This window comes from Selenomonas sp. GACV-9 (assembly GCA_900116485.1).
GTDB lineage: Bacteria > Bacillota > Negativicutes > Selenomonadales > Selenomonadaceae > Selenomonas_A > Selenomonas_A ruminantium_G.
The window spans coordinates 1-56,875 of the sequence record FPAX01000011.1 but is presented as its reverse complement, the minus strand read 5'-3'; the positions used below and the strand labels follow the sequence as shown (position 1 = coordinate 56,875).

The following is a 56,875-nucleotide window of genomic DNA, read 5'->3' as shown; positions in this document are numbered from 1 at the left end:
GGCCTGCCCGGCGCATGTAACTAAATACGTACTTAAACACCAGCGCGGGTCATTTAGCGGAGCGGAGAAAAAGTGCACCCACCCTCACCCAAGCTGAGATGTATCAAGCTTATTGTAATCTAGTACTAACAGACAAACTGCAATTTTATAAAAAACCGCTGGCTCTTTTCCAAGCCAGCGGACTCTCATTGCTGCTATATTCCTTTTTCCTCAGAATCCTGCCGTTTTATTTTCCACCATACGGAAGAGTTCGGAGTTCTCCGGGATATCGGTATAGTTATGGATGGCGCGATGCAGCCCCTCACGCTGGATGCCCTGCTGCACTTCCTGTGCCTCCTTGTCCCCTGCGTAGTCAAAGTGGAAGGCTGCGCCGATGACCGTCGCCAAGGCCGAGGGTTTCTGCCCCTGCGCTAAAAGCTGCGACGCCGGGCTCACAAGACGATCCTTGGCGCCGAGCTTGCGCTTGGGCCCGCGGGCAACCCGCGTGACCTCGTCAGAAAGATGAGGATTGCGGAAACGCCGCTCCGTTGTCTCGATATACTGCTTATGCGTTTCAGGATTGAACCCAAACTTCTTGATGAGCAGGCTGCCGGTCTCTGCCCATACCTGACGGGCCATGTCGACGATGCTCTTATCCTGCATGGCCGTGTAGATATCCTTGATGCCTTTGCGATAAGCAAGATATGCAATCGATGCATGCCCCGTGTTGACTGTGAACAGCTTGCGCTCGATATAGGCCTCGAGATTCTCCACCCAGGTAAGCCCCTCAATCGCCGGCGGTTCTCCCTTGGCCTGGGTCACATCGGCATCCCATTCGGCATAGGGCTCGACCTTCACAAGCAACGGATCTTCATTTTTCTGCAAGGGGACGATGCGATCGACAGCAGCATCCGGAAAGCCGATCCAGGCATCACACATCGCCCGTTCCTCCGGCGTAAGGTGCTCGTAGACATAGCTTTTGAGCAGCGACGAGCCGCCCACCATATTCTCACAGGCAATGATATTGAGTGGTGCCTGGGTGCGTTTCAAGCGGCGTGCCAAGCCCTTGGCCAGATTCGGCGCAATGAATTTCAGGATATTGGGCCCGATGGCTGTCGTGATGATATCGGCCTGCTCGATAGCCTGCATGAGTTCCTCAGGGTTTTCTGCGCTGTTGATAGCCCTCACATGCTCCACATGAATCTTCTGCGGCTCATCCCCGACGATTTCGATATCATATCCTCGGCGCTCATTGATAAGGTCAACGAGCTCTTTGTTCACATCGACAAATGCCACCTCATAACCAGAACGGACCAGCAGCTCGCCGATAAATCCTCTGCCGATATTGCCAGCGCCAAAATGTACTGCCTGTTTCATCTTGAATTCCTCCATAAAAAAAGTCCCCTCTCCGTCAGCAGAAAAGCCATGGGCTTTCCAAGCTGACGAAAAAGGGACATGTCAGTGTTCGTATTTATTTATGCCAGCGCAAAGCGCTCATAAAGAACTTTAGGGTCTTTCGTATGATAGAGTGTATCGAGCTCAGCCTCCGAGCACTCATCCATCGTTGCGGCAATGTTTGCCAGGATGGATAAGTGGTCGTTGTCCTTGCCAGCGATGCCGACCAGCAGATAGGCCGTATCCTTGCCGAACTTGATGCCTTGGGGATACTGCAGGACGACGATGCCTGACTCGCGGATCGAATCCTTGACACTGTTCTCGCCATGCGGGATGGCGATGCCGCGCCCGACGTAGGTGCTGATGTCCTTCTCGCGGTTCAGCATGCCTTCGATGTAGGGCTCATCGACATAACCAGCAGCAGCCAATGCCTCGCCGGCCTGCCGGATAGCCTCTTCCTTGGTAACGCTGGTGAGCCCGAGCTGGATGTTCGTCATATCGAGGATATGGCGCTCCTTGGCACCATGCTGCCCAGCTACCATCACGCCAGCTGATACTGCACTCTGCGCCTTTTTTTCCGTCAAGCGGGCCATTACTTGCTCAAACACATCATTCTGGGTGAAGTTGCGGACAAAGATATGCTCTGCCTGCGGCGAATCCTCCACGGCCCGCTGTGCCAGTTTCTCATGCGTGACCACAAGCTGCGCATCCTTCGGGATGCTGCCAATGGCGGCGTTGGTAACCGAGATATTATCATAGCCGGCCTTGCGGAGTTTCTTGCGCAGGCTGGCTGCCCCCAGGGCACTAGACCCCATGCCGGCATCGCAGGCATAGACGATGGTGCGCAGCTCAGCGCCGCTTACCTTGACCTCCGTTACCAGGCCGCGATTCTTCAAAGCGGCCATACCAGCCTTTGCCTCTTCGAGGGAATCATCGCTCTCTTCGCTGGCCGAAGCCTTGACGAATACCGATGCCACCGCACAGGATACCGTCGTGGCTACCAGGAAGTCAGCGATATTCGCCAGGAATGCCCCCTTCGGCGTCATGGCCAGCACTGCAAGGATCGATCCCGGCGATGCCGGTGCAATGAGGCCGCCGCCCAGGAACTGCAGCGTGGCGACACCGGCCATGCCGCCAGCGATGACTGCCAGCAGCAGCACAGGTTTCATGAGCACATACGGGAAATAGATCTCATGGATGCCGCCCAGTACATGGATGATGATAGCACCCGGCGTCGAATCCTTGGCCATCCCCTTGCCGAAGAACCAGTAAGCCAGCAGGACACCAAGGCCTGGGCCAGGATTAGCCTCCAGCAGGAAGAACATCGACTTGCCGAACTCCTCGGCCTGCTGAATGCCCAGCGGCGACAGGACACCGTGATTGATGGCATTGTTGAGGAACAGGATCTTCGCCGGTTCGATGATGATCGATGCCAGCGGCAACAGTCCCACAGCGACAATGCCCTCAACACCTGCACGCAGGACGCCATTGGCAGCCAGCACCACTGGTCCGACACCGACGAAGGCCAGTACCGCAAGAATACCGCCGATGATGCCGGCTGAGAAATTGTTCACCAGCATCTCAAAGCCCGTAGGAATCTGATCCTCGATTGCCTTGTCGAACTTCTTGATGACGAAACCACCGAGCGGTCCCATGATCATGGCCCCAAGGAACATCGGGATGTCCGCACCCGCGATGACTCCCGAGGTAGCAATGGCGCCGAGAACGCCACCGCGATGACCATAGACCGCCGCACCACCGCTATAGCCTAGCAGCAGTGGGATGAGCCACTTGCTCATGGGGCCGCCCACCTGGGCAAGGTATTCATTCGGCAGCCAGCCGGTCGGAATGAACAGGGCTGTCAATAAGCCCCAGGCAATGAATGCTCCGATATTCGGCAGCACCATCCCCGATAGGAAACGTCCGAATTTCTGCATGACTTCTTGGAAGCCACGTTTTGAGCTCTTGTTATTGCTCATGGATTATCCCCCCAATAATTCCCGATATTTCTTTGCATGGAACTCACGGAATATATGCGTGAGCTCGTCTTTTATCAGTTGCTGATTCCCTTCGTGCAGGACCTCGATAAGACCCCAGCGCTCCAAAAGGATCGACGATATATGACCGATGGTCTCGAGTTCATAGCAGCTGCCCTGCTCCGGCGCCAGCATGACGATTGCCGTCCTTATCTTCTCCGTCGGGTCAGCCGGATACAGGAACCAGCTGCCGAGATGGACGATACCGAACTGCAAATGCGTGACAACAGCACTGCGGCAATGCAGCAGGATCATGTTACTGCCAGTAATCGCGGTACTCCCCTGATCTTCGCGAGTCAGCAGTGCCCTGCAGATGCCATCAGCCTGGCGCTCATCGCGCCCCACCATCCTGCCGATATCAGCAGCCACCTCCTGGACAGTCATTGACTTGTCATCTTCCCAGAAAAAGAAGTTGTCCAGCAGGCTGAGGATAGCAGCATCGTAGGCCTGCATGATGCGCAGCGCCGCCGCAAAATCCGGCTTAGCCTTGTCCTTGCCAGCTGCCCGCGATTCCACCTGGGCCTCCTCGCATTGCAGCAGCATCTGGTCCACCCTTTGCTGATCCTCTTTAGATAGCAGAGCACTTACCACAGCCACGGGCAGCGGCACGTGCGGGATTGGCACAGTGGCCACGATGAATTCCGCCTCATGACTGGCAAAATACTCAGGCGTCAGCTGCAGCGTCGACACCTGGTCGGCAATGACCAGATTGTCATACTGTTGCCGCAGGCGGCTGGCCAGCAGCCGGCTCGTGCCCATCCCCGTCGGGCAGGCAACGATGACCGTATGCTCCAGCTTCTGCAGCATATTGCTGTCAGTAAGTGCCGCGCTAAGATGCATGGCGATAAAAGCGATCTCAGATTCGGGAAAGGTAAGCTCCAGCTCCTTTTCCACCTCGTGCACGCTTTTTTTCGCCAGCTGCATGAGCTCAGGAAACTTCACCTTCATCTCATCAAGCAGCGGATTGCGGATATCCATCTGCATCTGCAGGCGGCTTATCGACGGGCCAAGATGATTGACAAGACCAGTGAGCAGCTCCGGATTGCGGTACAGGCTCGTGCCTGTCTCCTCCTCAGCGGCCTTCATGATGGCCTTGGCCAGACGCACCAGATGAAAGTTATCCAGTACAGCCCCTGCCGCCTCATTTTCCCGATAGCGGCTGCGCGCCCCTAAAAGATGCATCGTGATGTACCCGATCTCATCTTCGGTGATTGGCAGCTCAAACTCCTTGGCGATCTCGGCCGCAATATGCCCGGCCGTCCTGAATTCCTGTTTCTGCTTCAGCTCCGCCAGGAATCCCGGCCGGATATGGATGCGCTCCTGCTTGCGGATGCGCTGGACAGCCAGCGCCAGATGCACCGTCAGGCCGATGAAGGCCTGATCGGACATCCTTGTCCCGAGCTCTTTTTCCGCCTGACGGATCAAGCGCTCCAGACGATGGATGATTTCCTTGTCCACCAAGTCCAGCAGATAGCCTGCTGCCTGATTGACTTTTTCCTGCTCGTCCGCGAGATTCGCATGGACCAGCGTCAACAACTCATTTTCTTCAATATTGTCATAAATGTATGCGACGATTGCCTGCCGGATACTCTGCTCCTCGCCCTCGACGTAGACACCCAGCCCCGGCTTGCGTACAAGCTGCAGCCCATGTCCCTTAAACCAGCCTTCCAGCTTGTCCAGGTCGTTGCTGATGGTACTGTCTGTCACTCCGAGAAGTGATGATAAGGCAAAGAGCTTTACCGGCTCATGACTTGGCAGCAGACGGCTCACGATAATCGATTGCCGCTCCTGCGGTGTATAATTGTGGTCATTCACCTGCCCTAAAGATTCCTTCAAAGACGTCCTGGCCGCTTCGGCACCAGCTATGGCAAATCCCGCCCCTTTCTTCTTATTGAGGGCGAGCCCATATCTTTCCAATGCCCCGGCCACCTCCGGCAGTTCACGCGAAATAGTCTTCGCACTGACACCGAGAGTTTCCGCCATCTCAGCTGCCGTCGTGAAGGAATCCTGTCCCTCGACGAGCAGCTTGAGAATTGCTGCGGTACGTTCTTTTACATTCATCCTGCTGCCTCCTATGATCACTCAGAAGCGAGTAGTGTCCGAAACAAGATTTCTTTCTTCTTGTTTCGATGTTTTTATTATAACGTCCGGCTGCAAACCGCACAAGTCAAAGACATTCACCATTGTCCAATACAAAATGGGACAAAATTGGAGAGCCTTATCTATCAGGCTCTCCACAAACATCCATATAAGAAACTTTATGTATCAGACCTTGCCACCGGCCGCCCGCACGATGGCCTCGGCCACTTCTTTGATGCTCAGCCGTTTCATCATCGCATAGCGCTGGATCCGCCGATAGGCCTCCTGCTCACTGAGCTTATGGGCCGCCATCAGTATCCCCTTTGCCCGGTCGACCACCTTGCGCGTCTCCAGCGAATCCTTGAGCTTGTCGAGCTCCTGCTCCATGCCCTGCATCTCCTCCCAACGGGAAAGTGCGATCTCCATAGCCGGAAACAGATTGCTTTCCTGCACAGGCTTGACGAGATAGCCAAGCACCCCCGAGTCCTTGGCCTTCTCGACGATGTCAGCCTGACTGAAAGCCGTGAGCAGCAGCACCGGTGCCAGCTTCTCATCGGCAATCTTGCGCGCTGCCGTGATGCCATCCATCTCGGGCATCTTGATATCCATGATGACAAGATCCGGACGGTGCATGCGCGTGAGTTCCACGGCCTTGCGTCCGTTGATGGCCTCACCGACCACCTCATGCCCGGCATCTTCGAGCATCTCTCTAAGGTCCAGACGAATAATCGACTCATTGTCAGCGATGACGAGCCGCAGTGATTTCTTTTTCATTCCAATCATTCCTCCAGGCTTTGTACCACTTCACTTGTGATTTCCTGCTCCGGCTTGGGCAGGCGAATATAGGCATGGGTGCCGCAGCCGCTGCCACGCGCATCATTTTCCAGCGCAAAGGTTCCCTCAAGATCGCCCTCCACAAGGGTGCGGACAATCGATAGACCCAATGACCGAGTGCGCCGCAGGGAAAAATCCTCCGGCAGGCCGCAGCCATCATCATAAAGATCCAGATGCCAATGGTCGCTGTCCTCGCGAACAGATAAACCGATAAGTCCAGACTGCCGTCCCTCAAAAGCATGCTCCATGGCGTTGAGCACCAGCTCATTGAGCACCAGGGCCAGCGAACTTGCGTATTTTGACGGCAGGACCACATCCGGCCCCGTATACTCCGTGCGGATCAGGAACTCACTGTCGGCCATATTGCGGCCGACGAGGTCGAAGATCTGCTGCATGACCTGCTGAACGTTTATGGCCTCCTCGCCCTGCTGCGACAGGAATTCATGCACGACCGAAATCGATAGGACACGATTGACACTTTCCTGCAAAGCGCACTTTACCTCTTCAGATTGGCTGCGCCTTGCCTGCAGCCGCAAAAGGCTCGCGATGGTCTGCAGGTTGTTCTTGACGCGATGATGGATCTCCTGGATTACCGCCGACTTGATGCGGATTTCCTTATCCTTGGCCCGGATCTCCGTCACATCGGCCAAGATGACGATGCGTCGGACCAGCTGCCCCCCCTCCTGCAGGTCGATCTGACGGCGGATCAGCGTGAGATCACCGGCCACAAGCTCCTTCTGCCAAGGGCGCTCACGCTCCATCGTCTCCCGCCGGACATGACGCGTCAGCTGCCGGTCGAACAGATGACAACCACGCAGGCTGCCAACGCCTAACACGCGGTAGATGCGCTGGGCAGCCGCATTGGCAAACACGATGCGGCTGAACTGATCCGTTATCAGGATGCCGTCACTCGCCGATAGCGGCTGATACTGCTGTTCTTCCACATTCTTACGGGCATTGTTCAGTACATCGACTGCCGTTGCCAGCAAGCACGGGTAGCCATCGATCTGCAGCCGGTCGCCATCCACCTCGAAGCTGATTACGCCGATGACCTTCGTGCCATCATGAATCGCATAGGTGTACATATCGATGAGGGAACCATATGTCCACTCGCGCTTGCCCTTGCCCGGAAGTCCTGTCGCCAGCGTATCCTGGACCAACGGTTCCTCAATGGCTGGCTGCAGCCTGCCATACTCCGACTCCCGCTTGGACATATAGATGGTATGCGGCCGCTCCTGTGCAATGATCAGCAGGCGGCCTGCCGCCTTTGCCGGCACATATACCTTGAGCTGTCCATGCACCAGATCGGCCAAAAACGGGAATACCGTCCGCATGCGCTCCAGCAAGCCAATCTCCCGCACCGAAAGATTCGTCTGCTGCCGGCAAAGTTCTGACATATTCATCGACAAACAACTCCCATCCTTTGCACTTTCAAACAAGATTTCCTAGAAAAAAAGAGACTGCTCCCGTGTTCGTCTCACCGTTGAGCAATCTCTTCTCCTAATTATACACTTATTCTTCTTTATCTTCCAGTCCCAATCCCGGCACTGCATTGAGATACAGGTCGCTGAAGCGTCCCGAAAGTGACTGGTAATAGCCGCGGCAGCCGATCATGGCCGCATTATCCGTGCAAAGGATCTTGCTCGGATACAAGAATCTCACACCGCGTTTTTCCGCCTCTTCGCGCAGTCTGGCCTCCAGGCCGCTGTTTGCGGCCACGCCACCAGCCAGCACAAGGGTATCGCGGCCGGCTTCTTCGACAGCCTGGAACGCCTTGGCCACCAGCACCTCGATGACGGAGCGCTGGAAGGACGCCGCAATATCTGGCTTGTTGAGCTCATGGCCCTTCATCTTCTCACTGTTGATGTAGTTGAGTACCGCCGACTTGAGCCCGCTGAAACTGAACTCATAGTTGCCCTTTTCGTTGAGCGCCTGCGGGAAATCGATAGCCAGAGGATTGCCCTCCTTCGCCAGCGCATCGATGCGCGGGCCGCCCGGATAAGGCAGTCCCATGACACGGGCAATCTTGTCAAAGGCCTCACCAGCCGCATCGTCGCGTGTCTGTCCCATCATATGGAAGTGATTGTAGCCACGCACATCGACCAATGCCGTATGGCCGCCCGATACGACCAGCGCCATGAAGGGCGGCTCCAGATCTGGCGACGACAGGAAATTCGCAAAGATATGGCCCTCCAGATGGTTGACCCCGATAAGCGGCACCCCCAGCGAAAACGCCAGCGACTTGGCCGCCGATACGCCAACCAGCAGCGCACCAACCAAGCCTGGACCATAGGTAACAGCCACCTGATCGATGTCGGCAAGCTGGACACCTGCCTCCTGCAGGCACTCATCAATGACCGGCATGATGTTGACGATATGCTTGCGCGATGCGATTTCCGGCACGACACCACCGAACTTCTGATGGACGGGTATCTGCGTCGAGATGATATTGGAAAGTATCGTACGGCCGCCGCGGAGCACGGCTGCCGATGTCTCATCGCAGCTCGACTCAATCGCCAGCGTCAACAATTCCTCTTTGTTTTCCTTCTCCATAAATACTCTCCATCCATCAAAGTCTTGTATTCCACATGATGATCGCATCTTCGCCATCATCCTGATAATAATGCGGCCGTCTGCCTGCATCCTTGAACCCATAACGAGCATAAAGTGCCCTTGCCGGTGCATTGGACGGACGTACTTCCAGTGTCATCGCAGTCACGCCCTTGGCCTTGACCGCCTCGATGATGGCTCCGAACAATTTCGTACCAATGCCCTGGCCACGATATTCCGGCAGGATGGCTACATTGGTGATCTGGCATTCCTCAAAGGAAATCCAGCAGCCAGCATAGCCAATCACGCGCTCGCCATCGAGCGCCAAAAGATACAGCGTATTCTCATTAGCTGCCTCTTTCCAAAAGGAATCCCGCGACCACGGAATCGAAAAGCAGGCCTTCTCTACGACTTCTACATCATCGGCATCCTCTGGTGCCATCTCGCGAAAATTCAGCTCTTTTACTTCCATCACATGGCCTCCGTCGGCAAAGTCTTCTGCGCTGTTTCCGGATGACGCTTCTCCCAAAGCACCTCTGCCTCACTGCGGCGGATATAGACAGGCTCCAGGTTCATGATATTATCGGTATGGCCTGCTGCCAGCTCATCAAGGCCGAGCATCGCCACACAGGCAGCCCGCGGCATCAAAAGATGAGCTGGTGCCGCCGTAACCCCTGACGGCAGTTCCAGCTTATTTGCGATCCTCTTCTGCACCACATCGCCGAGCAGCACCACAGGCTCATCCAGCTGGCCGCACCACTCGATGATCTCGCTGACCGGCGCCACCTTCACAGCATCGACAGTCAGCAGTTCCCCTTGATTCCAACGATAAGTCTCCACATAGGCATTGCCCTTCTGGGCATCCAGCAGACAGACGATACGGACACCTGCCACCGGATAATGGTAAGCCAGTGCCTTGAGCGTCGACACGCCGACCAACGGCAAGGAAAGCGCATACGACATCGCTTTGGCGGCCGCAAGGCCAATGCGCAGTCCCGTAAAGGAACCAGGGCCGATGCTTACCGCAATACCTTCTAATTTATCCTTGGGAACAGCGGCCATCTTCAACACCTGCTCGATATGCGGCATAAGTGTCTCCGAATGTGTAAGTTTTGCCTGCATCGTCAGCTCTGCCGACAATTTCCCCGATGCTGCCACAGCCACGCTCGATACCTGCGTTGCCGTATCAATGGCTAGTATGGACAAATGATTCCAACTCCTTTATGAATTCCTGATTCCTCTCACCGACACTTGAGAAGGTCAATCGCCGTCCTTCCTCCGTAACGCCGGTCCGCTGAATGCATACCTTCACATAATCCTCTGGCAATGACTCTGGGAATTTATCCGGCCATTCAATGACCACGATTCCCTCTGGCTCCTCCGTGTACTCATAAAAGCCAATGTCATCCAGTTCTGCTTCTGTTTCCAGCCGGTAAAGATCAAAATGGTAGATGCGGCAAATCCCTTCATATACATTCATCAGATTGAATGTGGGGCTTGTCACCTCTCCCTCGACGCCCAGCGTCCGCGCAAGGCTCTGCACAAACAAAGTCTTGCCAGCCCCCAGGTCGCCCTCCAGGCAAAGCACGGTTCCCTCCCGGATCTTCTGACCCACCAGCTCGGCTAGGTGTACAGTTTCCTCGGGAGAATTCGTCATACAGGTAAACATTTGTTATTTACTCTCCTATATAAATCGTGTTTGAAAAACATCATTCAAATCCTTATTATAGCACGAAGCAGACGGCTGGTAAACCGTTCCCGCTCTCCTCTAATCAATAATTATTATTTGTTGATATTTTATTTTGAAATAATAAGATATTCGACGATATAGTGATATATAAAGAGAATACCAACGATAATCTTTATTCATCACAATATTTGCCTATTCCTATTTCCCGCCAAAAGGCATATAATTGAAGCATACCAAGTGAGTTACACCAATAACAAATGATTATTGGTTTATGTGTATGATTTCTAGGAGGTCATTTATTATGAAAAAATTCGTTTGCACCGTCTGTGGTTATGTCTATGAGGGCGAGAGCGCTCCTGAGCAGTGCCCGATCTGTAAGGCTCCTGCCAGCAAGTTCGTTGAGCAGAGCGGCGAGATGACGTATGCTGATGAGCATCATGTCGGCACGGCAAAAGATGTCGATCCGCGCATCATCGAGGGTCTCCGCCAGAACTTCACAGGCGAGTGCTCCGAGGTCGGCATGTACCTCGCTATGTCGCGTCAGGCTGACCGCGAAGGTTATCCGGAGATTGCCGAAGCCTTCAAACGCTATGCGTTCGAAGAAGCTGAGCATGCAGCAAAATTTGCTGAGCTGCTCGGCGAAGTCCTGACCAACAGCACGAAGAAGAACCTTACCATGCGCATCGATGCCGAGCATGGCGCTTGCGCTGGCAAGAAAGAGCTGGCAACACTTGCTAAGCAGCTGAACCTCGACGCCGTCCATGACACGGTTCATGAGATGGCTAAGGACGAAGCTCGTCATGGCCGTGGTTTCAAGGGTCTGTTCGACCGTTACTTCGGCGAATAATCTTCAGCGTTTCCAATCCAATTCAACATAAACGGCAGAAAGGCCTGCATCCCTTGCGGATGCAGGCCTTTCTGTCTTGCTGTATATCCTTCACATCAAATGATCTTCGTCGACCATTTCTCGATATTCCAGACCGAATCAACGATATCTTCATAGAAATCCGGCTCATGGGAAACGAGCAGGACCGTGCCCTTGTATTCCTTGATGGCCCGCTTGAGTTCCTTCTTAGCCTCCACGTCGAGGTGATTTGTCGGCTCGTCCAGTACCAGCAGGTTCACCGGTTTCTGCATGATCTTGCAGAGCCTGACCTTGGCAGCCTCGCCACCGGAAAGTGCCAGCATCTTCGTCGTGATGTGCTCATTGGTCAGGCCGCAGGCAGCCAGGGCTGCGCGAACCTCGAAATTGCTCATGCCCGGATATTCCTGCCAGAGTTCCTCCAACGCTGTATTCTGATTGCCAGCCGCACTCTCCTGCTCAAAATATCCCGGCGATACGAACTCGCCCAGCTCCACCTTGCCAGAAATCGGCGGAATCATGCCGAGCATGGTCTTCAACAAAGTCGACTTGCCCAGGCCATTGGTGCCGCAGATAGCAATCTTCTTATTGCGCTCCACCTGGATGTCGACAGGATTCGTCAGCGGCATATCATAGCCAAGCACCAAACGCTTGCCCTCGATGACAAACCGCGATGGCGTGCGGTCAGACTGGAAATGGAAATGCGGTTTCGGTTTCTCCTGGCGCTTCGTCAGCACCTCCATCTTGTCCAGGCGCTTCTGGCGGCTGTTGGCCATACCGCGCGTGGCCACACGGGCCTTGTTGCGCTGGATGAAATCCTGCTCCTTCTTGATTTCTGCCTGCTGGCGCTCATAGGCAGCCTCTTCCTGGCGGCGTTTGAGGGCCGCCATCTCCTCGAATTTCTCATAGCTGCCCGTATAGCGGTCAAGGCTCAGGTTATCCACATGGTAGATGACATTCGTGACCGCATTGAGGAACGGCACATCATGGGAAACGAGGATGAACGCATTCTCATAGTTCTGCAGATACGTGGTCAGCCACTGGATATGCTCAGCATCGAGGTAATTTGTCGGCTCATCGAGAATCAGGATCTCCGGATTCTGCAGCAGGAGTTTCGTCAGCAATACCTTCGTGCGCTGGCCACCTGAAAGCTCGTCAACCTTGCGGTCAAGGCCGATATCGCGGAGTCCGAGACCGCCAGATACCTCCTCGATGCGCGCATCGATGGTATAGTAGCTGCCAGCCTCAAGCATATCCTGGATATCGCCCACATCCTTCATGAGCTGATCGACTTCCTCCGGCGTCGCGTCGCCCATCTTGTCATAGGCCGCGAGCATTTCCTGCTCAGCCTTGACCATATCATCAAAGGCTGTGCGCAATACATCGCGAATGGTCATGCCCGCCTGCAGCACAGCATGCTGGTCGAGATAGCCGACCTTGACACGCTTCGCCCACTCGATCGTACCGGCATCTGGTGTCAGCTGCCCCGTGATGATTGACAGGAACGTCGATTTACCCTCACCATTGGCGCCCACCAGCGCAACATGCTCGCCCTTCAGCAGGCGGAAACTCACATCCTCAAAGATTTCCCGTCCACCGTAGCTATGGGATAAATGAGATACGTTCAAAATGCTCATGTATTACTTCCTTTCATGCCAGCCTAGCTATCCTGATTGAAAAAAAGTGATCCAGCCGAAGCTGAATCACTTTAACGATCATATAATGGTCGGAACGACGGGATTTGAACCCACGACCTCTTCCACCCCAAGGAAGCGCGCTACCAAACTGCGCTACGTCCCGAACAAAATATATTATACGGTATTTTCTTTTATTTGTAAAGACTTATCCGCACATCGTATCAATGTTATTATAAGATCTATCTTTTTCTATATACCAGCAGTTCGGGATTCTTCCCTCCTTCTTCATAAGTGCAGACCAGCAGGAACTCCTTGTCTGCCAGTACCCCAAAGCACCGACTGCTGCCAGCCGCACCTGGCAGTTGATTTCCCCAGTAGGTTTTATCATCATCCAGGAATTTCACCCGTTCGCCGCTGGGCAAGCCATAGGCCAGATTCACATAGCTTCCCACCAGCGGATGCACTGCCTCCACTTTTGGCATTCCCTCGATGGAAAGCCCATTCAACTCTTCTACCAAGCGGTCTTTGAATGCGGCAAGCCCGCCGCCATCGCAAAACTCCTCATGCCGCCGCCAGTAAGCGAGTGTCGGCAGTTTCTCTTCCATATACTCTCTGGCCTGCTGCTCCGAAAAGCCTTGTTTCCTAAGTTCCCCGACACAGACCGCCAATAGCTCTTCCTTATTGCTATAAGTGAAGATCCCATCCGCATAGCACCATTTGCAATAGTCTTCATTGAGTGACCCATCTTTGTTCCTGCCAATCAGCGGATCCTCCAACGGCATCCCGCAACATTGGCAGATCAGCTTGCGGGGCGATCCCAGCAGGGTATTGATTGAAACATCAAACACCTGGGATAACCGCTTCAATGTTTCGGTATTGGGAACTGTTTCGCCCTGCTCCCACCGGGATACTGCCTGCCTGGTCACGAAAATCTTCTGCGCCAACTCTTCTTGCGAAAGGCCTGCCTTGTTCCGCAGTGCTAAAATCACCTCATGCGTTTTCATGTTTCATCCCTCCACTTTCATTATAAAACAGGCGGCCGCAGATTTCACGCAACTGCTGGTTGCCATAGCCCCAGGAGCCAGTTCCTGAAAACAAAAACAGCAGGAATCCCTCCTGCTGGATTCCTGCTGTCTTTTCTTTATGGATTATTCAAACTCAATCGTTGCTGGCGGTTTGCCCGTGCAGTCGTACATGACGCGATTGACGCCTTTTACCTCATTGACGATACGGGTCGTGGTCTTCTGCAGGACTTCCCAAGGAAGCTGCGCACTCTCTGCTGTCATGAAGTCGCTGGTCATGACAGCACGCAGGGCAATGGCGTAATCATAGGTACGGCCGTCGCCCATGACACCGACGCTGCGCATGTTCGTAAGGGCGGCAAAATACTGGCCGAGATTCTTGTCAGCACCAGCCTTGGCCACCTCTTCGCGATAGATGGCATCAGCCTCCTGGACAATCTTGACCTTCTCTTCCGTTACCTCGCCGATGATGCGGATGCCAAGGCCCGGACCTGGGAAGGGCTGACGGTTGACGAGATACTCGGGAATGCCGAGCTCGCGGCCAGCCGCACGAACCTCATCCTTGAACAGCAGGCGCAGCGGCTCGACGATTTCCTTGAAATCGACGAAGTCCGGCAGGCCGCCCACGTTATGATGGGATTTGATGACTGCCGATTTTCCCAGGCCGCTCTCGATGACATCAGGATAGATCGTACCCTGTACGAGATAATCAACAGCGCCGATCTTCTTGGCCTCTTCCTCGAATACGCGGATGAACTCCTCGCCGATGATCTTGCGCTTCTGCTCTGGCTCCGTGACACCAGCCAGTTTCGCATAGAAACGATCCTTGGCATTGACACGGATGAAGTTGACATCATAGGAACCATTCGGTCCGAATACCGCCTCAACCTGATCGCCTTCATCCTTGCGCAGCAGGCCATGGTCGACGAATACGCAGGTCAGCTGCTTGCCGATGGCCTTGGAGAGCAGGACTGCAGCCACCGAGGAATCAACGCCGCCGGACAGGGCGCAAAGAGCACGGCCGCTGCCGATTTTTGCTTTGAGCTCTTCCACCGTTCTCTTGACGAAGGAATCCATCTTCCACTCGCCAGCACAGCCACAGACTTCGTAAACGAAGTTCTTGAGCATCGTCTTGCCCTGAACCGTATGCATGACTTCCGGATGGAACTGCGTGGCATAGAGATTCTTAGCCGCATTTTCCATGGCAGCCACCGGGCAAACCGGCGTGGAAGCCGTCACCGTGAAACCTGCCGGAGCCTCGGCGATATAGTCGGTATGGCTCATCCAGCAAATCGTCTTCTCATCTACACCCTGGAAGAGTTTCGAGCCCTGCTCATCAATCGTGACTTCTGTCTTGCCGTATTCACTCGTCGGTGCCGTAGCGACCTTGCCGCCCAGCAGATGCGACATGAGCTGGGAACCATAGCAGATTCCCATGACCGGAATGCCGAGCTCAAAGAGCTCCGGGCTGCAGCTGGCCGAATCCTCTTTGTAGACGCTGTTCGGGCCGCCGGTCAGGATGATGCCCTTCGGTGCCATCTCACGAATCTTGTCCAGGCTCAGCGTATGCGGATGAACCTCGCAATAGACATGGTTCTCACGGACACGGCGCGCAATCAGCTGGTTGTACTGACCACCAAAATCCAGAACCAGAATCATTTCATTGGCAGGCTTGCTCAAAATTTGTTCCTCCTCTAAGTACATTGACGTGTAAAGCTTTTTAACGATTATATCATAAGCGCCTGTATTTTAAAAGCCTTGCGCGCTTTCAAAACGCACAAGGCTCCCATTCAATATTGATTTTCTTCGCCCTGGCAGAATTCCGTCACAGCCGCCCGGATGGCTGAAGAATCAAAGCCCTTGCCATAAAGGTTAGCCATCATCTTCTGCCGGTCAGCCGACGGCTTGAACTTGAGAGCCAGCACGCGCAGTGCTGCGGCCTTTTCCCGCTCAAATGTGTCTGAGGGAATGCAGTCCTTCACCAGGGACGATTCAAAACCACGCTGCATAAGCTTGACGCAGATCTGCCGCACGGAACTGCGGCTCTCATGATAGAGGAACTCAAACTGACGGGCACAGGCATCTGCATCGTTCAGGTAATGCATCTCCACGAGGCGGTCGATTGCCTGCTGCACCTCCACTTCCGCATAGCCCTTGCGCAAAAGCTTTTCCCGCAGTTTCTTTTCGCTATGCTCCTGCCGGGCCAGCAAATCGACGGCCGTCATCAAAGCCGTCTTCTTCGGCTTGCGTGGCCGGCGCGCTGACTCCTCCGTCATATCATCCTCTGACCGCTGATATTTCCACATAGGTGATTATGCCTCTGTTTCAGGTTCCGTATCAGCGGGGGCCTGTTCGCCAGCAATCTCCTCAGTCGCCAGCAGTTTGGCACGGATCTTGGCCTCGATCTCAGCGCAGAGCTCCGGCTGATCCTTGAGAGCCTGCTTGGCATTTTCCTTGCCCTGTCCCAGGCGTGTGCCCTCATACGAGAACCAGGCACCGCTCTTGTCGACGATGTCCATCTCGACGCCCATATCGATGATGCTCGACATCTTCGACACGCCTTCGCCATACATGATATCGAACTCAGCCATCTTGAACGGCGGTGCTACCTTATTCTTGACCACCTTGATACGCGTGCGGTTGCCGATGACATCCTGTCCCTGCGTGATCTTGTCGATCTTGCGCACGTCAAGACGTACCGACGAATAGAACTTGAGCGCACGGCCGCCCGTCGTCGTCTCAGGGTTGCCGAACATGACACCGACCTTCTCGCGGATCTGGTTGATGAAGATGGCCACCGTCTGGCTCTTGCTGATGATACCCGTGAGCTTGCGCATGGCCTGGCTCATGAGACGCGCATGCAGGCCGACATGGCTGTCGCCCATCTCACCCTCGATCTCTGCCTTCGGTACCAGAGCTGCTACCGAGTCAACGACGATGATATCGATGGCACCGCTGCGCACCAGCGCATCAACGATATCGAGAGCCTGCTCACCAGTGTCCGGCTGCGAAATCAGCAGGTCATCGATGTTGACACCGAGCTTGGCCGCATAGACAGGGTCGAGTGCATGCTCCGCATCGATGAAGGCCGCAATGCCGCCGGCCTTCTGCGCCTCAGCGATCATGTGCAGCGTGACCGTGGTCTTACCAGAAGACTCCGGGCCATAGACCTCGATGATACGGCCGCGGGGCACACCGCCAACGCCCAGGGCAATATCGAGAGGCAGGATGCCCGTCGATATGACCTCCACGTTCATATTCGCCTTGGCATCGCCGAGACGCATGATCGAGCCTTTGCCGAAATCCTTCTCAATCTGTTTCAATGCGCTGGCCAAGGCCTCTTTCTTATCCGTTGCCATTCTTAATAACAGCTCCTTTCGAACTCACGATTTTATCTGTAGATATTATATAAAACAATTGTTCTTTTTGCAAGATTTATTTTCGAACATATAGATAAAAAACTTCCCTCCTCGACTGAGAAGGGAAGCTGTTTTTTCCGGAATCACATGTAATCCGAAGAAGTTCTCTTTTTCTGCTGCTTGAGCAGGCCGAGCTTGGCAGCCAGCCACTCCGTCGCAACAAAGAATACCGGTATCAGGAAGATACCCATTGCGGTAGCAAAGAGCATACCGCCGACTACTGCGACACCCATGCCGTTACGAGCTGCAGCACCGGCACCACTAGCTACAGCCAGCGGCAGACAGCCGATGATGAAGGCAAAGGACGTCATGAGGATTGGGCGCAGACGCAGGCCCGCAGCCTCGATGGCCGCCTTGACCGGCTCCATGCCGCGGTCCACACGGACCTTCGCAAACTCAACGATAAGGATGGCATTCTTCGCCGCCAGACCGATGATCATGATGATACCGATCTGCATGTAGACACTGTTCTGCAAGCCGGCATTCGGATGGCCTGCCATAGCCTCCAGCATCGAAAGGCCATACTCAGATACCAAGGCACCCATGATGCCCGTCGGTACCGTCAGCAGTACAGCAAACGGTACGCTCCAGCTCTCATAAAGAGCTGCTAGGCAGAGGAATACGAATACCAATGCCAGGCCGAGCACCTGCATCGTCGAGCTCGAGGCCTTGGACTCCTCGCGGCTCTGACCGGACCACTCGATATTGAAGCCGTTGTCCGTATTCTCATGGACGACTTCCTGGATGGCTTTCATTGCCTGACCCGAGGAATACCCCTGGGCAGCATTACCCTGGATGGCAATCGAACGCGTGCCATTGAAGCGCGAGATCGACGTCGGGGCCGAGCTGAGTTTCGGCTTGAGCAGCGTATCCAAAGGAACCATCGTGCCGCTGCTGCTCTTGACGAAGATGAACTTCGTCGACTCAGCCTCGCTGCGATAGCGCGTATCGGCCTGCAGCATGACCTTGTAAGAACGGCCAAACTGGTTGAAGTCATTGACCTGGGAACCACCGTAGTTGACCTGCATAGCCGTGAATACATCCGAGAGCTGGACGCCAAGCTGCTTGACGCGCTCACGGTCAATCTCGAACTCGTAAGTCGGTGACGTCATCTTGAAGGTCGAACGCACACCCTGAAGTTCCGGACGCTGGTTGGCTGCCGCGACGATCTTGTTCGTGACATCAGCCAGCTCCTGATCCGTGTGACCGGACATATCCTGCAGCTGCAGCGACCAGCCGCCCACGGCACCGAGGCCCGGAAGGGCCGGCGGGTTCATGGCGATGACCGTAGCCTCCGGCGTGACCTTGGCTCCAAGGCCAAACATCATGCCGACGGCTGAGTCAACCGACATCGATTTATCCGTACGCTGGGTCCAGTCCTTCATGCCGAGGACGACCATGCCGGCACTCGGCTTAGCACCACTCGACAAGATATCGAAACCCGTGATGGCCATGACATTCTCGACGCCTGGAACGTTCTCCATGGCCGCCTTGGCCAGCTTGTCGATGGATTTCTGCGTCTGGTTCATCGAGGTGCCTTCTGGCAGCTGGACAGCTGCGAAGAGATAGCCCTGGTCCTCATTCGGCACGAAAGTCGACGGCAGGACCTTGAAGACAGCACCAGCTACGATGCAAACGATAAGCATGAACAGGAACGCCAAGCGCGTGCGGCGGATGAACTTCGCCACGATGCCCATATAGCCGCGTTTCGTGCGATCGAACCAGCTGTTGAAGGCAACGAAGAAACGGCCAAGAACACCCTCATCATCCTTGGGCTCATGTTTCTTGAGAATCATAGCGCAGAGTGCCGGCGTAAGTGTCAGTGCCACAAATGCTGACAGCGCCATGGATACGGCAATCGTCAAAGCGAACTGACGATAGAGGATACCCGTCATACCACCGAGGAAGGCAACCGGTACGAATACGGCTGCCAATACGAAAGCGATGGCAACGACCGGCCCCTGTACCTCATCCATCGCACGCTCTGTCGCATCAATCGGCTCCAGTCCCTCTTCCATGTGTTTCTCGACATTCTCGATAACGACGATAGCATCATCGACGACAAGGCCGATAGCCAAAACCATGGCAAACAGCGTCAGCGTGTTGATGGAAAAGTCCAACACGATAAAGGCGGCCAAGGTACCGATAAGCGATACCGGAACGGCCAGCAGCGGGATCAGCGTTGCGCGCCAATTCTGCAGGAACAAGAAGATGACCAATACGACCAATGCCAGTGCCTCGAGGAACGTCTCCAAGACTTCCTTGATGGAAGCGTTGATGTAGTTCGTCGAGTCGAAGATCTGCGCCATCTTGAGGTTCGGCGGCAGATTGGGCTTTGCCTTGTCGAGAATCTCGCGGACACCGGCAACCGTCTGCATGGCATTGGCATCACTCGTCAGATTGATACCGAAACCGACTGACGGATAACCGTTGAATTTCGAGATGATGGAGCTTGATTTCTCCCCCGTCTCAATGCGGGCTACATCCTTCAAGCGGACAAACTGGCCGTTGGAAGACCGCAGGATGACATTACCGAACTCTTCCGGTGTCACCAGACGGCCGGAAATCTTGCCCGTATACTGTTTCTCCTGCCCATTGGCCACCGGCATGGCACCAACGGTACCAGCCGGAGCCTGTACATTCTGCTCCTTGATGGCCGACGTCACATCAGCCACTGTGAGACCAAGCTCTGCGAGCTTGTCCGGATTGAGCCAGACACGCATCGCATAGTCTGCACCGAAGATCTGGACATTACCGACACCCGGCACACGCTGGAGCTGATCGAGCAGATAGATATCGGCATAGTTTTTCATGAACGCGCGATCATACGTGCCATCAGGTGAATACAGCGACAACATGTATGCCATATCATTCGAGGATTTACGCGTAGTAAGACCGACCGTCTGTACATCGGATGGCAGGCTGGCAGTGGCCGTCGCAGCATTGTTCTGTACCTTGACGGAATCCATATCGCCATCGGTGCCATTCTCGAAGACGACCGAAAGGCTGTAGCGGCCCGTATCATCGGAGTTCGAGGACATGTAATCCATCCCCTGGGTACCGTTGATCTGCTGCTCGACAATCTGCGCGACTGTCTCATTGACGACCGCCGCATTCGCGCCGGTGTAGGTCGTGCTGACCGAAACCGTCGGCGGCGAAATCTGCGGATACTGCGCAATCGGCAGCTGCACTGCCGCGAGCACACCAACAATCACGATGATGATCGAGATGACGATAGCAAATATCGGCCGGTGTATAAAGAATTTTGACAAGACGCCGCCCCCTTACTTCTTCGAATCAGCAGCGGCAATCGTGTTGGAATCGAACAGGGTCGGATCCGACGTCAGCGAGAAGCCCATATCGTCAGCCGTTACCATGGTAACCGTAAGGTCGATCCCCTCCTGCAGATTCGAAAGGCCCTCGACGACCACGACATCAGCCGACGTCAGGCCATCCTTGATGATGTAGTAGCTGCCGACCTTGTCACCAAGGGTTACAGCCTGAGCCTTGGACTTGCCGTCCTCGCCAACTACCATGACAAAGGACTTGCCCAGCAGCTGCTGGACCGCACGCTGCGGCACCAGGATGGCATTCGGGACGATTTCGCCGGAAAGGCGCACGCGGGCAAACATGCCCGGCAGCAGCAAGCCGTCCGGATTGTCAAACAGCGCCTTGACCGTCAGCGTGCCCGTATTGCTCGACAATGCGCGATCAGACTGGACAATCTGCCCATCAATCGGATAGACTGTACCGTCAGACAGCGTGATTGACACCGTCGGCGACATGCCATTGCCGCCCTGCATAGCTGCGTTGTTCATGAATTTCAGGTAATCGGTTTCCGAGATGCTGAACTGCGCAAACACCGGATTCGACGAACCAATCGTAACAAGGTTCGTGCTGCCGGCTGCGGCAAACGTACCCACAGCGACATCATCGACCGAAAGCTGACCGCTCATCGGCGCATAGATGACCGTATCAGCCAGATCCTGCTGCGCCTTGCGGAGAAGTGCTGCATTCGCCGAGGCCTGAGCACTATAAGAATTGACCTGTGCCTGCTGCGTAGCTACCGTCTGCTCGGCAATCGCCTGTGACGAAAGCAACTGACGATAACGATTGAGATCGGTCTCCGCATTGCTCAGTGTCGCCTCAGACTGTGCCAGATTTGCCTGGGCCTGCAGGACTGCCGACTCATACTGGCGCGAATCGATCTTGTAGAGCGGCTGGCCGGCCTGTACATACTGACCGCCCGTCACATACTTCTCCACAACATTGCCAGAAACCTTGGACTGAACCTTGACTTCGTCCTTACCCACAATCTGGCCGGCAAACTCACTGGTCAGCGGCGTATCCTGCTGGATAACCTGCATGGCCTTGACCTGCGCCCCCTGATGCTGCGCCTGCTGTCCATTTGAACCACAGCCGGCAACAGCAAAGCTTGCGGAGATGGCCAGCGAAATGCCGATTACGAGCGCCTTTGTCTTCTTGTTTTTCGTCAAAAACAATCGTTAAACCTCCTTATAACATTCCATTCCCATTTCTATCAGCGTCTTGCTCGACTGAAATAGTAAATAAATGTTTACTATTGATGAAATATATAGTATATTATATTCAGATAAAAGTCAAGAAAATGGCTCGTATACACGATTAAATACCGAATATTTAATCGCACTCTAATCAAAGGAGTAAGCTATCTCTATGAACAATCTATCAACGCCAAATGTTTCCCAAAAATTCATCGAAACGTTGATCCTGATTCACAACAATTTCTATCGCCAAACCAAGCTGCCTATCCCGCTGAATCAGTTCGGCGCCCTTATGGTCATATTCACCGAAGAAGCGGTATCGATTTCCGATATCAGCAACATCCTGAATATCTCCAAGCAGCAGATGACCACCGTCATTGACAAACTCGTCCGCAACGGCATGGTCCAGAAAGCTCCTGATCCGCATGACCGCCGCCGCAGCGTCATCACGATGACCGCTGCTGGCCAAAAGATTATCGACGACCAGAATGAGCGCGTCCGCCTGCTGTTTACGCAGCACATCCAGCAACTGGATGAAGACGAGACAGTCCAGCTGAGTCAATCCATCCTGACCTTCAACTATCTGCTCGAAAAAATGTTTATCAGTAAATAAGGAAAGAGACAGACATAATGCGAAAGCATCTTGCCTGTCTCTTTCTTTTCCTTCCTGACAGCCGTATCAGAGTTCAATGACCTCCAAGTCATCGGGGACAAAAACACGGCCATGATAATACTGGCTGGCCTCAGCTGTATATTCCTGCTTGCGCGTCGCTAAATGCTTGTCCTCTGTATGATAGAGGACGAGATTCCTGACGCCAAGCTGTTCGGCCAGTTCACTAGCTTCTTTTACAGTGCTGTGATTCTTTTCGTAGGGCTTGAAGACCTCACGATCCTTATACTGGCAAAAAGCCTCTGCCAGCAGCCAATCAGCCTGTTCGGCATACGCGCGGTCATGTTCATTATACGGTTCATCGCCCAGGCAGGTGAACTTCATGCCGTCTGCAAACTGCAGGCAGTAGCCAAACTGCTTTGCCTTGGTCGAGAGGATATCGAAGGCCGTAAGCCGGAACTGCGGCAGTTCGACTGTTTCGCCGTCCGTGACCTCATGAATCAGGATATCGCTGCCCACCCGGGCAAAATCTTTCTTCTTGAGGGTCATCTCCGTCATCTTCAGCAGCATCTCCCGCACTACATCATGACAGTAGATATGGAAAGTTCCCTGGTATTTTCCTTTGTTCATAAGGTCGGCTACCTTGCGGATCACCCAGATCACGCCCAGCACATGGTCCGTATGACCATGGGTCACAAACATATGATGACATTTCTGATAATCAAAAGCCGTGATCTCCAGCTGCCGCAGGATCCCATTGCCACCACCGGCATCAGTCAGGAACAGGCTGCCATCCTCCAGCTCGAGAAAGAAGCAGGTATTGAAACATTTCGTCGCCATCGCGAACCCCGTTCCCAGAATCGTCAACTTGCGCATATCGCTCTCCCCTTTCTTTTGTCTTCATTATAAAACAAGGCGCTGGCATTTGCCAGCGCCTTTGCTTATTTCTGATTGAGTTTTGCGAGTGCTTCGCGTGCCGCATGCTGCTCAGCCTCTTTTTTGCTATGGCCTGAGCCTTTGCCCATCACCTTGCCTGTAATACGTACCTGGAAGGTAAACCTCTTATCATGGTCAGGGCCTTCTTCGGCCACCTGTTCATAGGCGACACTCTGGCCTTCGTGCTGATAGACCAGCTCCTGCAGGATCGTCTTGTAATCTTTCAGGATAGCGCCATGCTTGGCACGTTCGAACTCCGGCGTAAGCTGGCGGATGACATAGTCCTTCGCCGCTTCCCACCCCTGATCCAGGTAAATCGCGCCAATGACGGACTCGAACACGTCCTCCAGATTCGTCTGGCGCGTCCGGCCGCCGCCCATCTCCTCGCCGCGCCCCAGCAACAGATAATCGCCCAGATGCAGATTCGCAGCAAGTCTCGCTAAAGTCGCCGAACAGACAATGCTGGCCCTTGTCTTTGTCAGCTGTCCTTCGGGCATCTGCGGGAAGTGCTGATAAAGATAAGTGCTGGAGGCAAGCTCCAGCACAGCATCTCCTAAAAATTCGAGACGTTCATTATGGACGATGTTCCCCTTGGATTCATTCGCATAGGAAGTATGCGTCAGCGCCTGCTGGAGGAAGTCCAGGTTGACAAACTTCACGCCCAGGGTAGCTGCCAGCTCACGTAGCTCATGCTCGCGCTTCTCCGACAGGATGTTTTCCATCGTCAGCCTCCATTACTCTGCGTACTTCTTGAGCAGCAGGCAGGCATTGTGGCCACCAAAACCGAAGTTGTTGGACATAGCCGCACGAACCGTCTTAGCCTTTGCCTTGTTCGGAACGTAGTCGAGGTCAAGGCCCTCATCCTGGGTCTCGTAGTTCATCGTCGGCGGCAGCATGTCATTCTCTACAGCCAGTGCCGTAGCAATGCACTCAACACCGCCAGCAGCACCGAGCAGATGGCCCGTCATGGATTTGATGGAGGAAACCGAAACGTCTTTGGCTGCCTCGCCCCAAACGGACTTGATGGCCATCGTCTCGCCTTCATCATTCATGTGCGTGGACGTACCATGGGCATTGACATAGTCGACCTCCGATGCCTTCATGCCAGCATCATCAAGAGCAGCCTGCATGCATTTTGCCTGGTATTCACCACCCGGAGCCGGGCTCGTGATGTGGTATGCATCGGAGTTAGCGCCATAGCCGACAACCTCAGCATAGATATGCGCGCCACGAGCTTTTGCATGCTCAAGGCTCTCGAGGACTACGAGGCCTGCGCCTTCGCCCATGACGAAACCGCTGCGGTTCTTGTCAAAGGGACGGGATGCATGAGCCGGATCGTCGTTGTGATCCATGCAAAGAGCCTTCATGGCAGCAAAACCAGCGACAGCAGCTTCAGAGATTGCAGCCTCCGTACCGCCAGCAATCATGACATCAGCATCACCGCGCTGGATGACACGGAAAGCATCGCCGATGCAGTTGGAACCCGTAGCGCAAGCCGTAACGATACAGCTGGACGGTCCATGCAGTTTATACGTGATCGAAACCTGGCCAGCAGCCATGTTGGCAATCATCATCGGGATGAAGAACGGGCTGATGCGGCCTGGGCCTTTAGCAAACAGTTTCTCATACTGGGAATGCATCGTCTCGATACCGCCGATACCAGCACCGACAAAGGTACCGATGCGATCAAGATCCTCTTTCTCGAGGTCAAGCTTTGCATCTTCGATAGCCATGCCAGCAGCAGCAACAGCGAACTGCGTGTAACGGTCCATGCGCTTAGCTTCTTTCTTATCGATGTAAGCAGCTGGATCGAAGTCCTTGACCTCACCAGCAATCTGGGCACCATACTCCGACGCATCAAAACGGGTAATCTTATCGATACCATTACGGCCTTCCATCAGACCATTCCAGAATTCCTCTTTACCCATACCAATCGGGGTGATTGCGCCCAGACCAGTGATTACTACACGATTACTCAAAACGAATAGCTCCTCTCAATTATCTTTGTCGTCTTTTCAAACGTCTGCTCAGTTGGCAGCTTCAGCCTCAGCGATAAGCTGCGCAAAGATATCATGTACCGACATGATCTTGTCGATTTTCGGCATATACTCACCCGTGAAGACCAGGCCGGTCTCCACATCGCCCTGCTGCGCCCGTGTGAGCGCGCGGATAATGCAGAAATTGTGCTTGCAGGCCTTGAGGCAGGCATCGCACTGTTTCGGCGGCACAGGCCCTTCCATGACCTTGGCCGAGAACGGCGTGCGCACAGCACGGCCTGGCAGACCGACAGGACTGTGGATGACCACGATATCCTCTGGTTTCGATTTCAGATAGTATTCCTTGAGGGCCGGCGCCGCATTGGATTCCTCACAAGCAGCGAAACGCGAACCCATCTGGACGCCAGCAGCGCCCGCTTTTATCAAATCAACGATGTCCTGGCCATGCAGTACGCCACCGGCCGCAATGACCGGGATATTCACTGCTGCACTGACATCAGCGATCAGGTCACGTACTGACGTGTCCGTACCGAGATGTCCGCCTGCCTCCTTGCCCTCAAGGACAATGGCAGCTGCACCAAGACGCTCTGAAATTTTAGCTAATTTAACGGAAGAAACGATCGGAACGATTGGCGTACCGGATTCCTTACCGAGAGCAAACATATCACGGGAAAAACCTGCACCAGCAACCACGAGGTCAATGCCCTCATCGATTGCGGTCTTCACAACCTCAGCAAAATCTGCGGCTGCTACCATGATATTGATGCCGATGATACCAGATGTAAGCGAACGTGCGAGCCGGATTTCATAACGCAGTTCGTCATGGCTCATACCAGATGCGGCAATGAGGCCGATACCGCCCTCGTTAGCTACAGCTGCCGCCAGACGGGCCGTTGACAAACGAATCGCCATACCACCCTGCTGGATTGGAACTCTTGCGATCTTATTGCCAATTTTCAGCTCTGGAAGTTTCAATGTTACTCCTCCAATCAATCTTACCTTGAGAAAATCCCGCGAAACAAGTTTCACGGGATTTTCAAACAGGTAAGACGCTCAAACTTATTTGTTCTGGTCTATGTAGGTAACTACATCCTGAACGCTCTTGATCTTCTCAGCAGCCTCGTCCGGGATCTCAATATTGAATTCCTCTTCGAAAGCCATGATCAGCTCAACAATGTCCAGGGAATCAGCACCCAGATCATCGATGAAAGTGGACTCGAGGGCAACCTCGTCAGCCTCAACACCTAACTGCTCAACAACGATATCTCTTACTTTATCAAAAGTCATGAAGTTTCACCTCCTTAAAATGAAAGTTCCTATATAGTTATATCACATAACCATGCCGCCGTCTACATTGACGATCTGACCCGTGATATAGGATGCATGATCCGATGCGAGGAAAAGGACGGCGTTAGCCACGTCCTCCGGCTGGCCCATGCGCTTGAGCGGAATGCCTGCCAGCGTAGCCTCTTTCGCCTTATCCGTCATCGCTGCCGTCATATCCGTAGCGATGAAGCCCGGAGCAACGACATTGACATTGATGCCGCGAGCGGCCAGCTCCTTAGCTGCCGACTTCGAAAAACCGATGACACCCGCCTTAGCTGCCGCATAGTTTGCCTGACCGGCATTGCCCATGAGACCGACAACCGATGCCATGTTGATGATGCGGCCGCTGCGCTTCTTCATCATGAGCTTGGACACTGCCTTCGTGCAGTAGAACACACCCTTGAGGTTCGTGTTGATGACTGCGTCGAAGTCTTCATCCTTCATGCGCATGAGCAGGCCGTCACGCGTGATGCCTGCATTGTTGACCAGGATATCGATCTGCCCGAAAGCCTCAACAACCGTTTCGACCATTGCGTCAACAGCTTCGGTGCTCGAGATATCTGCCTGAACCAGAATGGCCTCGCCGCCATTCTTCTCAATCTCCGCCTTGACCTCTTCTGCCTTGGCCGTGTTGCCGGCATAGTTGATGGCAACCTTGGCACCTTCGCTGGCCAGGCGGATGGCAATGGCACGGCCAATGCCTCGCGATGCGCCAGTTACCAGCGCAACCTTTCCGTCTAAAAGCATATTAGCGAACCTCCTTGAAATAGTCAAGCGTTTTTTGCAAACTTTCGAGATTTTCTACGTTCATGCTCGTGAGAGCCTTGTCGATACGGCGATTGAAACCGCAGAGGGTCTTGCCCGGGCCAGCTTCAACGAACGTATCAGCACCAAAGTCCTTCATCGTGTTGACGCAGGCAATCCATTTGACCGGATGATCAGCCTGAGCAACGAGGTTGGCTTTGATCTCATCTGCCTTGGTCTCCAGCTCACCCGTGTAGTTCGAAACAACCGGGATCTTGGCATCACGGATCGTAACCTTATCGAGCTCGGCAGCCAGTTTCTCAGCTGCCGGTTTCATCAGCGTGGAATGGAACGGAGCCGATACTGGCAGGATTACAGCCTTCTTGGCACCAGATTCCTTGAGGAGCTCAACAGCAGCCTCTACGCCTGCCGTCGTGCCAGCAATGACCGTCTGGCCCGGGCAGTTGAAGTTTACAGCCTGGACTTCGCCAGCTGCCTTGGTTGCCTTCTCGCAAGCATCAACGATGACCTCATCGGCAAGACCGATGATAGCTGCCATGCCGCCCTGGCCGACAGGTACAGCTTCCTGCATGAACTGGCCGCGTTTGTGCACGAGCAACACAGCATCCTGGAAATCCAGTACGCCAGCGGCAACCAGGGCCGAATACTCACCAAGGCTGTGGCCGCCAGTCACATCCGGCTGGATGCCATGCTCTTTGAGGATCTCATTGGCAATGACGCTCATCGTGAGGATTGCCGGCTGCGTGTTAGCCGTAAGTTTCAGATCCTCAGCCGGGCCCTCGAAGCACATATCCTTGATGGAATAGCCCAGCGCCTCATCAGCCTGCTGGAAGAGCTTCTTCGCTACATCATACTGCTGACAGAAATCCTTGCCCATGCCAACAGCCTGAGCACCCTGACCTGGAAATACAAATGCAAGTTTATTCACCGTGAATTACCTCCAATTATTTGCAATCCTGCTGAATCGTGTCAATAACACCTGGCAGACCAGCAACGATGTCTTCAATAATCTGTTTTACCGGTTTGATATCCTTGAGCATACCCGAAATCTCGCCAATCATGACAGAACCATTCTCCACGTCACCTTCATGGGTAGCGCGATGCAGGCTGCCTACGCCAAGCTGCTCGAGCTCCTCGTTCGATGCACCGGCAGCCTCGAGCTCCTCATACTTGCGCGTGAGCTTGTTGGCCAGTACACGTGCCGGATGGCCAAGCGAACGGCCCGTGACCACCGTAGAACGATCCTTGGCATGAAGTACCATCTTCTTGTAGTCCGGATGGGCGATGCACTCCTCGCTCATGACAAAGCGGGATCCCATCTGCACAGCCTTGGCACCGAGCGCAAAGGCTGCTGCCACACCACGGGAATCACCGATACCACCAGCACCGATTACTGGAACATCTACAGCATCAACGACCTGCGGCAAAAGTGCCATGGTCGTGATCTCACCGATATGGCCGCCAGACTCCGTGCCCTCAGCGATGACGGCATCAGCGCCGCTGCGAACCAGGCGTTTTGCCAGTGCTACCGAAGCGACAACCGGGATTACCTTCGTACCGATTTCCTTGAGCGCCGGAACATACTCGCCGGGGTTGCCTGCACCAGTCGTGACAACGGGCACACGCTCATCGATGACAACCTGCATGACCTCTTTGACAAACGGGCTCATGAGCATGATGTTGACGCCGAAGGGCTTATCCGTCCAGCCCTTGCATTTCTGGATTTCCGCCCGCAGGATATCCGGCGGCATATGTCCGGCACCGATGATGCCGAGACCACCGGCATTCGAGACAGCCGAAGCCAGCTCTGCCGTACCGATCCAAGCCATACCACCTTGCAGGATCGGGTACTTTATATTCAACAACTTACAGATTTCATTATTCTCAAACATTAAAAATAGTCCTCCTTAGCCCATTCTCGATGCAGGATCGACCTCACTTCTTCTCGCCGTCACTTGCCAATACCGTTTCCTGGCTCAAAGCCTCCTGAATATGCTCCATGACATTGCCGTTGACATAATCATTGGCAACACCGATCGCACTGCAGATCGACTTTGCATTCGACGACCCATGGCTGATGATGCAGACACCATTGACACCTAAGAGCGGTGCACCGCCGTACTCCGAGGCATCCAGCCGCTTGCCCAGCTTCTTGAGCGTCGGCATCAACAGGAGCGCACCAAGCTTCGCCAGTATGCCGCCCTCCTTGATGGCTTCCTTGATCAGCTTCATGATGGTCTTGGCCAGGCCCTCTGCAAATTTTAGCACAACATTGCCAACAAATCCATCACAAATTACCACGTCGAAGTTTCCCTTGGGGACATCACGGCCTTCCGCATTGCCACCGAAATTGATGGTATGCATCTCCTTGAGCAGTGCATAGGTCTCCTTCGCCTGCTCATTGCCCTTGGTTTCCTCTTCGCCGATATTCAGCAGGCCTACCCTTGGATTCTTTATGCCAAATACATACTCGGCATAGATGGAACCCATCAGACCGCTCTGCACCAGATGCACCGGCTTGGAGTCCACATTGGCACCAGAATCCAGGAGCAGCGTGACGCCCTTCGACGTCGGCATCGGCGTCGCGATCGTCGGCCGGCCGATGCCGCGGATGCGCTTCAATATCAGCTGGGCCGCCGTCACGGCAGCACCGGTGCTGCCAGCCGATAACACCGCATCACACTGTCCTTCCTTCACGAGCCGTGTCGCCACAACGACTGAGGAATCCTTCTTGGTACGGACCGCATCAGCTGGATGCTCGTCCATGCCGATGACTTCCGTCGTGTGATGGATCGTGATGCCGAGCTTCTCCCAGCCAGTCTCACGGCTGAGTACCTCCCGGATCCGCGGCTCATCGCCGACGAGCACGATCTCACACTTGTATTTCTTTGCCGCACGGACGGCGCCGAACACGATCTGTTCCGGCGCATAATCACCGCCCATGGCGTCAACTGCAATCTTCACGAAGTTTTACCCCCTAACTTATCTCCCCACGAAACCACGATGAATTTCGCGCGGAAAACTTCCTGGGTTTCATTGTGGGTCTTGACCCACACAAAGAATTTATTGCCTCTGACCTTCACGACCTCGGCCTTGGCTATGAGCTTCTCGCCCACATGAACTGGTACCTTATACTTGACGTTGGCCACGCCAGTTACAGCCATCGGCGCATCGATGATGGCGATAGCCAGGGAATCTGCCTGCGAGAACATATAATGCCCCTTGGCAATCTGCGTCTTGGCAAAGACCATGTCCTCCGTGATGCGGAGCAGGGAAATGCCCGAACGCCCCAGCTCCAGATCGATGAGCTCGCCAACGACCTCTCCGCTCTGGATGGATTTCACCTTGTTCTGGGCTTTTTCCGCCATATTGCGGATGCGGCCTCGCAGCTCGGGGATGCCGAGCTCCAAGCGATCAAGGCGGATAGTCTGGACACTGACCTCGAGATTCTTAGCCAGCTCCTCATCAGTCAGGAAAGGCTTTTCCCGCACCTGTGCCAAGAGCAGCTCCTGCCGCTCCTTTTTCTTCACCCTTGCCATTCGAACACCTCCCTCCATGGTCATCTTTTAGTACCTGCTACTACAATCTCATATAATGGTCTATTATAAATGGTATGTCCTAAAATTGCAAGTAGCAGTTGTCTGAAAACAATAAAATAAGCAGGACAAACTCGTCCTGCTTATACAGCTTCTATTATTCTGCTGCCTTGACAACCTCTTTGCCATCATAGTAGCCGCATTCCGGGCATACATGATGAGGCATCTTCGGCTCGTGGCACTGCGGGCAAGAAACGAAACCCGGAGCCTCTAATTTCCAGTTTGCACGACGCTGATCGCGACGAGCCTTGGAAGTTTTACGCTTTGGTACTGCCATGTCGGATACACCTCCTTAAGTCTCTGTGTTCCTACGGGGAACTTATTCCTTTTTCAATAATTGCTGTAATGCTGCCATGCGCGGATCAGGAACGAAACGATCACAGCCGCAATCGCCCTCATTCAGATTATGCCCGCACACCGGACAAAGCCCTTTGCAGTCGGGCTTGCAGATATTACTGAGCGGCTGGGCCGCAAGCAGGGTATCCCGGATCATATCCTGGATATCCAGCATATCTCCCTCAAACACATTGACTAAGTCTTCTGTTTCCGCTGCCTCCCGGCTGAAATCCTCCGAAAAATCATGAACCTGATTCTCCCGGCAATCAGCCAGACACCGACCACAGACAAAGGTCTTCACATCCTCGATCTTCCCGGCCACACGCCAGCATGAGCCTGTATAGACTACCGTTCCCGTGACCATGATTGGTCCCTCGAACTGGTAATCATCGCTTACGGCATCAAGTTCCTCGGCAGTCGTCGTAAAGGAAAAGGGAAGCTCCCTGCCTAAATCGGTTTTCAATTCAGCAATATTAACATTCATCATTCAGCATCAACCTCAATCCATTATAGCGACCGTCATTTCGTTTGTCAAGAAAATCTCCTTGACTGGCGCACACTCACTTTACTGGTACACAGTGCTTATCATTGATCTCTTTGACCTTCTGCACGCGGCGCACATATTTTTCTGCCGTCAACGGATCCGTATGCATCCAGGTCTTGACCGTCTCCATCGCGATAGCACCGCCAATGATCTTGCCACCGAGGCACAGGACATTGCTGTCATTGTGCTGGCGGGCCAGCTGCGCGCAGAATGGATCCTGGCAGACCACTGCATAGATGCCATTCAGCTTGTTGGCAATCATAGCGCTGCCATAGCCGACACCGTCAACAAAAATGCCGCGGTCACACTCCCCCTTAGCCACAGCCATGGCCGCCGGATAGACGAAATCCGACAGGTCGCAGGACTCTTCATCATAGGTGCCGAAATCCTTGACCTCATGGCCTTCGCTTTCAAGGTAAGCCTTGATCTCATTCTTCAGGTTCGTGCCGGCATGATCGTTCGCCATTGCAATCTTCATAAAAAATCCTCCCGTTACCATCATTGAATAATACTTTGATTGTAACGAGAGGTTCCTTATTTGTCAACAGATAGGAAAGGCTTGACGAACCTTCCCTCAATCTCCCAGACGCTCTTTGAATACCTGTACGGCCTCCTGCTGCACAGCCTTCAAAGGCACATCGCTCGCCTCGGCCAGACGGCGGCAATCTTCATACTCCGGGGACAAGCTGCAGAGCTTTCCATCCCAGGCGCTTACCTTGCAGTTGACTACGCCAAATCTCGTCTCCACTTTGGCAATATGCCGCGATGCTTCCAAACGTTTATCCACAGGCATGATTCGCAATCCAATGCTGGTGGATTCCCTGAAGATGATATCGATGCACTGACGTTTTACTTTTTCCTCCACCAGAACAGACAATTTATGCGCCGGCCGATTCTTCTTCATGACTATCGGCGTCACCCAGACATCTAATGCCCCTGCCACCAGCAGGCGGTCAAACAGATAGCCATAAATCTGGGGGGGCATATCATCAATATTCGCCTCGATAACTGACAACTGGCCTCTGGCATCACCGTGATATTCTCCCAGATAAAGCCGCAGGACATTAGGAATCGTCAGTTCATGGCTGCCAGCACCATAGCCGATGCATTCTGTCATGAAGCCCTTAGGAACCCCCTCGCTGTACGCGCCCAAAGCCTTGACGATACCAGCACCTGTTGGCGTTACCAATTCTTTCTCCTCCGTGCCCGGTTCCGTCTGCCACCCCAGCAAGAGCTCTGCCACAGCCGGCGCAGGAATAGGCATGAGCCCATGCGCACAGGAAACAAAACCACGGCCCAACGTCAATGGCGAGACAAAGACGCGCTCTATCTCCAGATAATCCAGGCACACCGCCGCCCCAACGATATCGACGATAGAATCCACAGCGCCCACTTCATGGAAGGCCACTTCATCTGCCGGCTTACCATGCACCTTGCCCTCCGCTTTGGCAATCTCCATAAAGATTGCCAGTGCCTGCTGCTTTACCGCCATCGACAGGGACGATTTTTCCAGCAGCGCGCGAATATCTGCCATGGTACGATGCGCATGGGCATGATGATGATCATGGGCTCCGTGATGATGCCCGGCACCCGTGAGCTTGACATCCACATATGCAGCATGGATGCCATTTTTCACGACGTCAGCGATCTCCAGCCGAAATTCCTCATGGATGGGAAGTTTTGCCAATTCTTTCTCTAAAAGTGCTGCTGGCACCCCTGCCTGCAGCATTGCCCCCAAAAACATATTGCCGCTGATTCCGGCAAAGCAATCCAGATATATTGCGCGCATGGTTTCACCTCAACTTATTTATCTTGCTGGCCAAGGCTCCTGCACCAAAGCCATTATCAATATTCACGACAGATACCCCCATGGCGCAGCTGTTGAGCATCGACAACAAAGCTGCTACCCCATGGAAGGACGCACCATAACCCACGCTTGTCGGCACGGCAATCACCGGCTTATCGGTAAGGCCGCCGACCACACTGGCCAGGGCCCCCTCCATACCGGCAATGACCACGATGACATTTGCCGCCTTTATCGCTGGCAAATGCGCGAACAACCGGTGTATGCCGGCGACGCCGCAATCATAGCAGGTATTTACCGCATTGCCAAACAGATACGCCGTAAGCCTAGCCTCCTCAGCGACAGGGATATCACTGGTACCTGCCGTCAGGATCAGGATCTGATGATCCGCATCACGCTGCAGCCGCGTGTCGCGGTCCAGATAGATTGCCCGTGCCATCTCATCGTATTCGGCTTCAGGCACCTTCTCACAGACCTTCTCGTAATGCTTGCGCTCCGCCCGCGTAGCCAGCAGATTTCCCTGACTATGCGTGTATAGCGAATAAAAGATATCCCGTACCTGCTCCGGCGTCTTGCCGGCCGCATAGATTACTTCGGGCATTCCCTGCCGCAGTTCACGATGATGGTCCACCTCCGCAAACTTCATCTCCTCAAACGGTGCATCGATGAGCCTTTGCACGGCTTCCTGCTCCGCAATATTCCCCTGCTTGTATGCCTGCAGCAGCTGGGTTATCTCTGCCTCAGTCATCTGTCCACCTCCATTCCCTAGTCAACTATCTAAAAGATATTCGCGCTAAAAAAGAAAAATCCTCTAACGGAAAAGCAGCCGTATCACTGCCAAGCGACACGGCTGCTTTGTTCTTACCTTATTCGTTTTCCTGTGCTTCTGCCAGCTGTGCCGACGATGCTGCCGTTGCAGCGGCAGCCTGCTGTGCCTGGCGAGCAGCCTGCTGATTCATCTGCGTCTTAGCCTGCTGCAGGACATTCAAGGCCTGCTGCAAGCCCTGCTCTGCTTGACGTACCCCCTGGAAGGTTCCCGTAACATGTGCAATGAGCTGCTCAAATACCTGATTGGCATAAGCATCAGCATCATTCTGCAGCTGCGTCGCATTCTTCTGCGTGCGCTCCATGATCTCACGCTCCTGCTGCTGCGTCTGCTGCAGGATCGTCTTGGCCTTCTCCTTAGCCTGCTGGACGATCTCGTTTTCATCCGTAATGCGCTCGGCATACTCTTTGGCCTCTTTCTTGATCTGCTCCGCCTCTTTACGCGCATCCTCCAAGATTTGCTCACGGTTCCGCATGATCTCATCGGCGCGATTGAGTTCCTTCGGCAGATCATTACGCAGTTCATCCACATAATGAATGAGTTCGTTATCATTGATCAGCGTCTTTTCCGTAAAGGGAAAATGTGAAGCTCCCACAACCATATTCTCGAGTCTATCCAAGGTATCGCGTACTGACATATGCCGCTTACTTCCTTTCTCTTTGCTGTAATTCTATCATCGCCTGTTCGACACATTCTGGCACCAGGCCATGAATACTGCCATTAAAGCTGAAAAGTTCACGAATGCCAGATGAACTCACATACGAGTAATCCGGCCGTGTCAACAAAAAAACCGTATCGATTTCCGGCGCGATATGACGGATCATATACGCCTCATTTTCCTCATATTCGAGATCTTTTACCGAGCGGATACCGCGAACGATGACCTTTGCCTCGTGCTTGCGCATGAACTCCGTAATCAGACCTGAAAATGACTTGACCTGCACATTCGGCAGGTGACTGACCGATTGCCGCAGCAGCTCCACCCGCTGCTCAATTGGCAGGAACCCTCGCTTGCTGGGATTCTGGAATACACAGATGATCAGCTCGTCAAACATCTGGCTGGCCCGCTCAAAAACATCGACATGACCATTGGTCACCGGGTCAAAGCTGCCGGAGCACACTGCTCTGGTCATGGCTCCACCTCCTCGACATACGCCCGCCACTGAAAGAAGGTCAGCTGCGTTGTATGCCCATAGCGACGATTCATGACGGCCATCAAGCGGCTAAGCACCGGAAGCTCATTCTCATCGGCACCATGCTCAACAACCAGGATCCCGTTATGCGCCATGATACCCTCAGACTGGTCAATCATCATAAGCGCTTTTTCCCAAAGTCCCTTATGATACGGCGGATCGCAAAAGATCAAATCAAATCCTGCCTGACTGCGGTCAAGCTGTCCAAGTTCGGCAAAGACATCGCCGCCCCGTACTTTGACCTTATCCTGCAGCCGTGTCAAACGCGCATTTTCCTGTATGAGCGACGCTGTAGCTTTATCCACCAGCACGGCACATCCAGCACCACGCGACACTGCTTCCAAGCCTAGGCTGCCCGTACCGGCAAAGATATCGAGCACCTTGCGGTCGAGTACCTTCTGCCCCAGGATATTGAACAGCGACTCCTTGATGCGGTCGGCTGTCGGCCGTGTATCCTGCCCTTTAGGCGTCTTCAGCCGGCATCCTCGGGCTGAGCCCGTGATGATTCTCATCTCATCCACTCCATCCTGTGCTGTTATTTACTTCACAGTAAACAAACTTATTTTATCATATTTTTCCCGAATAGTGAACTGCTCGTGTGGTATAATGTGCAAAGAATATTTATTACAGAGGAGTTTATCGTGAAACGACGTTATCGTTATATTATACCGCTCATGCTGCTCATCCTCATGCTGGCTGTCTGGCAGCTTATCCGCTATTTTCAGCCAGCAGTCCCCATAGCGCCCCAACGTCCTATGGATACCACCGTCCTGCTCATTCCGCTTGACGGCCGTCCCCCTTGCCGCCAGTTCGTCATCGATGCCGGCCGCATTGCCGGCACACGCGTCGAAGCTCCGCCCACCGAATTGCAGGACTACTACTCACAGCCCGGCGACACCCAGGGAATGCGCCAATGGCTCAGCCAGGAAATCGGCAGCAGCCAATCGGCAATCCTCTCTATCGACCAGCTGCTCTACGGAGGCCTGCTGGCCGCCCGCGAAAAAGAAGTCTCTCCTGCCGAAATCGACAGCCTGCTGCAGTACCTGCGCAAGCTGCACGCCGAGCATCCGGACATCCCGCTCTACGCCTTCAGCATCCTGCCCCGACAGACTCCGCAGGATACCATCGATGGCTATCAGGAACGCAAAGATCTGCTGGCTTACTCGCGTCTCAAAGGACGTCAGGCCGAAGGCCTGCCCATCGACGAGCAGGAACTCATGCGCCTCGAGAAGGCCATCCCCGCGGGCAGCATGTCCCGCTACCTCGCCCATTTTGAAGAAAACAAGCAGCTGAACGAGGCGCTTATCCGGCTGGTACACGAAGGCGTCCTTGCCCAGCTGATCCTTGGGCAGGATGACGGCGAGCCATTCAGCATCCCCAACATCGAAAAGAATGAACTCAAAGACTTTATCGCCAGTCAAGACCTTCCCACAGGCAAAGTCATCCTGACGCATGGTGCTGACGAGATTGCCCTCTCGCTGCTCGCCACCATCAAGAACCGCCAGGCAGGTTACTGCCCGCGTATATTCGTGCAGTACAACTCTCCCGCCACACCTGACCGCGTCATGCCCTATATGGCCATCAGTACCGCGGAAACCGTCCGTGAAAAGATTGCCCTGCTCGGCGGCGAGGAAAGTGATACCCCCGACGCTGCTGACTTCACCCTGTTTGTCTCCACTTGCAACAGCGATGAGGATGACTTAGCCAGCCGCATGCAGACAGTAGGATATCTACAGATTGCCCGCAAAAATGATCAGCCTGTCGCACTTGTCGATCTCAGCAAGCATTTTACGGCGCAGGAAACCGTCCTGCCCTTGCTGCTGGACAGTGATTATCCGATAAATAACCTTATCGCCTATGCCGGCTGGAATACCACCAGCAACAGCATCGGTACCGCTCTGGCCCAGGCCAGCCTCTACGAAGCATCGCGCCAGCAGGCCGTCAGCCTTGACGAAATGATTGGCCTGACGGCTGCCAATCTCACCTTCCTGCAGAACCGCCTGCTCGAAGATTACTTCTATTTAAAAGAAGACATCGATCTCGTCAATCTCTCGCTGCAGAAAGCCGGCTACCATAACACAGCCGACCTTGACCTCGAACACAATCATCGCTGGGCCAACCGCATGCTGCAAGGTGCCATGAAAGAACACTTAGCCGCCTACAAGAATACCCGCGCCTTCCGCCAACCCGTAACCTTTGCCTCCCCCTCTGGCGGCTTCACATTGCTGATGCAGGACATGACCGCCGACCTCAGCTATCCCTGGCCACGCACCTTTGAGATCTGGCTGGAGACCACGCCCTATTTTGCCATGCCCACAAAATAATAAAAAAAAGCTTGACACATCACCAGCATCTCTATATAATATATAAATGTCGATGGCTCACTGAGTCAGAAACCTTACAGGGGTATCGCCAAGTTGGTAAGGCACGGGTCTCTGAATCCCGCATGCGTTGGTTCGAGTCCAGCTACCCCTGCCATTGAACATTTACCGCTATCTGGTTGGATAGCGGTTTTTTGTGTCCTCGCTTATATAAAAAAGACGTGATATCCGAAGCGATCAGATATCACGTCTTTTTTATATAAGCTTATCTTACCGGCTGAATTGGCGGCAGTTCTACCGACTGCTTTTCCTTGGCCTCATCCTTTTTCCCTTGCGAGACTGCTGCCGGTACTTTTTCGATTGGTGGCAATTCCACGACCTTATCTGCTTTCACAGGTTTTGCCGGCAACTGCGGACTTGCCGCTATCGGCTGGATTGGCGGCAGCTCCACCGTATTTTCCGCCGGCTTTACTGCGGGGACTACAGGCTGTGGCTTAGGTGCAGGCGCTGGCTGCTGTACCGGCACAGGAGCTGGCTGTTGTGGCACTGGCTCTGCCGGCAGCTTTTTCCCGGCCTTTTTCTGCGCCTCGATATCTGCTGCCGTGATGATGACAGGAATCGCCTTGGGAGCCTGGGCTTGCTTGTTTTCTGCCGGTCTCTCCTGCGGCACTGTTCCTACCGCCTCCCAATGCAGACGTGTATTCTTGTTAGGCAGGCCGCTGTAATCCACTTCCCCCATACCAGCGCTGACAGTTGTCATGCCCTGCATCATCCACAAAGCAGCGGCCAATAATACCGTTCCTCTTTTCTTGCTACGTTTCATCCCGTAATCCCCCAATGTATTCCATGTTGGTATCACACATTCACGTTAGATGTAATTCTGCATCAACACGGAAAATCCTGCTTATTCCTGGAAACTAGCCACGCCCTGCTGGAACAATTTGATCTCACTGCCACGCAGTACCGGATTATCGATCAGCTGGATCGAATAGCAGCCACCCTTGTTCCCACGGAAGAACGTCACCGCCATCTGCGTGTCAGCAGTCGCCTTGGCATCATACTTGCCATCACCATCGGTATCCACTTCGACTTCCTTGGCCGTTACTGCGTAAACAGCCTTGTTCGTCGCACTGAGGTTCACCAGGGTGATTCCTTCATACGCATTGCTGTTCATCAACTCTGTCAGATATTTCTTGGCCTCTTCTTCATTGATCTTATTGAAATCCGGCGTCTTGGCGCCATCAAAGGCATCCGTCAGGATAACCCAGGCATTCTTGATGTTATAGCCGTCGTTATCGAAGACGAGCACCTCGCCCTTCTTGCCCTCATAGAGCAGGCTGGCAGGAATGACATTCGGGCGCTGCGGGCACTGGATGGTAAAACCGTACTCCTTGCTCGTATAGGTGTAATCGAGCTTTGCTGTCTGGGCCTGTTCAGCTTCAGCGGCCGGAGCTGCCTCAGCTGCCAGAGCCGGTGCCGTGTTGCCGAGCAAGAGTGCTGCCATGATGCCCATTGCCATATTCTTGTTCCAATTCATCAGGATTCCTTCTTTCTATAAACACAGGGAGTATCAGCGCTTGCGTGCTGGCTCCACATTGACCTTATAGCCCTTGACCGTATTGCGGTGCATGATGTTCATGACACGCTCGGCCACATCCTCAGGTACCTCCACAAAGGTAAAGCGATCATAGATGTTGATGACGCCGATCGTATCCCCGGGAATATCTGCCTCACTGGCGATTGCCCGGACAATATCGGAGGGACGGATCTTCTGGTTACGACCGATATTGAGGAACAGGCGCACCATGCCCGGTGCACCGCCCGTATCGCCGAAGCTGTCCCCATCGCTCTTAGCATCCTCCTGAAAGCCCTCCAGCGAAAGTTTCAAAGCCGCTGCTGCGATATCGACGAGATCGAAGCCTTCGGCTGCCACATCAGAAATGATGGTATGATAATCATCATACCGATTCTGCTGCAGGGTCTTTACCAGACGTTCCTGGACCAGCTCCTTCTGCCGCTCGAGGATGTCCGAGGCCGTCGGCAGCTCGCGGCGCTGGATCTTCGTATGGGCGAGCTTCATGATAAGGCGCAGCTGACGGTATTCCTTCGGTTCGATAAAGGTCATCGCCACACCAGTGCGGCCAGCACGGCCCGTACGGCCAATGCGATGGACATACGACTCATGATCCTGCGGGATATCGTAGTTGATGACATGGGTAATATCATCGATGTCGATGCCGCGTGCCGCTACATCGGTAGCAATCAGCACATCGATGCGTCCCTCACGGAATTTCTTCATGACGCGGTCGCGCTGGATCTGAGACAGATCGCCATGCAGGCCACCCGCCGAATAGCCGCGCGCATCGAGCGATGCCGACAGGTCATCGACTGCCCGTTTTGTCCGGCAGAAGATGATGAGCTTGCCCGTCTCCTCCACATCGAGCACCCGGCAAAGCCCCTCGAACTTCTGCCGCGTCTCATAGTAGACCTGGTCGATAAGCGGCACCGTCAGATTCTCACGGGTGATCGTCACACGCTGCGGATGATTCATATAACGCAGCGACAGCTTCTCGATGGGCGCGGGCATCGTAGCTGAGAACAGCAGCGTCTGACGCTCTGCCGGTATCATCTCAAGGATGTTTTCAATATCATCGATAAAGCCCATATCGAGCATCTCATCAGCCTCATCAAGCACGAGGGTCTGTACGTGCTCAAGCTTGATTGTCCCCCGGTGCAGGTGATCGAGCAGGCGCCCTGGCGTGCCGACAATGATCTGCACACCACGGTTCAGCGCCTTGATCTGGCGTTCGATCGACTGGCCGCCATAGACTGGCAGCGTGCGCACGCGCTTGAACTTGCCGATCTTGTTGAGCTCCTCGGCCGTCTGGATGGCCAGCTCACGGGTCGGCGTCAGCACAAGCGCCTGGATGTGACGCGACTTTTCCGCAGTCTTCTCCACCGTCGGGATGCCGAACGCAGCCGTCTTGCCCGTACCGGTCTGTGCCTGGCCGATGACATCATGCCCCTCTAACGCCAGTGGTATCGTCTGCGCCTGAATCGGCGATGGCTCCTCAAAGCCCATCTCCGTCACTGCCTGCAGGATCTTGCGGCTCAAATCGATGTCGCCAAATTTTTTCATTTCGTGTTTCAAAAAGTTCCTCCTGATAGATAATCATGTATCATCTGCAGAGCTGTCTCTGCACTTTGCTGTTTGATTTCCTTGCGGCTGCCACGGAAGTGGTTTTCCCGGACCACTGTACCATGATCTCCTGCCACGGCAATGTAGACAAGGCCCACGGGCTGCCCCTTGGTGCCGCCGCCCGGGCCAGCCAGCCCCGTGATGCCAACGCCGATATCGGTGGCGATGCGCTGGCGGATGCCTGCGGCCATCTCCCGTGCCGTTTCGGCTGACACCTCTGTATAGGCAGCAATCGTCTCCGGCTGCACGCCGGCCAGCTGTTCCTTGATCCGATTCGTATAGCAGACCACCGAGCCCATCACATAGGCCGAACTTCCCGCAATATCGGTCAGCCGGCTCGTGAGCAAGCCGCCTGTGCACGACTCGGCACAGGCGATGGTCTTGTGCTGGCTGGTCAGCAGATCGCCGACCACCTCTTCCATGTCCTTCATAAGCCGTCTCGTCAGTCTGCCAGTTTCTCGCCGACTACATCGTAGGTAAAGCCCTGCAGGACCTTGACCTTGATGATGTCGCCCGGCTTGCTGTCCGTATCATTCTCGACATAGACCTGGCCATCAACCTCTGGTGCCTCACGGTACGAACGGCCCACGCAGATATTTGGCTGCTCTTCGTCGCGGCCCTCCACCAGTACCTCAAGCTCCTTGCCCTCGAAGGACTGATTGACCTCCTCGGAAATCTTGCTCTGCAGGCTCATGAGATCATGATAGCGCTCCTGCATGACTTCCTCAGACACCTGATTCGGCATGTCATAAGCAGCCGTATCCTCTTCCCGCGAGTACGTGAACACACCGACACGGTCAAGGCGCTGTTCCTCCAGGAACTTGCGCAGCGTCTGATACTGCTCGTCAGTCTCGCCGGGGAAACCGACGATGAAGGTCGAACGGATTGTCACGCCTGGGATGCGCGCGCGCAGCTTGTCCAGGAGTGCCACCATATCCTCACGCGTATCGGGACGATGCATCGAACGCAGCACATCGTTATCGGCATGCTGCAGCGGCAGGTCCACGTATTTGCAGACCTTTGGCTCATTGGCATAAACATCGATGAGCTCATCGGTAAAGAATTTCGGATAGCAGTAGAGCGTGCGAACCCATTTGAGTTTCGGCACCTTGCAGATGTTGCGCAAGAGCTCAGCCAGCACCGGTTTGCCATAGATATCTTTACCATAGAGCGTGCTGTCCTGCGCAATCAGTACGACCTCACGCACGCCCTTTTCCGTCAGGCGCTCGATTTCCGCGCAGATATCCTCCATGCGGCGGCTGCGGAAGCGGCCACGGATCTGTGGGATGGCACAGAATGCGCAGCGGTTGTCACAGCCCTCGGCAATCTTGACATAAGCCGTATAATCCGGCGTCGTCGTGATGCGCGGCGTTTTCTCATCATAGAGCGTATCATCCTCACCAGCAATGACGACACGATGTCCCTTGAGCGTCTCCTCGACTGCCTCCATGATGCGGCTCCAGGCCCCGGTGCCGAGGATGGCATCAGCTTCCGGCAGCTCGTCCAAAAGCTCCTGCTTGTAGCGCTGGCCAAGGCAGCCAGCCACGATCAGGCTGCGGCAGCGTCCCGTCTCCTTGTAGTCAGCCATGTTGAGCACCGTCGTGATGGACTCCTCCTTGGCCGACTGGATGAACGCACACGTGTTGACGATAAGGATGTCGGCCTCAGCCGGATCTGGCGTAAGCTCAATGCCATGCGCTGTAAGCTCTCCGAGCATGACCTCCGTATCAACAAGATTCTTGGAACAGCCAAGACTGATAAAACCTGCTTTCACTTTTTACCTCCTGATATAACAACTGGAAACAATCGCTATTTCCTGTAACGACATTCCTCAAAGGGTTACAACAAGATACAGAGGATACAGCCTGCCCAAGCAGACGGTATCCTCTGTCCCCTCATATCATCAAATCCTTGATTACTTGAACCGGACCTCCTTGACCCAACGGTCAAGGAAATCGTGTTTCTGTTGTGCCGTGTAGTCTGCTGGCTGATTGAACAGTACGAGATTCTTGCCGGCAAAGGTCTTATAGGCCAGCGTCCCCGGATTAGTCGGCACGAAATAGAATCCCTGCTCCTGCAACGCCAGCTGGGCATCGTCACTTAAAAGCCAATCGGCAAACTCCTTAGCCGCCCGCTGGGCCTTCGGCTCCGCCTTGAAAGCCATGCCAGTGCCTGTGACCAGCGCAGCCGTACCGTCAGCCGGATATACGACCTGCAGCGGGTAGCCATCCTGCATATAACGGATGGTCTCGCTCTCCACAGCCACGGCTATATCCACCTCACCCATGCCGGCCTGGCGGACCGGATTGGAAAGATACCGTGCATACTGGACGACCTTCGGATGGATCTGCCGCCAGATATCATAGGCAGCCGCATCGCCAAACTGCGCAATCATGCTGATGAGCAGGTTAGCCGAAGCATCCGCTGCCAGGAAATCCGTAATGCCGATGCGCACCTTGGACTGTTTAGCCAGATCCGTCCAGGTATCGGGGATATGGGCCTGGGTCTTCAGATAATCCTTGTTGACACAGAAGACGATGGGATCATACCATACCCCAACCCAGTAGCCATTCTCCTCTCGGAAATCGCCCTGAACCTGATCGCCTGCCTCAGAAAGATATGGTACCAGATAGCCTGCCACAGCCGCTTTCGCCAAAGTCTCACGATCCGCCAGTATCATGGCCGCCTCGCCGTCTTTGCCGCTATGCGCCTGTGCTTGCAGCCGATCCATGATCTTATCCGCTGGCAGTGGCACAAAATTCACGCGCACCCCATGCTGTTTCTCATAGGCAGCCGTGAGGATGGACGCATGCTCTGCTGGCAGCGTCGTGTAAACTGTTATCTCCTGCATCGGCCGCTGCTGCTCATCATGTCCGGCTCCGGCCAGATAAGCAGATCCCGCTATTACCACCAGCAGCAGCAGGAACGACGTCAGCAGAAGGGATGTATACCTTCTCATGGATGATACCTCACCAAATAATACTAATCAGTACCATTCTATCATAAGAAAAGGACTGCCGCAACTCAGCGGCAGTCCCACAGAATCTCTACGCTCTAGTTTATTCAGCATCCGGATGATCTTTATGCAGCGGTGTCCCGAAAATGAGGTTATCGAGCAAACCGATGAGCTGATTGATCTCCGGTTTCGCAATCTGTCCCGATGCGCCGAGCTGCTCGCCCTTGAGACGCATCTCATCACTGATCAGCGAGGAGAAGAGTACCAGCGGCACGCTCTGGAGCCTGTCATCCTCACGGACCAGTTTCAGCAGTCGATGACCATCCATCTTCGGCATCTCGACATCGGACACGATGACACCGACATGATCCTCGATCTTGCCATCACGATCGGACAAGCCCTGCAGATACTCCCAGGCATCCTGGCCATTGCCGAAATCGCGCACGAAACGATAGCCCGACTCATGCAGCGTCGTAACCAGCAGGTCACGCAGCATCGGCGAATCCTCTGCTACGACAACATGCACATTCGAACGCTTGACCTTGACGTCCTCCGTAGCCTCTTCATACGTGGTCAGCTTGGCATTGATTTCCGGATTGATTTCCGCGATGATGGTCTCGAAATCGAGCAACAGCACGATGCGATCCTTCATCTTGACGATACCAACGACGCGCGACTGGTCGCCGACCTCCGGAGCCGGTTCCATGTCTTTCCAAGAAATACGATGAATACGCGAGACATTCTCGACCAGGAAACCAATGTTATAGTTATTGATCTCCGTTACGATGATGTTCTTTGCTTCCGTATTCGTCTGCACATTCAGGCAACGTGGCAGGTTGACCAACGGAATAGCCTTGCCGCGCAGCGTGAACAGACCATCGATATACGGATGTGCCTGTGGCATAGTCGTCACCGGCGTACGCGTGATGACTTCGCGAACCTTCGCTACATTGATGCCATAGTTCACATGGCCGATGCTGAACTCAACAATCTCAAATTCATTCGTGCCTGTCTCAAGCAGGATCCCTTTTTTATCTCCACTCGTTTCTGCTGCCATTCAATTCGCCCCCATACTTGGATTCGTATTATCCCATTCTATAATTCATCTATGTTGTTTCTATTCGCCTTAAAGCAACAAATTCCTTCTGCTTTCATGAAAAAAGTCCGCCATCGCGATCATTTTTCTTTGAGATACGTCCAGCCATCCTTTTCGATGACACGCCCCTCGCGCAGAAGATGTCCCAGTGCCCGCTTGAATGCCGCTTTCGAGATCTGGAACTTGTCGCGGATGACCTCGGGCGAAGATTCATCGCTGTAAGGCATCCTGCCATTGCGGCTCTCCAACAGCTCAAGGATGCGCTGCGAATCCGTGAGCAGTGCCTTTTCCTTGACCTCACGCAGCGAGGCATTGAGCCTTCCATCCGGCCGCACATAGGTTACCCGCGCAGTCACGATCTCACCGACCCGCGGCCGTGTCTTCATTTCCTTGTTGTCGATGAAGACGATATAGCGTTCGTTGCTGAACAGGAACGCGCCGCTATCCGTGTAGTTATAGATAGCCCCAGTGACTTCATCGCCCACGCGGACGTTCGTCGCAGGCTGTGAGGCGCGGCGCATCTCGTCCTCGACCTCCATCGTGACCGCCAGGCGGCCGGATTTATCGGTATAGAGTTTTGCCCATACGACCTCACCGACCTGGGGCCGCCCGCGCATGCCTGCATAGGGCATGAAGATGCCGCGTTCGGCACCGACATCCAGGAAAGCACCATCACGGCTCGTGTTGATGACCTTGAGTCTTGCAATCTGGCCTTCCTTCATGCGCGGCACGCGCATGCTTGCCGTCAAGCGGCGTTTCGGGTCCAGATACAGGAACACCGTTACCTCATCGCCCACTGCCACCGGAGTTGTCTGCTGCGTCTTATGCAGCAGGATATCGTCCGACGTATTGCCGGTCTCCGCATCCAGGAACGCCCCCATTTCTCCAATGCGGGCAACCTTGAGCGTCGCCACCGTACTGGGCCCGTACTTCCTCTTTTTTCTTTCTTCCATCTCTGACCTCAATCAGTCTTCGTACGGCGTAAGTTCCGCATCGCCCCAGAGACGCTCGAGCGCATAATACTCGCGTGCCTCCTGCATGAAGATATGCGCAACCACATCGCCATAATCCAAGAGTACCCACTCGCCCTCACGATAGCCTTCCTTATGGTTGAACGGGATTTTCGCCTCATCCATGGCCTCTTCGATATTATCAGCAATAGCGCGTACCTGCGTAGCCGTATTGGCCGAGCAGATCACGAAGTAATCGGTCGAGGACATCAGCCCTTGCATATCCATTACCACGATATCGCGTGCTTTCTTATCACTGGCCGCCTTGCATATGGCCTCTGTCATTCCCTGTATCTTCAAGATTATTCCTCCTCTGATTTGTTCCATGTGTCGGCAGGAAAGAGTTCCTGCATGCGTTTCTGGATGCCGGCTTCATCAGGCACCCAGATAGTATCATCGTCCTGTGCCACAGAGCCTGGCAGCATGACGCTCACTGGCGTGTCACTGCTCATGCTGCGCAGGACATTAGCCAGATGTGCCGAGTCAAAGATTTCGGCGCTGGTATCGATGCGCTGTTTGAAGATATCCGCCACAGCTGGCAGTTTCGGTATGGTCTCAAACTGCAGCAGCTTTTGATAGAGTGCCTTGACGAATTTCTGTTGGCGCTGCACGCGGCCAACATCGCCAAGTTCTGAACTGCGATAACGCAGATACTGCTGCGCCTGCTGACCAGTCAGATGCTGATAGCCCTGCTTCAGCTGGATGGATAGATCCGCTTCTGGATCTTCATACTGCATATCTTCCTCAACATATAGGTCAATGCCGCCTAATGCATCGATGAGGTCGGCAAATGCCGCCATATCCATGGCCACATACTGGTGGATGGATATCCCCAGCAGACCGCTGACCTGGCGCACCATCATCGGTGAGCCGCCAAGGGCGTAGACACTCTTGAGCTTTGTCGCATTGCCGCCTTCGGGCAGATTTACCCAGGTATCACGCGGTATATTGATGAACCTCACCTTGCCCGTCTCGTTCTCCAGGCTTACCACCAGTATCGTGTCGGCACGCTTCACATTACCCTCAGCCTCATCGGCACCTTCATCAAGCCCCATGACAAGGACATTCGTATAGCCGTCGAATTTCGGATCGATCGAGCCCCGCCTTGCCTGTTGACGCTCAGTATAGCCGTTATACATCGTCTGATATTCATGATAGAGATTGCTGCCCCATGAGACCAGCGTATAACCGACAAACAGTACACCAGCCGTCACGGCGCCCAAGAATATCAGCAGGAAGAAAAGCCTGACCAACGCACGGCGACGGCGTCTTGCCCGCAGCTGCCGTTTCCGCATGATATTCTCGCGCGTAATATTCTGCTGTTCATTTTCCATTGGCGTACCTTCTTTATTTGCTTTATGGTTCCTTGCTTACCGCATCTTCTTCAGCAGCAGTTCGTTGCGAGCCAGCACCGTATCCGGATGGATCAGATGCCCCTTCGCGACGACGAACCGGATGGACTGGCTAAGCCCCGCCAGGACCATATCGTCAAGGCTGGCCTCTCGTGCCAGCTGGCGCAGTTCCTCCACACCAGGATAGTCACGTCCTGGCTCGATCATATCAGCAAACCAGATGATCTTATCGAGCTCCGTCATGCCAGCACCGCCGACCGTATGCCGCCAAATGGCCTGCTCCACAGCTGCATCATCTACTTGATAGATTTCACGGACGCGCTTAGCACCGATATAGGCATGCAGCAGTAACGGCATAGCTCGTTCCACTTCCCCCACGGGAATCTCCCTGCGCTCCGCCTCCGCCAGCATATCTTCATTGCGATATTCCCGCGCGCAGTCATGCAGCAATCCTGCCACACGCGCCTGCTCTTCATCAACGCCAAACCGTTTGGCTAAGACGGCTGCCGTCTCGGCCACGCCCAGTGAATGCCGGAACCGGCTTGGTTTCAGTCTTCCCGCCAGTTCTTCTTTCATGGCCTCATAGCTCATGCCAAAACTCATGAATACAACCCTTCTTTTCTGATATATGCCTCCACCGCAGGCGGTACCAGATATCGGATGCTCCTGCCAGCTTTCAAGCGCCTGCGGATATCCGTCGAAGAAATCTCAAGTTCCGGCACGGCAAGGAAGTGGATCTTTTCGTCAGCTATCTTTCCGAACTGCTGGACAAGTGCCGTTTTATCCACAGGTGCTCCTGGCCTTGTCGTTCCGACAAAATGACACTGGCGCAGAAGCTCCTCGATGTGATACCAGGTATGCAGTTCGTTGATGGTATCCGAGCCTGTGATAAAGAACAGTTCAGCAGCCTCCCCATATTCCTGCTGCAGTTCCTGAACCGTGAGCAGCGAATACGAAGGGCCTGTGCGCTCAAGCTCCTGCTTAGAAACGTGAAAGCTTGGGTGCGATGAAGTCGCCAGCTGTGTCATCATCAGACGATGATAAGCCGGGGTCACCTGCCGCTCCTGCTTATGCGGGGGATTGGCAGCGGGAATGAACAGTACCTGATCCAGGCAAAATTCCTCGCGCACAGCCTCGGCAATCGCCAAGTGAGCCATATGGATGGGATCGAAAGTCCCTCCCATGATACCAATACGCAATTGGCCGTTTTCTTTCATGGCGTCAATGCGCCTCCTTCCAGACCAGCCAGCAAAGCCAGTCCGCCTACCATCGTCAACAACATATAGAGCAAAGCCCGGCCATAATCTTTGGCATCATGGCAGCCCTTAGGCGTCGCCAGATACTGACGGATGGTACGGACATAACCGGTCAGCCAATCCATCAGCGGACCTGCCCTTCACCATAGATCAGATACTTGGTACTCGTAAGCTCCTCAAGCCCCATAGGCCCGCGTGCATGGAGTTTCTGCGTGCTGATGCCGATTTCGGCGCCAAAGCCGAACTCAAAGCCATCGGTAAAGCGCGTTGACGCATTGACATAAACAGCCGCAGCATCGACTTCACGCTGGAAACGATGAGCATTGCGGATATCCGTCGTGACGATGGATTCCGAATGACCAGTATTATAATGATTGATGTGGGCAATGGCTGCACTGAGGTCTTCCACTACCTTGACCGACAGGATAAGGTCGCCATATTCTGTCGACCAGTCTTCCTCAGTCGCCGGCAGCATTTCCGGACAGATAGCCCGTGCCTGCTCACAGCCACGCAGTTCTACGTGTTTATCCATCATTGCTGCGCAAAGTTTCGGCAGGAACTGCGCAGCGATTGCCTGATGCACCAGCAGCGTCTCCATGGCGTTGCAGACCGACGGATGCGAAGTCTTGGCATTGATGGCAATCTCCACAGCCATATCCTGATCTGCCGACTCGTCGACAAAGGTATGGCAAATGCCAGTTCCCGTCTCAATGACCGGCACCGAGCTGCTCTCCACGATATGCTTTATCAACCCAGCACCGCCGCGCGGGATGATGACATCGAGCAGACCGGAAAGATGCGTCATGACATCGACGGCAGCCCGATCCGTAAACTCGACGAACTGCAGTGCACCTTCCGGAATACCATGTTCATAAGCCGCCTTTGCCAGCAGCGAACTGATTGCCGTATTGGAACGGATGGCCTCAGAACCGCCACGCAGGATGACCGCATTGCCTGATTTGAGGCACAGGCCAGCCGCATCGGCTGTCACATTCGGCCGTGCCTCATAGATGATGCCAATAACACCCAGCGGTACGCGAACCCGGCGGATTTCCAAGCCATTGGGGCGGATTGTCGAATAATCGCCCTGGCTGATTGGATCCGGCAGCTGCGCCGTCTGGCGGAGCCCCTCAGCCATCTGGCTAATCCGGTTTTCATTGAGCATGAGCCGATCAAGATAGGAGCGTTTGAGGCCCTTCTGCCGTGCCTTCTCCAAATCCTGTTCATTGGCGGCCAGGATCATGGAGCTGCGCTTTTCGAGTGCATCAGCCATGGCCATCAGGGCCGCATTCTTGACACCAGTAGGCAAAACACTGAGCTTACGGCTGGCAACACGGGCAGCCTCTGCTTTCCTTCTCATCTCTGCTTCGAAATCCATCCAAATTCCTCCTCAGGTAATCAGACCATCAGGACCATATTGTCACGGTGAATGACCTCTGCCGGTCCTTCACTGCCAATAATGCGCGAGAACTCCTCCGTCTTATGACCCAGCAGTTTCTGCAAAGTCCCGGCATTATAATTCACGATGCCACGGGCAATCTCCTGCTGCCGCAGGTTGAGCACGCGCACCGTATTCCCCTCATGAAAGTCGCCATCACAGGCCACGACACCAGCAGCGAGCAAGCTCGAACCATTCTCGCGCATAGCTGCTGCACAGCCATCATCGACGATGAGATCACCAGCCAGCCGCTTGCCGAACGCCAGCCAGCTCTTGCGGACACGCAGGTGCGACTCGCGGGCCGGAAACACCGTTCCCACAGGCTCGCCAGATAGCACATCACGGATGACGCCCTCACGCGCCCCCGACGCGATGACCATCGTTACACCGGCACTCATTGCTACCTGAGCCGCCTGTATCTTGGTCATCATGCCGCCAGTGCCGAGCTTCGACCCAGCACCACCGGCAATCTGCTCAATCTCCGGCGTGATCTCGGGAATCTCAGGAATCAGCTCCGCCTCAGGATGGGTGGCCGGGTTTGCCGTATAAAGTCCCTCAATGTCCGACAGGATGATGAGAGCATCGGCATCCACCAGCGTCGCCACCATAGCCGACAGATTGTCGTTGTCGCCAATCTTTATCTCATCGACGGAAACCGCATCATTCTCATTGATGACCGGAATCGCCCCCATGGCCAGCTGCGCCAGCAGCGAATCCCGGGAATGGATATACTGATTGTGCCGGACAGAATTCTCCTTGGTCAGTAATACCTGTCCCATGATCTGTCCGTACTCGGCAAAGAACTTCTCATAGATATGCATAAGCACACCCTGTCCAATAGCCGCTATGGCCTGCTTCTCCGGAATGGCGTCCGGTTTCTTGGCTAATCCCAGTTTCCCGAGGCCGGCAGCAATGGCTCCCGACGATACGAGTAGCATTTCCTTGCCTTGGTTCCGAAGATCCGCGAGCTCGCGGATCAGATGATCGATGCGGTACAGGTCCAGCTTGCCGGTCTCATGGGCCAGCGTGCTTGTCCCTACCTTGACGACAATGCGCTTGGCGTCGCGCAGCCGCTCTCTTGCGTTCATAGGCTCGCCCCCGTTTTACGGCAGTTCGATTTTCGGCTTTTCGAAGTTTCGTTTATAGAGCAGACCGTTGCGGCCGATAATCTGCACGAGATTGACATCCGCACGCTCTGCCAGCATCTTGATGGCATCTTCAGGTTCTTCCATGCAGTTCTGCAGGACACGAACCTTGATGAGCTCACGTTTCTTGATGGCCTCACGGGCAGCTTCAACGACCGTCGGCGTGACACCGTCCTTGCCCATCATGACAACAGGCTCTAATTTCTGGCCCATCGAGCGCAAGAAGCTCTTCTGCTTGCCAGTCAGTGAATTTCTAAGCAATCTATTTCCTCCTAATATCTCGTTACTCGCGGAATTCAAATTCCATGGAACCGATGTGGACCGTGTCGCCCTCCTTGATTCCCTTCGCCTTCAATTTGCTGTCGATGCCCTTGATGCGCCAGATATACTGGAAACGGCGGACAGCCTCATCGTTGAGGAAGTTCGTCATCGCCACAAGTTTTTCCAGTGACTTGCCCGATACGACAAAATCACCGCTGATATCACGCGAGATCGTGACCTTCTCCGGATCCTCTTCGTTCTCATCGTAGACCTTGACTTCCTCCTCGGCCTCTGGCTCCTCTACGTAGTTGTCCAGCCACTCGCCGACGTAGCTGATGAGCTCATTGACACCTTGGCGCGTAGCTGCCGAGATCTCGAAGAACTTGAGCCCCTCTTCCTCGGCCAGTTTCTTGAGGCGCGGCAGGTTCTCCTGGGCTTCAGGGATATCGATCTTGTTTGCCACCAGGATCTGCGTGCGGCGGGCAATCTTCTCGCTGTACTTCTTGAGCTCTGTGTTGATCTTATAATAATCCTCTACGGGATCACGGCCCTCAAGTCCCGACGCATCAACGATGTGCAGGATGAGTTTCGTGCGCTCCACATGGCGCAGGAAATCATGTCCGAGACCAACACCATCGGCGGCGCCTTCGATAAGGCCTGGGATGTCGGCCATGACAAAGCTCTTCTCATAATCCGTCTTGACGACACCGAGCACCGGCGTGATTGTCGTGAAATGATACTCCGCAATCTCTGGACGCGCTGCCGAGCAGCTTGCTACAAGACTCGACTTGCCGACGCTCGGATAGCCGACAAGGCCGACATCTGCCAGCAGCTTGAGCTCGAGGATCAGATTGCGGGCCTCGCCCGGTTCGCCGAACTCGGCAAAGGTCGGCGTGCGGTTGGCCGAGTTCGCAAACTTCGCGTTGCCGCGGCCGCCACGGCCACCTTTGCAGACCACTGCCTGCTGACCGATTTCCGTGAGGTCAGCCAGCACCTGCCCCGTTGCCTCATCCTTGACGATCGTCCCTGGAGGCACGTTGACATAGCAGGCCGGTGCATTAGCACCATACTGATTCTTGATGTCGCCATTTTCACCATTTTTCGCCGCAAACTTCCGATGGAAACGGAAATAAAGCAGTGTATTCATATTGGGATCGACGACAAAGATGACATCGCCGCCACGGCCACCATCACCGCCTGCTGGGCCGCCCTTCGGCACAAACTTTTCACGCCGGAACGCCGATTTTCCGTGACCACCATCGCCCGCCTTGACGATGACGCGTGTACGATCGATAAACTGCATAGTAGCCTCCTTATCCTTACCTTTTCCTTGCCCTGTGATGAATAAAAGTAAAAGCCGGCATTGTGTTCAATACCGGCTCTTACCTTTATGCACCACAACGCAACTTAACGCCGTTACTATATGTTCAATATAACAATACCTGCGCAGCCAAAAAAGCGCGCAGGTACCGTATATATCATGGCTTACATAGCCTGTTCTTCAGCCGTGTAGACGCTAACCTGACGGTTGTAGCGACCCTTACGCTCGAAAGCAACCTTACCGGCTACCTTCGCGAACAGCGTATCATCCTTACCGATGCCGACGTTATGGCCCGGATGGAAGTGCGTACCGCGCTGACGGACGAGGATGCTGCCAGCCGTTACGATTGTGCCAGCCTGCTCCTTGACGCCCAGGCGCTTGGACTCGCTGTCGCGGCCGTTACGCGTGGAGCTGACACCCTTTTTATGAGCGAACAGCTGTAAATCAAAAATGAACATTAGATTCACCTCCGTTACCTTGAGATACGGACAGCCTCCGGACTGAGCTTCTGAATCTCTATCAGTCCTAGAAGCATCGATTGCATAATAGCTTCTGTGAGATCATCGGGATCACTCTTGAGCTTCACTGTGAGTTTTCCACTCGCTATGTCGTAATCGACCTCGCGATGCAGGTACTCCATAATACCCAGAAGAGCGGTCTGCGTCAGTGACGAAACACCGGCACAGACAATATCCTGTCCCCGCTCAGCAGTGCCACTATGGCCTGTGACAGAAAACCCGGACATCTTCCCGTCTGCTTGTGAAAAGATGCGAATCTCAATCATCGATCAAGCTTCGATTTTTTCGATAACAACCTTCGTGAACGGCTGGCGATGACCCTGACGTTTGCGATAGTTGGATTTAGCCTTGTATTTGAAAACAAGGATCTTCTTATCTTTGCCCTGAGCCTCGACTTTACCCGTTACTTTGGCACCTGCGACAACCGGCTTGCCGACTTTGACATCACCATCGTTGACAACCGTTAGGACCTCATCAAAGACAACAGCCTCGCCTTCAGCTGCAGCCAGCTTCTCGACCGTGATAACATCACCCTCGGAAACCTTGTACTGCTTGCCACCAGTTTTGATAATAGCGTACATGAAAACACCTCCCTATAGATTACTCGCCAGCTGCGGTACAGCTGATTTCGCATCAGCTGATTTCTCGAACCCCGCTGTGCGGTTGGGGATGGGTATATAACCCAATCAAGACGCACGTTTTGCGTCTACAGTAGAAAAGTTTATCATAGCCCCTGTCCGATGTCAAGAAAAACTATCACGAAAAAATAGCAGGATACATCCAGCAAAAGCTGAAATATCTCCTGCTATTATATAGTAGATTATCCTTACGAACGCATAAACAAGTTGATCAAGAAAGCGATGCTGACCAGCCACATGATGGGGCTTACCTCGCGAGCTTTGCCGCCAAGCGTCTTGATGAACGCAAAGCTGATGAAACCAAAAGCAAAACCGTTAGCGATGGAAGAAGTCAGCGGCATCATGATGATGGTCAGGAAAGCCGGCAGTGCATCCGTGAAATCCTGGAAGTTTACCTTGCCGACCTCGCTCATCATAAGTGCACCGACGAGAATCAGCGACGGAGCCGTCGCATAGCCCGGCACCAAACCGATGAGCGGAGCGAACATCAACGAGATCAAGAACAGGACGGCCACCGTCACAGCCGTAAGGCCCGTCTTACCACCGGCAGCAATACCAGCAGCACTCTCGATGTACGAAGTGACCGTAGAAGTACCGAAGATAGCACTGCAGATCGTACCAACAGCATCCGTCGTCAGTGCGCGGTCAATGTTTTCAATCTCACCATTCGGCTTTACCATCTTGGCTTTTGCCGTCAGACCGATCAAGGTACCCATATTATCGAACAGCTCAACAACCGTAAACGTGAAGATGATTGATACGATACCGTAGTTCCAAGCACCAGCTATATCGAGCTTGCCAAAGGTCTCGCCCATATGCGGCAAGGACGTGCTGATGACATCAGAAAACGAGTGCGGTACCGGAGAGTAGCCCAGGCACATCGACAGCAGTGTCGTAACCACGATGCCAAGCAGGATAGCCCCCTGGACATTGCGTGCCATCAAAGCACCTGTGAAAATAAGCCCGAACAAAGCAAGTGCCGTCGTCGGCTGCGTGACATGTCCCAACGTGATGAATGTTGCCGGATCGCTGATGATAAGGCCCGTGCCTTTGAGACCAACGAAAGCGATGAAGAGACCGATACCGACACCAATTGCTACACGCAGATTCTGCGGAACAGCATTGATGATGGCCTGGCGAATATGACTGATTGTCAAGATGAGGAACAGTACGCCCGAGAAGAATACGGCACCTAATGCCACCGTCCAATGCAGGTGCAGGACACCACAGACGTAATAAGCAAAGAACGCATTAAGTCCCATACCCGGAGCCAAAGCAACCGGATAGTTCGCAAAGACGCCCATGACCATAGTCGAAAGTGCTGCGATCCAGATGGTCGATGCGATAGCAGCTTCCTTCGGTACACCTGCATCGGCCAGGATGTTCGGATTGACGAACATGATATAGGCCAAGGCAATGAACGTAGTGAAACCAGCAAGGACCTCAGTCCTTACCGTCGTGTTTTTCTCCCGCAGCTTAAAGAAACGCTCCAGGAAGGTCGGCTGACCTGTTTGTGCTTGCATAGAAAAATTAGCCTCCTCATAGACTTTGACAGTTTACGGCTGTCTGGTAGAAACACCCACACCATATCAATGGGCTTATACAAGAATTATGACGAAATACAGGATAGCAAAGAAAAGGACACTTGTCAATTTGAAAAATAAACCGTAATTTTCAATCAATTTATAGTATGCAACAAAAAAGCCCTGACCATAGTCAGAGCTCACATTTGCAAGTGGCGGAGTGGAGAGGATTCGAACCTCCGCACCGGTTACCCAGCCTAACGATTTAGCAAACCGTCCTCTTCAGCCTCTTGAGTACCACTCCATATATATGGCAGGGGCAGTAAGAATCGAACTCACAACCTACGGTTTTGGAGACCGTTGCTCTACCAATTGAGCTATACCCCTAATAGTTAAAATGGGGCGACTTATGGGGATCGAACCCATGCATGCTGGAGCCACAATCCAGTGTGTTAACCGCTTCACCAAAGCCGCCATGAAACCGGCAACTACCTATCCTCCCAGTCCGTCTCCAGACAAGTACTTTCGGCCTCTGTATGCTTAACTACTGTGTTCGGTATGGGAACAGGTGGAACCATACAGGCATCGTCACCGGATATTCAGTTGAATGAACTATGTCCACTCAAAACTATACAGAAGAAATGCGATGTGTTTGTTACGAACTTTCTAGGACTGGCTTGCTATGCTTGTTCATTTTTATAGGAACGTAAAATTCACTTCGTGAATTTTGCATAAGCGATGCGTAAATGCTTGCGCGTCGCTTTGCTCCTTCAAGCATAACGCCCTGCTTAAGTTAAGCCCTCGACTTATTAGTATTGGTCCGCTGCATGCCTTACGGCACTTCCACTCCCAACCTATCTACCTTGTCTTCTTCAAGGAGTC

General features: G+C 54.0%; 58 protein-coding genes, 5 tRNA genes, 2 rRNA genes and 1 riboswitch. Of the genes, 4 read left to right on the top strand and 61 right to left on the bottom strand.

Annotated features, from left to right (window positions below; all coding sequences use genetic code 11):
- Positions 1–210: 210 nt before the first annotated feature.
- The 9 genes from BM322_RS09715 to tsaE form a co-directional block, all read right to left on the bottom strand.
- Entirely contained in the window at positions 211–1,356 is a 1,146-nt protein-coding gene (locus tag BM322_RS09715; protein WP_075430021.1) for a mannitol-1-phosphate 5-dehydrogenase, read from the bottom strand.
- Positions 1,357–1,454: 98 nt separating this feature from the next.
- Positions 1,455–3,353 (bottom strand): PTS mannitol transporter subunit IICBA, encoded by a 1,899-nt coding sequence (locus tag BM322_RS09710; protein WP_075429999.1) that lies wholly within the window; start codon positions 3,351–3,353, stop codon positions 1,455–1,457.
- A 3-nt stretch (positions 3,354–3,356) separates the two neighbouring features.
- Positions 3,357–5,471 carry a BglG family transcription antiterminator gene (locus tag BM322_RS09705; protein WP_075429998.1) on the bottom strand — a complete coding sequence of 705 codons (2,115 nt, stop codon included), beginning with the start codon at positions 5,469–5,471 and terminating at the stop codon, positions 3,357–3,359.
- A 204-nt stretch (positions 5,472–5,675) separates the two neighbouring features.
- Positions 5,676–6,263 (bottom strand): ANTAR domain-containing response regulator, encoded by a 588-nt coding sequence (locus BM322_RS09700; protein WP_075429997.1) that lies wholly within the window; start codon positions 6,261–6,263, stop codon positions 5,676–5,678.
- A gap of 5 nt (positions 6,264–6,268) precedes the next feature.
- Positions 6,269–7,726: a sensor histidine kinase gene (locus tag BM322_RS09695; RefSeq protein WP_075429995.1), complete on the bottom strand. Its 1,458-nt coding sequence runs from the start codon at positions 7,724–7,726 to the stop codon at positions 6,269–6,271.
- A 109-nt stretch (positions 7,727–7,835) separates the two neighbouring features.
- Positions 7,836–8,876 carry a tRNA (adenosine(37)-N6)-threonylcarbamoyltransferase complex transferase subunit TsaD gene (tsaD, locus tag BM322_RS09690; RefSeq protein ID WP_075429993.1) on the bottom strand — a complete coding sequence of 347 codons (1,041 nt, stop codon included), beginning with the start codon at positions 8,874–8,876 and terminating at the stop codon, positions 7,836–7,838.
- A gap of 16 nt (positions 8,877–8,892) precedes the next feature.
- Entirely contained in the window at positions 8,893–9,345 is a 453-nt protein-coding gene (gene rimI / locus BM322_RS09685; RefSeq protein ID WP_075429991.1) for a ribosomal protein S18-alanine N-acetyltransferase, read from the bottom strand.
- Positions 9,345–10,079, bottom strand: coding sequence for a tRNA (adenosine(37)-N6)-threonylcarbamoyltransferase complex dimerization subunit type 1 TsaB (gene tsaB / locus BM322_RS09680; RefSeq protein WP_075429989.1), 735 nt, complete (start codon positions 10,077–10,079; stop codon positions 9,345–9,347). The genes rimI and tsaB overlap by 1 nt, the downstream gene beginning before the upstream one ends.
- The gene (tsaE, locus tag BM322_RS09675; RefSeq protein ID WP_075429987.1) at positions 10,060–10,542 is read right to left on the bottom strand and encodes a tRNA (adenosine(37)-N6)-threonylcarbamoyltransferase complex ATPase subunit type 1 TsaE; all 483 of its coding nucleotides are present in this window, start codon (positions 10,540–10,542) and stop codon (positions 10,060–10,062) included. The genes tsaB and tsaE overlap by 20 nt, the downstream gene beginning before the upstream one ends.
- A gap of 322 nt (positions 10,543–10,864) precedes the next feature.
- On the opposite strand from tsaE, the gene BM322_RS09670 reads away from it, so the two are divergent.
- A complete protein-coding gene (locus tag BM322_RS09670; protein ID WP_075429985.1) occupies positions 10,865–11,410 on the top strand; it encodes an NADH peroxidase in 546 nt (181 codons plus the stop codon).
- A 95-nt stretch (positions 11,411–11,505) separates the two neighbouring features.
- Here BM322_RS09670 and BM322_RS09665 read toward each other — a convergent pair whose 3' ends face one another.
- The 8 genes from BM322_RS09665 to BM322_RS09630 form a co-directional block, all read right to left on the bottom strand.
- Complete coding sequence (locus BM322_RS09665; RefSeq protein ID WP_075429983.1) at positions 11,506–13,062, bottom strand: ABC-F family ATP-binding cassette domain-containing protein; 1,557 nt, start codon at positions 13,060–13,062, stop codon at positions 11,506–11,508.
- 86 nt (positions 13,063–13,148) lie between these two features.
- Positions 13,149–13,225 (bottom strand) — tRNA-Pro (locus tag BM322_RS09660).
- Between the two features lie 76 nt (positions 13,226–13,301).
- Positions 13,302–14,066, bottom strand: a complete 765-nt coding sequence (locus BM322_RS09655; RefSeq protein ID WP_075429981.1) for a zinc ribbon domain-containing protein — start codon at positions 14,064–14,066, stop codon at positions 13,302–13,304.
- A gap of 144 nt (positions 14,067–14,210) precedes the next feature.
- Positions 14,211–15,788 carry a glutamine-hydrolyzing GMP synthase gene (gene guaA / locus BM322_RS09650; protein ID WP_075429979.1) on the bottom strand — a complete coding sequence of 526 codons (1,578 nt, stop codon included), beginning with the start codon at positions 15,786–15,788 and terminating at the stop codon, positions 14,211–14,213.
- 86 nt (positions 15,789–15,874) lie between these two features.
- The gene (locus BM322_RS09645; RefSeq protein ID WP_407047832.1) at positions 15,875–16,390 is read right to left on the bottom strand and encodes a regulatory protein RecX; all 516 of its coding nucleotides are present in this window, start codon (positions 16,388–16,390) and stop codon (positions 15,875–15,877) included.
- A gap of 6 nt (positions 16,391–16,396) precedes the next feature.
- Entirely contained in the window at positions 16,397–17,443 is a 1,047-nt protein-coding gene (gene recA / locus BM322_RS09640) for a recombinase RecA (protein WP_075429978.1), read from the bottom strand.
- A gap of 143 nt (positions 17,444–17,586) precedes the next feature.
- On the bottom strand, positions 17,587–20,775 hold the full coding sequence (locus BM322_RS09635) for an efflux RND transporter permease subunit (RefSeq protein WP_075429977.1): 3,189 nt from the start codon (positions 20,773–20,775) through the stop codon (positions 17,587–17,589).
- Between the two features lie 12 nt (positions 20,776–20,787).
- The gene (locus tag BM322_RS09630; protein ID WP_177220857.1) at positions 20,788–22,005 is read right to left on the bottom strand and encodes an efflux RND transporter periplasmic adaptor subunit; all 1,218 of its coding nucleotides are present in this window, start codon (positions 22,003–22,005) and stop codon (positions 20,788–20,790) included.
- A gap of 193 nt (positions 22,006–22,198) precedes the next feature.
- Between BM322_RS09630 and BM322_RS09625 the strand changes: the two genes are divergently transcribed.
- Entirely contained in the window at positions 22,199–22,639 is a 441-nt protein-coding gene (locus BM322_RS09625; RefSeq protein WP_075429976.1) for a MarR family winged helix-turn-helix transcriptional regulator, read from the top strand.
- Positions 22,640–22,705: 66 nt separating this feature from the next.
- Here the strand turns inward: BM322_RS09625 and BM322_RS09620 are convergent, their stop codons facing one another.
- From BM322_RS09620 to rsmD, 18 genes are all read right to left on the bottom strand, one after another.
- The gene (locus BM322_RS09620) at positions 22,706–23,512 is read right to left on the bottom strand and encodes an MBL fold metallo-hydrolase (RefSeq protein ID WP_075429975.1); all 807 of its coding nucleotides are present in this window, start codon (positions 23,510–23,512) and stop codon (positions 22,706–22,708) included.
- A 65-nt stretch (positions 23,513–23,577) separates the two neighbouring features.
- Entirely contained in the window at positions 23,578–24,294 is a 717-nt protein-coding gene (gene rnc, locus BM322_RS09615) for a ribonuclease III (protein ID WP_075429974.1), read from the bottom strand.
- 12 nt (positions 24,295–24,306) lie between these two features.
- Entirely contained in the window at positions 24,307–25,551 is a 1,245-nt protein-coding gene (gene fabF, locus BM322_RS09610) for a beta-ketoacyl-ACP synthase II (protein ID WP_075429973.1), read from the bottom strand.
- 48 nt (positions 25,552–25,599) lie between these two features.
- Positions 25,600–26,544, bottom strand: coding sequence for a nitronate monooxygenase family protein (locus BM322_RS09605; RefSeq protein ID WP_075429972.1), 945 nt, complete (start codon positions 26,542–26,544; stop codon positions 25,600–25,602).
- 84 nt (positions 26,545–26,628) lie between these two features.
- Entirely contained in the window at positions 26,629–26,856 is a 228-nt protein-coding gene (locus BM322_RS09600) for an acyl carrier protein (protein WP_014423880.1), read from the bottom strand.
- Between the two features lie 42 nt (positions 26,857–26,898).
- On the bottom strand, positions 26,899–27,642 hold the full coding sequence (fabG, locus tag BM322_RS09595; RefSeq protein ID WP_075429971.1) for a 3-oxoacyl-[acyl-carrier-protein] reductase: 744 nt from the start codon (positions 27,640–27,642) through the stop codon (positions 26,899–26,901).
- Between the two features lies 1 nt (position 27,643).
- Positions 27,644–28,588, bottom strand: a complete 945-nt coding sequence (gene fabD / locus BM322_RS09590; RefSeq protein WP_075429969.1) for an ACP S-malonyltransferase — start codon at positions 28,586–28,588, stop codon at positions 27,644–27,646.
- 16 nt (positions 28,589–28,604) lie between these two features.
- A complete protein-coding gene (gene fabK / locus BM322_RS09585) occupies positions 28,605–29,552 on the bottom strand; it encodes an enoyl-[acyl-carrier-protein] reductase FabK (RefSeq protein WP_075429968.1) in 948 nt (315 codons plus the stop codon).
- A gap of 43 nt (positions 29,553–29,595) precedes the next feature.
- Complete coding sequence (gene plsX / locus BM322_RS09580; protein WP_075429966.1) at positions 29,596–30,624, bottom strand: phosphate acyltransferase PlsX; 1,029 nt, start codon at positions 30,622–30,624, stop codon at positions 29,596–29,598.
- The gene (gene fapR, locus BM322_RS09575) at positions 30,621–31,199 is read right to left on the bottom strand and encodes a transcription factor FapR (RefSeq protein WP_075429964.1); all 579 of its coding nucleotides are present in this window, start codon (positions 31,197–31,199) and stop codon (positions 30,621–30,623) included. The genes plsX and fapR overlap by 4 nt, the downstream gene beginning before the upstream one ends.
- A gap of 154 nt (positions 31,200–31,353) precedes the next feature.
- The gene (gene rpmF, locus BM322_RS09570) at positions 31,354–31,533 is read right to left on the bottom strand and encodes a 50S ribosomal protein L32 (protein WP_033170368.1); all 180 of its coding nucleotides are present in this window, start codon (positions 31,531–31,533) and stop codon (positions 31,354–31,356) included.
- A gap of 42 nt (positions 31,534–31,575) precedes the next feature.
- A complete protein-coding gene (locus tag BM322_RS09565) occupies positions 31,576–32,079 on the bottom strand; it encodes a DUF177 domain-containing protein (RefSeq protein WP_075429962.1) in 504 nt (167 codons plus the stop codon).
- A 73-nt stretch (positions 32,080–32,152) separates the two neighbouring features.
- A complete protein-coding gene (locus BM322_RS09560; RefSeq protein ID WP_075429960.1) occupies positions 32,153–32,614 on the bottom strand; it encodes an RpiB/LacA/LacB family sugar-phosphate isomerase in 462 nt (153 codons plus the stop codon).
- A 96-nt stretch (positions 32,615–32,710) separates the two neighbouring features.
- Complete coding sequence (gene larC, locus BM322_RS09555; RefSeq protein ID WP_075429959.1) at positions 32,711–33,925, bottom strand: nickel pincer cofactor biosynthesis protein LarC; 1,215 nt, start codon at positions 33,923–33,925, stop codon at positions 32,711–32,713.
- Positions 33,926–33,929: 4 nt separating this feature from the next.
- Entirely contained in the window at positions 33,930–34,688 is a 759-nt protein-coding gene (larB, locus tag BM322_RS09550) for a nickel pincer cofactor biosynthesis protein LarB (RefSeq protein ID WP_075429956.1), read from the bottom strand.
- Positions 34,689–34,806: 118 nt separating this feature from the next.
- Positions 34,807–35,403 carry an ATPase gene (locus tag BM322_RS09545; protein ID WP_075429954.1) on the bottom strand — a complete coding sequence of 199 codons (597 nt, stop codon included), beginning with the start codon at positions 35,401–35,403 and terminating at the stop codon, positions 34,807–34,809.
- 7 nt (positions 35,404–35,410) lie between these two features.
- Complete coding sequence (coaD, locus tag BM322_RS09540) at positions 35,411–35,899, bottom strand: pantetheine-phosphate adenylyltransferase (RefSeq protein WP_075429952.1); 489 nt, start codon at positions 35,897–35,899, stop codon at positions 35,411–35,413.
- Positions 35,896–36,471 carry a 16S rRNA (guanine(966)-N(2))-methyltransferase RsmD gene (gene rsmD / locus BM322_RS09535; RefSeq protein WP_075429950.1) on the bottom strand — a complete coding sequence of 192 codons (576 nt, stop codon included), beginning with the start codon at positions 36,469–36,471 and terminating at the stop codon, positions 35,896–35,898. The genes coaD and rsmD overlap by 4 nt, the downstream gene beginning before the upstream one ends.
- Positions 36,472–36,600: 129 nt before the next feature.
- Between rsmD and BM322_RS09530 the strand changes: the two genes are divergently transcribed.
- Together BM322_RS09530 and BM322_RS09525 are read left to right on the top strand one after the other, a co-directional pair.
- Complete coding sequence (locus tag BM322_RS09530) at positions 36,601–38,283, top strand: DUF4127 family protein (RefSeq protein ID WP_075429948.1); 1,683 nt, start codon at positions 36,601–36,603, stop codon at positions 38,281–38,283.
- 78 nt (positions 38,284–38,361) lie between these two features.
- A tRNA-Gln gene (locus BM322_RS09525) sits at positions 38,362–38,437 on the top strand.
- 108 nt (positions 38,438–38,545) lie between these two features.
- Here the strand turns inward: BM322_RS09525 and BM322_RS09520 are convergent.
- From BM322_RS09520 to BM322_RS09400, 26 genes are all read right to left on the bottom strand, one after another.
- Positions 38,546–39,103 (bottom strand): hypothetical protein, encoded by a 558-nt coding sequence (locus tag BM322_RS09520; protein WP_143102224.1) that lies wholly within the window; start codon positions 39,101–39,103, stop codon positions 38,546–38,548.
- Positions 39,104–39,184: 81 nt separating this feature from the next.
- Positions 39,185–39,817 (bottom strand): hypothetical protein, encoded by a 633-nt coding sequence (locus BM322_RS09515; protein WP_075429944.1) that lies wholly within the window; start codon positions 39,815–39,817, stop codon positions 39,185–39,187.
- A 33-nt stretch (positions 39,818–39,850) separates the two neighbouring features.
- Complete coding sequence (locus BM322_RS09510; RefSeq protein WP_075430015.1) at positions 39,851–41,419, bottom strand: DEAD/DEAH box helicase; 1,569 nt, start codon at positions 41,417–41,419, stop codon at positions 39,851–39,853.
- 8 nt (positions 41,420–41,427) lie between these two features.
- Positions 41,428–41,910, bottom strand: a complete 483-nt coding sequence (locus tag BM322_RS09505; protein WP_075429942.1) for a CinA family protein — start codon at positions 41,908–41,910, stop codon at positions 41,428–41,430.
- Between the two features lie 11 nt (positions 41,911–41,921).
- Complete coding sequence (gene rimO, locus BM322_RS09500; RefSeq protein ID WP_075429940.1) at positions 41,922–43,253, bottom strand: 30S ribosomal protein S12 methylthiotransferase RimO; 1,332 nt, start codon at positions 43,251–43,253, stop codon at positions 41,922–41,924.
- A 141-nt stretch (positions 43,254–43,394) separates the two neighbouring features.
- Positions 43,395–44,438, bottom strand: coding sequence for an ABC transporter substrate-binding protein (locus BM322_RS09495; RefSeq protein ID WP_075429938.1), 1,044 nt, complete (start codon positions 44,436–44,438; stop codon positions 43,395–43,397).
- 100 nt (positions 44,439–44,538) lie between these two features.
- Entirely contained in the window at positions 44,539–45,492 is a 954-nt protein-coding gene (locus BM322_RS09490) for a chemotaxis protein (protein WP_075429936.1), read from the bottom strand.
- Positions 45,493–45,611: 119 nt separating this feature from the next.
- Entirely contained in the window at positions 45,612–46,484 is an 873-nt protein-coding gene (locus BM322_RS09485; RefSeq protein WP_075429934.1) for a S1 RNA-binding domain-containing protein, read from the bottom strand.
- Positions 46,485–46,496: 12 nt separating this feature from the next.
- Positions 46,497–46,826 (bottom strand): ribosome silencing factor, encoded by a 330-nt coding sequence (gene rsfS, locus BM322_RS09480; protein ID WP_075430013.1) that lies wholly within the window; start codon positions 46,824–46,826, stop codon positions 46,497–46,499.
- A 17-nt stretch (positions 46,827–46,843) separates the two neighbouring features.
- Entirely contained in the window at positions 46,844–47,875 is a 1,032-nt protein-coding gene (locus BM322_RS09475) for an LCP family protein (protein ID WP_075429932.1), read from the bottom strand.
- A 36-nt stretch (positions 47,876–47,911) separates the two neighbouring features.
- A complete protein-coding gene (yqeK, locus tag BM322_RS09470) occupies positions 47,912–48,496 on the bottom strand; it encodes a bis(5'-nucleosyl)-tetraphosphatase (symmetrical) YqeK (protein WP_407047831.1) in 585 nt (194 codons plus the stop codon).
- On the bottom strand, positions 48,493–49,110 hold the full coding sequence (nadD, locus tag BM322_RS09465) for a nicotinate-nucleotide adenylyltransferase (protein WP_075429930.1): 618 nt from the start codon (positions 49,108–49,110) through the stop codon (positions 48,493–48,495). Before nadD ends, yqeK begins: the two co-directional genes overlap by 4 nt.
- The gene (locus BM322_RS13595) at positions 49,107–49,274 is read right to left on the bottom strand and encodes a hypothetical protein (protein WP_177220855.1); all 168 of its coding nucleotides are present in this window, start codon (positions 49,272–49,274) and stop codon (positions 49,107–49,109) included. Before BM322_RS13595 ends, nadD begins: the two co-directional genes overlap by 4 nt.
- Positions 49,274–50,527 carry a glutamate-5-semialdehyde dehydrogenase gene (locus BM322_RS09460; protein WP_075429928.1) on the bottom strand — a complete coding sequence of 418 codons (1,254 nt, stop codon included), beginning with the start codon at positions 50,525–50,527 and terminating at the stop codon, positions 49,274–49,276. The genes BM322_RS13595 and BM322_RS09460 overlap by 1 nt, the downstream gene beginning before the upstream one ends.
- Before the next feature lie 20 nt (positions 50,528–50,547).
- Positions 50,548–51,675, bottom strand: coding sequence for a glutamate 5-kinase (proB, locus tag BM322_RS09455; protein ID WP_075429927.1), 1,128 nt, complete (start codon positions 51,673–51,675; stop codon positions 50,548–50,550).
- Positions 51,676–51,690: 15 nt separating this feature from the next.
- On the bottom strand, positions 51,691–51,993 hold the full coding sequence (gene yhbY, locus BM322_RS09450; RefSeq protein ID WP_075429925.1) for a ribosome assembly RNA-binding protein YhbY: 303 nt from the start codon (positions 51,991–51,993) through the stop codon (positions 51,691–51,693).
- A gap of 22 nt (positions 51,994–52,015) precedes the next feature.
- A complete protein-coding gene (gene obgE / locus BM322_RS09445) occupies positions 52,016–53,296 on the bottom strand; it encodes a GTPase ObgE (protein WP_075429923.1) in 1,281 nt (426 codons plus the stop codon).
- Between the two features lie 182 nt (positions 53,297–53,478).
- Complete coding sequence (gene rpmA / locus BM322_RS09440) at positions 53,479–53,772, bottom strand: 50S ribosomal protein L27 (protein WP_075429921.1); 294 nt, start codon at positions 53,770–53,772, stop codon at positions 53,479–53,481.
- Between the two features lie 14 nt (positions 53,773–53,786).
- Positions 53,787–54,098, bottom strand: coding sequence for a ribosomal-processing cysteine protease Prp (locus tag BM322_RS09435; RefSeq protein ID WP_075429919.1), 312 nt, complete (start codon positions 54,096–54,098; stop codon positions 53,787–53,789).
- Between the two features lie 3 nt (positions 54,099–54,101).
- The gene (gene rplU, locus BM322_RS09430) at positions 54,102–54,413 is read right to left on the bottom strand and encodes a 50S ribosomal protein L21 (protein ID WP_074515810.1); all 312 of its coding nucleotides are present in this window, start codon (positions 54,411–54,413) and stop codon (positions 54,102–54,104) included.
- 245 nt (positions 54,414–54,658) lie between these two features.
- Positions 54,659–55,993: an NCS2 family permease gene (locus BM322_RS09425; RefSeq protein ID WP_075429916.1), complete on the bottom strand. Its 1,335-nt coding sequence runs from the start codon at positions 55,991–55,993 to the stop codon at positions 54,659–54,661.
- Positions 55,993–56,096: riboswitch (purine riboswitch) on the bottom strand. Its footprint overlaps the gene before it by 1 nt.
- 110 nt (positions 56,097–56,206) lie before the next feature.
- Positions 56,207–56,297: transfer RNA gene (locus tag BM322_RS09420), tRNA-Ser, on the bottom strand.
- Between the two features lie 7 nt (positions 56,298–56,304).
- Positions 56,305–56,380: transfer RNA gene (locus BM322_RS09415), tRNA-Trp, on the bottom strand.
- 11 nt (positions 56,381–56,391) lie between these two features.
- Positions 56,392–56,467 (bottom strand) — tRNA-His (locus BM322_RS09410).
- 5 nt (positions 56,468–56,472) lie between these two features.
- Positions 56,473–56,589: ribosomal RNA gene (rrf, locus tag BM322_RS09405) — 5S ribosomal RNA — on the bottom strand.
- 193 nt (positions 56,590–56,782) lie between these two features.
- A 23S ribosomal RNA gene (locus BM322_RS09400) occupies positions 56,783–56,875 on the bottom strand; the annotation flags it as partial.

Coding starts and splice junctions, on each gene's coding strand:
- BM322_RS09695 (WP_075429995.1), bottom strand. CDS start 7,726: ATGAATATGTCAGAACTTTGCCGGCAGCAGACGAATCTTTCGGTGCGG.
- BM322_RS09665 (WP_075429983.1), bottom strand. CDS start 13,062: ATGAGCATTTTGAACGTATCTCATTTATCCCATAGCTACGGTGGACGG.
- BM322_RS09505 (WP_075429942.1), bottom strand. CDS start 41,910: ATGAAGGACATGGAAGAGGTGGTCGGCGATCTGCTGACCAGCCAGCAC.
- BM322_RS09645 (WP_407047832.1), bottom strand. CDS start 16,390: ATGTGGAAATATCAGCGGTCAGAGGATGATATGACGGAGGAGTCAGCG.
- BM322_RS09705 (WP_075429998.1), bottom strand. CDS start 5,471: ATGAATGTAAAAGAACGTACCGCAGCAATTCTCAAGCTGCTCGTCGAG.
- BM322_RS09565 (WP_075429962.1), bottom strand. CDS start 32,079: ATGATGAATGTTAATATTGCTGAATTGAAAACCGATTTAGGCAGGGAG.
- BM322_RS13595 (WP_177220855.1), bottom strand. CDS start 49,274: ATGGATTGGCTGACCGGTTATGTCCGTACCATCCGTCAGTATCTGGCG.
- recA (WP_075429978.1), bottom strand. CDS start 17,443: ATGGCAACGGATAAGAAAGAGGCCTTGGCCAGCGCATTGAAACAGATT.
- BM322_RS09435 (WP_075429919.1), bottom strand. CDS start 54,098: ATGATTGAGATTCGCATCTTTTCACAAGCAGACGGGAAGATGTCCGGG.
- BM322_RS09515 (WP_075429944.1), bottom strand. CDS start 39,817: ATGAATTGGAACAAGAATATGGCAATGGGCATCATGGCAGCACTCTTG.
- fabK (WP_075429968.1), bottom strand. CDS start 29,552: ATGTTTGAGAATAATGAAATCTGTAAGTTGTTGAATATAAAGTACCCG.
- fabG (WP_075429971.1), bottom strand. CDS start 27,642: ATGCTTTTAGACGGAAAGGTTGCGCTGGTAACTGGCGCATCGCGAGGC.
- BM322_RS09655 (WP_075429981.1), bottom strand. CDS start 14,066: ATGAAAACGCATGAGGTGATTTTAGCACTGCGGAACAAGGCAGGCCTT.
- rpmF (WP_033170368.1), bottom strand. CDS start 31,533: ATGGCAGTACCAAAGCGTAAAACTTCCAAGGCTCGTCGCGATCAGCGT.
- BM322_RS09510 (WP_075430015.1), bottom strand. CDS start 41,419: ATGAAAAAATTTGGCGACATCGATTTGAGCCGCAAGATCCTGCAGGCA.
- BM322_RS09460 (WP_075429928.1), bottom strand. CDS start 50,527: ATGGATTTCGAAGCAGAGATGAGAAGGAAAGCAGAGGCTGCCCGTGTT.
- BM322_RS09495 (WP_075429938.1), bottom strand. CDS start 44,438: ATGAGAAGGTATACATCCCTTCTGCTGACGTCGTTCCTGCTGCTGCTG.
- tsaE (WP_075429987.1), bottom strand. CDS start 10,542: ATGTTTACCTGTATGACGAATTCTCCCGAGGAAACTGTACACCTAGCC.
- BM322_RS09620 (WP_075429975.1), bottom strand. CDS start 23,512: ATGCGCAAGTTGACGATTCTGGGAACGGGGTTCGCGATGGCGACGAAA.
- BM322_RS09700 (WP_075429997.1), bottom strand. CDS start 6,263: ATGAAAAAGAAATCACTGCGGCTCGTCATCGCTGACAATGAGTCGATT.
- rsfS (WP_075430013.1), bottom strand. CDS start 46,826: ATGACAGAGGCCATATGCAAGGCGGCCAGTGATAAGAAAGCACGCGAT.
- proB (WP_075429927.1), bottom strand. CDS start 51,675: ATGAACGCAAGAGAGCGGCTGCGCGACGCCAAGCGCATTGTCGTCAAG.
- rplU (WP_074515810.1), bottom strand. CDS start 54,413: ATGTACGCTATTATCAAAACTGGTGGCAAGCAGTACAAGGTTTCCGAG.
- tsaD (WP_075429993.1), bottom strand. CDS start 8,876: ATGGAGAAGGAAAACAAAGAGGAATTGTTGACGCTGGCGATTGAGTCG.
- BM322_RS09490 (WP_075429936.1), bottom strand. CDS start 45,492: ATGGCAGCAGAAACGAGTGGAGATAAAAAAGGGATCCTGCTTGAGACA.
- fapR (WP_075429964.1), bottom strand. CDS start 31,199: ATGGCAAGGGTGAAGAAAAAGGAGCGGCAGGAGCTGCTCTTGGCACAG.
- rnc (WP_075429974.1), bottom strand. CDS start 24,294: ATGGAAAACATCCTGTCGGAGAAGCGCGAGCATGAGCTACGTGAGCTG.
- BM322_RS09545 (WP_075429954.1), bottom strand. CDS start 35,403: ATGTCAGTACGCGATACCTTGGATAGACTCGAGAATATGGTTGTGGGA.
- BM322_RS09560 (WP_075429960.1), bottom strand. CDS start 32,614: ATGAAGATTGCAATGGCGAACGATCATGCCGGCACGAACCTGAAGAAT.
- BM322_RS09475 (WP_075429932.1), bottom strand. CDS start 47,875: ATGGAAAATGAACAGCAGAATATTACGCGCGAGAATATCATGCGGAAA.
- rsmD (WP_075429950.1), bottom strand. CDS start 36,471: ATGAGAATCATCACGGGCTCAGCCCGAGGATGCCGGCTGAAGACGCCT.
- coaD (WP_075429952.1), bottom strand. CDS start 35,899: ATGACCAGAGCAGTGTGCTCCGGCAGCTTTGACCCGGTGACCAATGGT.
- BM322_RS09485 (WP_075429934.1), bottom strand. CDS start 46,484: ATGGAAGAAAGAAAAAAGAGGAAGTACGGGCCCAGTACGGTGGCGACG.
- larB (WP_075429956.1), bottom strand. CDS start 34,688: ATGACTGAGGCAGAGATAACCCAGCTGCTGCAGGCATACAAGCAGGGG.
- BM322_RS09425 (WP_075429916.1), bottom strand. CDS start 55,993: ATGCAAGCACAAACAGGTCAGCCGACCTTCCTGGAGCGTTTCTTTAAG.
- BM322_RS09625 (WP_075429976.1), top strand. CDS start 22,199: ATGAACAATCTATCAACGCCAAATGTTTCCCAAAAATTCATCGAAACG.
- BM322_RS09520 (WP_143102224.1), bottom strand. CDS start 39,103: ATGAAACGTAGCAAGAAAAGAGGAACGGTATTATTGGCCGCTGCTTTG.
- yqeK (WP_407047831.1), bottom strand. CDS start 48,496: ATGAGTTTTGGCATGAGCTATGAGGCCATGAAAGAAGAACTGGCGGGA.
- obgE (WP_075429923.1), bottom strand. CDS start 53,296: ATGCAGTTTATCGATCGTACACGCGTCATCGTCAAGGCGGGCGATGGT.
- BM322_RS09715 (WP_075430021.1), bottom strand. CDS start 1,356: ATGAAACAGGCAGTACATTTTGGCGCTGGCAATATCGGCAGAGGATTT.
- BM322_RS09600 (WP_014423880.1), bottom strand. CDS start 26,856: ATGACTTTTGATAAAGTAAGAGATATCGTTGTTGAGCAGTTAGGTGTT.
- larC (WP_075429959.1), bottom strand. CDS start 33,925: ATGCGCGCAATATATCTGGATTGCTTTGCCGGAATCAGCGGCAATATG.
- BM322_RS09670 (WP_075429985.1), top strand. CDS start 10,865: ATGAAAAAATTCGTTTGCACCGTCTGTGGTTATGTCTATGAGGGCGAG.
- guaA (WP_075429979.1), bottom strand. CDS start 15,788: ATGTACTTAGAGGAGGAACAAATTTTGAGCAAGCCTGCCAATGAAATG.
- rpmA (WP_075429921.1), bottom strand. CDS start 53,772: ATGTTCATTTTTGATTTACAGCTGTTCGCTCATAAAAAGGGTGTCAGC.
- BM322_RS09710 (WP_075429999.1), bottom strand. CDS start 3,353: ATGAGCAATAACAAGAGCTCAAAACGTGGCTTCCAAGAAGTCATGCAG.
- nadD (WP_075429930.1), bottom strand. CDS start 49,110: ATGAAAGAAAACGGCCAATTGCGTATTGGTATCATGGGAGGGACTTTC.
- rimI (WP_075429991.1), bottom strand. CDS start 9,345: ATGGAAGTAAAAGAGCTGAATTTTCGCGAGATGGCACCAGAGGATGCC.